This window comes from Polynucleobacter sp. MG-28-Ekke-A2 (assembly GCF_035012985.1).
In the GTDB taxonomy this organism is placed as follows: Bacteria; Pseudomonadota; Gammaproteobacteria; order Burkholderiales; family Burkholderiaceae; genus Polynucleobacter.
The window spans coordinates 1-57,671 of record NZ_JAYGQU010000006.1 but is presented as its reverse complement, the minus strand read 5'-3'; the positions used below and the strand labels follow the sequence as shown (position 1 = coordinate 57,671).

Sequence of the window (57,671 nt, the reverse complement as noted above, 5' to 3'; positions counted from 1 at the left end):
GCTGCATCAAGTCTTAAGCCAGAAATCATTGGCGGCTTGGATATCTTGATTGTGCGTGAGCTCAATGGTGATATTTACTTTGGTCAGCCACGCGGTATTCGCACTTCAGAGTTGCCTTTGTTCAAGGGTGCGCGTGAAGGTTTCGACACCATGCATTACAGCGAGCCTGAAGTAGAGCGCATTGGACATGTTGCTTTTGAGGCAGCACGCAAGCGCGGTAAAAAAGTGTGCAGCGTAGACAAGGCAAACGTATTAGAGACTTCTCAGCTTTGGCGTGAAGTCATGATTCGGGTTTCTAAAGACTATCCAGATGTTGAGTTATCTCATATGTATGTGGATAACGCTGCGATGCAGTTGGTTAAAGCGCCTAAAGCATTTGATGTGGTGGTAACCGGCAATCTATTTGGCGACATTTTGTCAGATGAAGCCGCAATGTTGACCGGTTCAATCGGTATGTTGCCATCTGCCTCTTTAGATAAGAACAATAAGGGCTTATATGAGCCTAGCCATGGTTCTGCACCGGATATTGCTGGCAAGGGAATCGCCAATCCATTGGCCACCATTTTGTCTGCAGCAATGATGTTGCGTTATTCATTAGGTATGCCTGCAGAAGCGGATCGCATTGAAAAAGCAGTGCAGAAAGTCTTAGCGCAAGGTTTAAGAACGGCAGACATTTATACCGAAGGCACGAAAAAAGTATCAACGGTTGAAATGGGCGATGCTGTAGTTGCAGCGCTTGCGTAAGATATTAAACAGAAGCAAAACAAGAAGCAAAACAAACACATTCACTAGATAGTTCATCATGGCAAATTCAAAAACACCTTTAGTTGGTTTAGTTGGCTGGCGCGGTATGGTCGGCAGCGTTCTCATGGAGAGGATGTTGGCTGAAAAAGATTTCGACCTAATCGAGCCTGTATTTTTTAGTACCAGCCAAGCGGGTGGTGAGGTACCTTTGCTCAATGGTCAAAAAGTGACTAAGACCGAAAGCGCCTTGCAAGATGCGAATGACATCAAAACATTGTCACGTTGCGACATCATCTTGACTTGCCAGGGTGGTGACTACACCAATGACATCTTCCCCAAGCTTCGTGCAGCAGGGTGGAATGGTCACTGGATTGATGCAGCTAGTGCGTTACGCATGAAGGATGACGCAGTATTGGTTTTAGATCCCGTTAATCGCCCGGTGATTGATAAGGCTTTAGCCGCTGGGGGGAAGAATTGGATCGGTGCTAATTGCACTGTGAGTTTGATGATGATGGCTATGGGTGGTTTGGTTAAGGCTGACATGGTTGAGTGGATCAGCGCGATGACTTATCAAGCAGCTTCTGGTGCTGGTGCTCAAAACATGCGTGAGCTATTGCTGCAAATGGGTGCTTTGCGTGACAGTGTAGCTACTGAGTTGGCTGATCCATCTTCTTGGATTCTCGATATTGACCGCAAGGTTACTGAGACATTACGTTCCGCTGATTTCCCGAATAAGAATTTCCGCAATACTGCTTTAGCGGGTAGCCTGATTCCATGGATCGACGTACCTGTTGAGAATGGACAAACTAAAGAAGAGTGGAAGGGTGGCGCTGAGTTCAACAAGATCTTAGGTCGTCCTGCATTCCGTACACCTGGCAGCATTCCAATTGATGGTTTGTGTGTGCGTGTTGGCGCAATGCGTTGCCATTCACAAGGTTTGACCGTTAAGCTGAAAAAAGATATTCCACTCAAAGAAATCGAAGCGATTTTGGCTGCAGATAATCAGTGGGTCAAAGTAGTGCCGAATGATCGTGAAACTACCGAGCGTGATTTATCGCCTGCTGCTGTCAGCGGTACATTGACTGTACCTATTGGCCGTTTGCATAAGATGGCAATGGGCCCAGAGTATTTGGGAGCCTTTACTGTTGGCGACCAACTCTTGTGGGGCGCTGCTGAGCCATTGCGCCGCATGTTGCGCATTTTGCTTGAGAAGTAATTTCACTTTTATGTTTCGTATTGGTCAACTAGGCTTAAAGCTACTTTGTGTTGTTCTGCTTAGTTGGTCATCTATTGCTGGTGCGATTAGCTTGGGCCCTCCTCAACTTCAGTCCCGTCCCGGCGAGTCACTGCGTGTAGAGATCCCAGTTCGAGTTGGTGCAGATGAGCAAGGTGCTTTATCAACCCTGAACGTGATAATGCCTAATAAGGCATCTTATGAGCGATTAGGCATTTCACAAAAGATTCTTGAGCTCAATCCGCAGGCAATGGTGTACCGCAATCGTCAAGAGCAACTGATGGTATTGGTAGAGACAGTCAATTCTGTACCGATGACTGATGATCCATTCTTAGATGTATTGGTTAATCTCAATTGGTCTAGCGGCAGTCTTACTAAGACATTCACATTGTTACTTGGTGATGTGCAGAAGATCACTGTAAAGCCGGGGCAGTCCTTATCTGAGATAGCTGCCATCATGGCACCTCAATTGGATGGTGCTACCTTAGATCAAACCATGATGGCCCTGTATAAGGCCAATCCCGATGCCTTTGCTAGCGGTAGCATCAATCGCCTGGCCGCAGGAGCTGAGTTGTCCAAACCCGGTCAGGCGCTGCTGCGCTCCATTAGTCCGGTAGAGGCAAATCAGTTTGTAGCAGATGCTAACGAACAGTGGCGCGCGGAACATGGCGAAAAAGAAGCAGGCACTGCTAATGGAAAATCAGGTAATGCTAAAACAGAGGAAGTTGTTCCTAAGGATCGACTGAAGATTGGTTCAAGCGCTGATGGCAACGATCAAGAGCGTCGCTACACTGAAGAGTTAGTCGCTCAAGAGAAGATGTTGGAGCAGACTAAAGCTCGGGTTGCTGAGTTAGAAAAGAATATCGCTGACTTACAGAGACTTCTAGATAAATCTAAGGAGAAGAAAGCAGTCGACAGCAATTTTGGCTTAGGTGGATTTGGCCCAGCTATTCTGGCTATTGGTTTGATAGGTTTAACCGGTTTATTGCTCTGGGGCTTAGCCCGCAATGCGCGTCGCTCAGAAGCGCCAAGCTTTCATGCCGACACACATCATGTTGCTAAAAATGAGAAGCCTGCAGCCAGCTCTCATTTTGAAATGCCGGCTCGTGCAAAGACATTGTTTGATGGTATAGATCTTGATCTTTCAAAGCCCGCTAAAGAGGTTCCTGCAACAATAACTGCTCCAGTGTCAAATCCACTTGCAGATACTTTGCGCGTCAAATTGAATCTGGCGCGTGCTTACATCACGATCGAAGATTTCTCTGCAGCTAAAAAGTCTTTGGATGAAGTGCTTCGTATCAGTAATTCTGTCGATCCAGCCATCACCATTGAGGCGCAGGGCTTGTTGGCAGAAATCTCGCATCGCAATACCTAAACCATGCGCATAGCCCTTGGCCTTCAGTATGACGGCAGCCCCTATTCAGGCTGGCAAACCCAAGTCAATCACAACACAGTACAAGATGAATTAGAAAAGGCCATTACAGCCTTTGTTGGTGAGCAGGCTTGTGCAGAACGGCCCATTCATACAATCACCGCAGGCAGAACCGATGCTGGTGTACATGCCTTAGGACAGGTTGTGCACTTTGATACCAATGTTGAGCGTGAAGACTTTTCATGGGTAAGGGGTGTGAACTCATTCTTGCCGCCATCGATTGTTATTAACTGGGCAAAGCCAGTTTCTGATGAGTTCAGTGCGCGCTTCTCTGCTTATGAGCGTGAATATATTTATGCCTTGCAAGCGGGGCCTTGTCGTGCGCCGATGTCGCACTCACGCGCAGGTTACTTACTGGTGCCCCCAAATCAATGGCTTGATGTCGAGGCTATGAAAAAATCAGCTGAGTGCTTGATTGGCGAACACGACTTTAGTTCTTTTCGCTCATCTGAGTGCCAAAGTAAAACACCGGTAAAAACGATTTACTCCATTGAGATTATTTCTGATCAACCATGGCTGTATTTCCGGATCCGGGGAAATGCTTTTTTGCATCACATGATCCGCAATGTGGTCGGCTGTTTTTTGCAAATTGGTCAGGGCAGACAAAAGCCGGAGTGGATGGCCGAAGTCTTGGCTGCTAAGAATAGGCAAATCGCCGCTCCTACTTTTATGGCCGATGGCCTGTATTTGGCCAAAATCACTTATCCGGACGAATTTGCCATCCCCCAGCCTTGGTTGGAAAACTCTTGGCTGCCAGCTCAGGTCATTGGGAAGCAAAAGAAAGAGCAAAAGAAAGCGCAAGGAAAATAAAGGCCCTTGGCCTTATCATTCATTTATGGGCTTACTGACATATTCTCCGGGCCGAACTAGGGTCAAAATCTGCGGCTTAAAGACGGCTGCTGACATCGATTCCGCTGTTTCTGCGGGGGTGGATGCTGTTGGCTTCGTCTTTTATCCCCCTAGCGTTCGGGCTGTGAGCCCTAATATCGCCGCTCAGCTCATTTCTAGACTTCCTGCGGGGGTAGATGCCGTTGGATTGGTTGTAAATGCTACAGATGAAGAATTTGCCGCTATTCGGGCTGCCGCCTCGATCACCTTATGGCAGTTTCATGGGGATGAGACCCCTGAGCGCTGTGCCCAGCTTGCTGCAGGCGAGCCTTGGATGAAGGCTGCTCGTGTAGGAACTGGCTTCGCTTTTGACGATTTTTCCCTACAATATGGGGATGCAAACGCTTTTCTGCTGGATGCTCTGGTTGAGGGATACGGTGGCGGGGGCGTTCCTTTTGATTGGCAGGGGATTCCACAGACATGGGTAAGCGAAAACGCGCCTCGGGTCGTTTTGAGTGGTGGATTGAACACGCACAACGTGGGCGAGGCCATTGCACGCCTGCATCCTTGCGCGGTTGACGTCAGTAGTGGCGTAGAAAGCAGCAGGGGTGTTAAAGATCCTGCGCTCATGGCCCAATTTGTTCAAGCAGTGCGCGCAGCGGATGCCAAAGCATCATCCCAATAATTTGCTGTAGATAAATCAAAAGAGGTAGCTATGTACGACAAGCCAGATGCACGAGGACACTTCGGTCCTTACGGCGGCGTGTTTGTTTCTGAGACATTGATGTTTGCCTTAGATGAGCTTAAAGAAGCTTATGCAAAGTATCAACACGATCCAGAATTCATTGAAGAGTTTCATTACGAGCTCAAACACTTTGTTGGTAGACCCTCACCGGTCTATCACGCTAAGCGTTGGAGCGAAATGCTGGGTGGCGCACAAATCTACCTGAAGCGTGAAGATTTAAATCACACCGGCGCACACAAGATTAATAACGTGATTGGTCAAGCGATGTTGGCCAAGCGTATGGGTAAGCCTCGCATTATTGCTGAGACAGGAGCAGGGCAGCACGGTGTTGCTACAGCAACGATCTGTGCTCGCTTTGGTCTAGACTGCACGGTCTATCAAGGCTCTGTGGACGTAGCCCGTCAGGCACAAAACGTATTCCGCATGAAGTTACTTGGCGCCAAGGTAGTTCCAGTGGAATCTGGTACCAAGACTTTGAAAGATGCGCTCAATGAGGCGATGCGCGATTGGGTTACCAACGTAGATAACACTTTCTACATCATCGGCACTGTCGCAGGACCACATCCTTATCCAATGATGGTGAGAGATTTTCAGAGCGTGATTGGTGAAGAGTGCAAAGTACAGATGCCAGAGATGACTGGTCGTCAGCCTGACTATGTTTTAGCCTGTGTTGGCGGCGGCTCTAATGCGATGGGCATTTTTTATCCTTATATTGATTTCCCGGAAGTGAAACTCGTTGGTGTTGAAGCTGCAGGACATGGTTTGGGTAGCGGCTTGCATTCAGCAGCCTTGTGCGTTGGCACGCCTGGTGTGTTGCATGGCAACCGTACTTATTTATTGCAAGATAAGAATGGCCAGATCTCTGAAACGCACTCTGTTTCTGCTGGCATGGATTACCCAGGAGTTGGCCCTGAGCATGCATGGTTAAAGGATTCTGGTCGTGCAGACTATGTGGCGATTACAGATGAAGAAGCGCTCCAAGCATTCCATGATTGCTGCCAGATTGAAGGCATCATTCCTGCGCTTGAGTCTTCTCATGCTATTGCCTATGCCTGCAAGCTTGCTAAGACCTTGCCTAAAGACAAGACGATCTTGGTCAATCTCTCTGGCCGTGGTGATAAGGATATGCATACCGTTGCACAGGCAACAGGTTCAGAAGGTTAAGAAAGAGTTATGTCAAAAATTACTGCGCTCTTTAAAGAGTTAAAAGCTACAGGCAAGAAGGGGTTAATTCCTTTTATTACTGCAGGCGATCCAGATCCTAAACAAACCGTTGAACTCATGCATGCATTAGTTCGTGGTGGTTCAAGTGTGATTGAATTAGGTGTGCCATTTTCAGATCCAATGGCTGATGGCCCTGTCATTCAGAGATCATCGGAACGCGCACTGACTCAAGGCGTCACTTTGCATAGCTGCTTAGAGATGGTGAAAGAATTCCGCAAGCTGGATGCCAATACACCAGTTGTTTTGATGGGTTATGCAAACCCAGTTGAGCAAATGGGAGCAGAGCGTTTTGCAACCGAAGCGAAGGCTGCTGGTGTCGACGGTGTTCTCGTAGTGGATTACCCACCAGAAGAGTGCGTGGACTTTGCCGCTCGTATGCGTGTTGCCGGTATTGACCCGATCTTCTTATTAGCGCCTACTTCATCACATGAGCGCATTAAAGAGGCGGCCAAAATAGCTTCTGGTTATATCTATTACGTTTCTATGAGAGGGGTTACTGGCGCCTCTAACCTCAATACGCAGGATGTGGCTAGCATCATCCCGAAAATTCGTGAAGAGACGGATATTCCGATTGCTGTAGGTTTTGGAATTAGCGATGCAGCTAGTGCCAAGGCGGTATCGGTAAGTGCGGATGCGGTTGTGATTGGCAGCCGAATTATTCGTCTTTTAGAGGATGCGCCCCCTGGGCAGGCAGTACAATCATTGGAAACCTTCATTCGTGAGATACGCGACGCATTGGATAGCTAAAAACTAATGAGCTGGATAGATAAATTACTCCCACCCCAAATTCAACATACTGACCCTGCAAATCGCAAGTCAGTGCCTGAGGGATTGTGGGTCAAGTGCCCCAGTTGTGAAACTGTTCTGTACAGCACTGATATTGAAGCCAATTTATCCGTTTGCCCAAAATGTAGTCATCACATGCGTATCGGAGCACGTCTGCGCTTAGACAGCTTGCTAGATGAAAAAGGCCGCTATGAAATCGGTGCTGATATCTATCCAACTGACCCGCTGAAATTTAAAGACTCTAAAAAATACCCAGATCGCATTAAAGAAGCGAATGATGCTTCTGGTGAATCTGAAGCCTTGATTGTCATGGGCGGCAAGATTGAAGCCATTCCTGTAGTAGCTGCTTGTTTCGAATTCCAATACATGGGTGGCTCGATGGGCTCAGTAGTGGGTGAGCGTTTTGCCCGCGGAGTCCAAGAGGCAATTAATAAGAAGTGCGCCTTCATTTGTGTCACTGCTACTGGCGGTGCGCGTATGCAAGAAAGCTTGTTATCCCTTTTCCAAATGGCCAAGACCAACTCGATGTTGACCTTGTTGGCGAAAAAAGGCTTGCCTTATATCAGCGTGCTGACTGATCCGACGATGGGTGGTATTTCTGCAAGTTTTGCCTTCATGGGTGATGTAGTGATGGCTGAGCCAAAAGCCTTGATTGGTTTTGCCGGCCCACGCGTGATTGAACAAACTGTTCGCGAAAAATTGCCTGAAGGATTCCAGAGATCTGAGTTCCTGATGCAAAAGGGCGGTATTGACATGATTGTTGATCGTCGTCAGATGCGCGGTGAAATCGCGCGTTTACTTGCTTTGTTACAAAAGCTTCCTGAGCCTGCTATCGCGGGTAGCGCAGTCGTTTAAGCGCTTGAGCTCAGCACACCAAGCCCCCATATTATTTCCTAGCCTAGAGGCTTGGCTTAGCCACCTCGAGACTGCTCACCCCGTTGGCATAGACATGGGGCTTGAGCGCATCAATCGCGTGAAGGCTGCCTTAGATCTCCATTTTGATTGCCCAGTAATTACGGTTGCCGGCACAAATGGCAAAGGCTCGACCTGTGCATTTCTGGAGAGCATTCTGTTGGCTTCTGGTTATAGAGTCGGTTGCCATACCTCCCCACATTTACTCAAATTTAATGAGCGTGCACGTATCAATGGTGAAGATGTCAAAGACAATCTCTTGCTTGAACATTTTGCTGCTGTCGAAGAAGCTCGGGTGAGTCTAGTCGATGCACCGACCTTAACGTATTTTGAGTTCACTACTTTAGCTATCATGCATCTGTTTGCTAAGTCCAATTTAGATGCGGTTGTCTTGGAAGTGGGTATGGGTGGTCGCTTAGATGCCGTCAACATCGTTGATACTGATTGCGCAATTGTGACTAGTATCGATATCGATCATGCGGATTTTTTGGGTGGCACACGCGAAGCCATTGGCCTAGAAAAGGCGGGTATTTTCCGTCCAGGACATATCGCGGTGTGCGGCGATCCTGTACCACCACAATCGCTGATTGATCATGCTGAAAAGTTGGGCTGTGATCTCTGGTTGCAGGGGCGTGACTACAACTTCCAGGGCGATAAACAGCAATGGGGTTGGGCTGGGCGCAAAAAGCGCTTTAGTGGGCTTGGGTACCCAGCGTTGCGAGGTGCCAATCAGATTCTGAATGCCTCGGCAGTAATAGCTGCCTTGATGGCCTTACATCAGCGCTTACCAGTGAGCGCCCAGGATATTCGCAATGGTTTTGCATTGGTTGAGTTACCAGGCCGATTCCAGGTTCTCCCGGGTCAGCCTACCGTGGTATTGGATGTTGCCCACAATCCCCATGCTGCTGCTACCTTGGCTCAGGGGCTCGATAAGATGGGTTACCACCCCTACACCTATGCCATTTTTGGGGCTATGGCTGACAAGGATATTGAGGGGGTGATTAAACCCCTCTTAAACATCGTAGATTTCTGGTTTTGTACCGATTTACCGACCCCCAGAGCTGCCAGCGCTAAGGCCTTGGCCGAGAAGCTTGAATCTATGGGAGTAAAGCCAAAAAATGGGTCAGACGGGGGAATTGAATGCTTCCCAGAACCTGCTTTAGCGTATCAAAAAGCGCTATCTTTGGCGGGTGAGGGTGATAGAATTGTGACCTTCGGATCCTTCTATACCGTTGCAGGCGTAATGACTTACCGAAACAACCAGGCCCACTGATCCATGATTCGTTTACCAAGCTTTTTTAAGCGAAAAACCCAGTCTGATGACCTTGAAATAGGTTCAAGGGGTAGTCGCACCGCCAAACGAGCGGCCCCACGCAGTTTTCAGCGCGCAGCAGAAGCTGAAGAACTTGCCCTCACAGAAGATCCAGAACAGCAAAGAGCGCGCCATCGTCTGATTGGTGCTGCTGTCCTCGTATTAATTGCTGTTATTGGCTTGCCTCGTATTTTGGATAACAAACCAAAGGCATCATCTAACGATATCGCAGTAAGCATTGTTACCAGCTTACCTATTCCCGGTACAGAACCCAAGGCTGAAGAAAAACCTAAGGCCGAAGTTCCTGTTGAGCCTGCTAAAGAAGCTCCCAAGGTTGCCGCTGCACCTGCGCCAGAAGTAAAGCCAGAAGCAAAAGTAGAAACTAAGGCAGACACCAAACCAGCAGCGCCTGCAGTAACTAAATCGGGCGCATTAGGTTTAGCCGCGGGTGAAGAGGTTGTTGCTGCGGCAAGCCCTAAAGCTGACCCGAAACCTAAGGCAGAAGATGCCCCTAAACCTAGCACTTCAGGTTCAGGTAAGTACATTATTCAGATTGGTGCTTTTGCATCCGAGGCTAATGTAAAGGCCTTGTCCGCAAGACTCAAAAATCAAAACATTCCGAGTTATACCTTGAGTAAGGCGGGTGTCGATGGTGGCAAGATTTTCCTTGTACGAGCAGGACCCTTTGCTGATAAAGACGTCGCAGAAGCAGCGGAAAAGAAAATTAAGGCGATGGGTCTTACACCAAGACTCGTCGAGTCTGGTAAACAGTAATGGAATACTTGTCCACCCTCAAGCTAACATCGGTGGATTACTTCACCCTAGTTGTGCTCTTGGTTTCTGCCTTAGTTGGCATCTCTCGCGGTTTATTTAAAGAGGTCCTTGCTTTAGCCTCTTGGTTCGCCGCAGCTTGGGTTGCTTATCACTACAGTAACTACCTCTCAACCGAGTGGCTCTCGACATTTCATCTGGATGAATTACTGAGTCTTGGCTTGAGTTTCATCATATTGTTTGTATTAACCCTCATCATCTGTGGTTTGTTTGGTGGGGTAGTGCAGAAGATTATTTTGTCAGTGGGTCTTAGTCTCACAGACCGCTTCTTGGGTTTAATATTTGGCGTGATCCGTGGTGGCTTGGTCATAGTAGTGTTGGCTACTCTAGCGGCACTCACACCCATCCCGCAAAGTATGGCTTGGAAGAACGCCATTACCAGACCAGCAATTGATATGGCAACCGGTTTAATTAAAGGTTGGCTACCTGCCGACTGGGCTAAGCAATTGGGTGATGCAATGCCTAAAGTTAGCCCTACCATTACTCCTAAATTAACAATAGGAATCTAGAGATATGTGCGGCGTCGTCGGAACTGTTTCCCACTCACCAGTAAATCAACTTCTCTATGATGCGCTGCTGCTTTTGCAGCATCGCGGACAGGATGCGGCAGGTATTGCAACGATGAACGGTAATTCATTCACGATGCATAAAGCCAATGGCTTGGTACGAGATGTGTTTAGAACTCGCAATATGCGTAGCTTGGTTGGGAACGCTGGTATTGGCCAAGTGCGCTACCCAACTGCAGGCTCTGCAAGTAGTGAAGAAGAGGCGCAACCTTTCTATGTGAGTGCACCTTACGGCATTATCTTGGCGCATAACGGTAATCTAACAAATGCTCCAAGCTTACGTGTTGAGATGGCTTATCGCGATCGTCGTCACATCAACACCAGTTCTGATACTGAAGTATTGCTTAACGTATTGGCTGACGAACTTCAAAAAGAAACCAATAGTGCAGCCCTGGATGAGGGCGCGATGTTTAACGCTGTGACTGGTGTAACCAATCGCGTTAAAGGGTCTTATGCAGTAGTTTCTTTAATAGCGGGTTATGGCTTATTAGCCTTCCGTGATCAGTATGGCATTCGTCCGCTGTGTATTGGCCGTATCGATACTCCTCAGGGCCCTGAGTGGATGATTGCATCTGAGTCTGTAGCGCTTGAAGGTCTAGGCTTTACGTTTGTGCGCGACGTTCATCCAGGTGAAGCAATTTATATTGACTTGGACGGCAATTTCTATTCACGTCAATGTGTGCCGAATGCAGTGTTAACGCCTTGCATTTTTGAGTATGTCTATATGGCCCGTCCAGACTCAACGATTGACGGTGTGACCGTCTACAACGTGCGTATGCGTATGGGCGATTACTTGGCTGAGAAGATCCGCAAAGAGACTAATGTCGATGAAATTGATGTAGTGATGCCGATTCCGGATTCCAGTCGTCCAGCAGCTATGCAAGTAGCAAAGAAATTGGGCGTGGATTACCGTGAAGGCTTCTTTAAGAACCGTTATATCGGTCGTACATTTATCATGCCAGGCCAAGCCGTTCGTAAGAAATCTGTTCGTCAAAAACTCAATGCTATGCGCATTGAGTTCAAAGATAAGACGGTCTTGATTGTGGATGACTCTATCGTTCGTGGCACTACCTCATTTGAGATTGTGCAGATGGCTCGTGAATCCGGTGCCAAGAAAGTGATCTTTGCATCTGCTGCGCCGCCAGTGCGCTTCCCCAACGTCTACGGTATTGATATGCCAACCCGTAGCGAATTGGTTGCCTATGGTCGTACCGATGAAGAGATTAATAAGATGATTGGTGCCGATCAGTTGATCTATCAAAGTATTGAAGATATGAAGCAGGCGGTAAGAGATGTTAATCCGGATATTAAGAACTTTGAGGCCTCTTGCTTCGATGGCTTCTACGTAACTGGCGATATCACCGAGTCCTATCTAGATGCTTTGGAGGCCGCTAGAAATACCTCTGACGCGAAGGCAGACCGCCAAAAGGATTCGAGCGATTTCGCCCGTTCACAACTCCACCTGCATTTGGCCACCGAAGACTAAAAAGCGACAGGATTTTGCCTCGCTCGAGGCAAAATCATGATTCGGTGTCAAAATAGCAGCATGAAGAGCAAAACTATACGTAAAAAACCCGATTTTTCTAAGCTTGCGCTCGAGACCTTAGCGGTTCGCGCTGGTACTCGTCGCACCGCTGAATACCAAGAACATTCAGAGGCGATGTTTCTAACATCAAGCTTTTGTTTTGATAGTGCAGAGTTAGCAGCCGATGGTTTTGCGCATGCTGACCAAGGCTTTATCTATTCTCGCTTTACCAATCCAACCGTGAGCATGTTTCAAGATCGCTTGGCTGCTTTAGAGGATGGTGAGGCTTGTATTGCTACCGCTTCCGGAATGTCTGCCATTCTTACAATGGCAATGGCGCATTTACAAGCAGGTGATCACGTGGTTTGCTCGCGCTCGGTATTTGGTGCAACGATTCAGTTGTTCACTAATATCTTGGGCCGCTTTGGCATTACAACCACTTATGCTGATTTGGCTGATACCAAGTCATGGCAGGCCGCCGTTCAGCCAAATACTAAGCTGTTCTACCTTGAGACACCTTCCAATCCGTTGACTGAGATTGCTGATATCAGAGCGATTTCAAAGATTGCTAAAAAAGCAGGCGCCTTATTTGCGGTGGATAACTGCTTCTGTACACCTGCTTTGCAAAAACCATTAGCACTTGGTGCTGATGTCGTGATTCATTCGGCAACAAAGTACCTGGATGGACAGGGTCGAGTGGTCGGCGGAGCAATTGTGGGTAGCAAAGATTTCATTATGGGTAAAGTATTCCCCTATGTGCGTACCGCAGGCCCAACGCTATCTGCATTCAATGCTTGGGTATTCCTCAAGGGCTTGGAGACTTTAGAACTTCGCATGAGGCAACAAAGTCAGAATGCACTCGCCTTGGCTCAATGGCTTGAGAAGCAATCTGGAGTGGAGCGCGTTTACCATCCTGGCCTGAAATCGCATCCTCAACATGCGTTGGCAATGCGCCAGCAAAAAGAGGGTGGGGCGATTGTGTCTTTCACCTTGAAGGGTGGCAAGAAGACTGCGTTCAAGCTCATCAATCAAACAAAGCTTTGCTCGATTACTGCAAACTTAGGCGACACTCGCACAACTATTACACATCCTGCTACAACAACACATTGCCGTGTCACGCCTGAGGTTCGTAAAGCCGCCGGTATTTCTGATGGCTTGGTGCGTATTGCTGTTGGCCTTGAAAACATCAACGACTTAAAGAACGACCTCGTTGGCGGACTCAAAAAATAATCAAGTACATCAGGATAGGTCTATGAGTTTCGCGGATGCCACCCAGTTCTGGAACGAACGCTTTGACAAGAAAGAGTTTATTTTTGGTAAAGAGCCTAATGAGTATCTCGTTGAGAAAACAAAGCAATACCTAAAGCCCAAAGATAAGGTTTTATGTATTGCTGACGGCGAAGGTCGCAACGGCGTCTGGCTTGCCAAGCAAGGCATGCAAGTTTTTGGCTTTGATGCGTCTGATGTCGCGCTTGCTAAAGCAAAGCAGTTTGCTAAAGATAATCAAGTGCAAGTTGAGTATTCATTCTCTGATACCGATAGCTATGCGTGGCAAGAAAATACTTATGACGCAGTGATTGGTATCTTCATTCAGTTTGCTGATCCAGTAATGCGCGCTAGAATTTTTGAGCAAGCCTATAAGGCGACAAAGCCCGGTGGCCTCTTCATCCTTCAGGGCTATACCCCTAAACAACTGGATTACAAAACCGGCGGCCCATCATTAATAGAGCATCTCTATACAGAAGAAATGATTCGAGGTCTCGCTAAAGACTTTGAAATACTCGAGCTTGTAAGTTACGAGAAAGAACTTTCTGAAGGTCCAAGGCACACTGGCATGTCTGCAATATTAGGATTGGTTGCTAAGAAGTGATTGCTTTCCTATGAAAACTATTGAAATTAAAAGTGCATGGCAGGGTAATAGTGATTGCAATGCATGCTCTATTCGCAGCTCTGCATTGTTTGCCGAATTGAATGAGGAAGACTTTTCTAAAATTCATTCACCAATTGATGATTTACGTTTCGAAGCAAATGCAGGGATTTACACGCAGGGAGATTCTGCTGAGCATTTATTTACCTTGCGTGAGGGTTATATAAAGCTATTGCATATCAATTCCGATGGCTCAACTAGAATAGTCCGATTAGTAATGCCGGGTGATTTGTTTGGTATGGAGGCTTTGTTGGGTAAGAGTTATGCTCATTCAGCCACTGCCTTATCAAATATCCATTTATGTCGCATACCAAAAGCTATTATTTCCAGCTTGGGTGAAGAGTCTCCACGCTTACATCGCCAAATTGTAAAAAAATGGGGTGAAGCTCTGACTCAGTCGGAGTCATGGTTTTCTGAAATCAATACCGGAAGAATTGAAGTGCGTCTGGCCCGATTTTTCTTACGAATTGCCAAGATCTCAGGTGATATGGCAGTTGCGCCACTCTTTAAAAGAGAGGATATGGGCCTAATGATGGACGTGAAGTTTGAAACTATTAGTAGAGCCCTTGCTTCTATGGCGGAACAGGGCTTAATTTCTAATATCGGAAAGTTAAGTATTCAAATTCCGAGTATAAAAAATCTTGAAGGCTTTTCTCAAGCCGGTGTTTAAAAATATAAAGACTGCCTTTGAGCTGACCCCATAAAGTTGGACGGTTTAGTTAATTTAGCATGAGGGATTGAGTTTGGTAATTTACCGGGCTCAATTGCCATTCCTTACACAGAGGTTGAGATGCGCATTGATGAGCTGGGATGTAGAAACCCTGCTGCAGGATCATCTAAGTGGGGTTGTTCCAAGGCTAAGAAAGTTTACGCATCCTGAAACGGACCAGTTTGTCCACAAAGTCTAATGGCCATCTCTGCTATGACGCGTGATGACTTTCCTGTCACTAATTTATTACTATTGTTGCGGCATCCTTTACTGAGATGCATTGGATCTAACCAAAATTAACGGTGAGATTTAAGCTAAGCCCCCGTTTTATTGCTCCCAAACTGAATTACATGATGTAGATCAAATAAATGTTGCTATTTCATTTCAATTCATTGACTTTGTATGTCAGTTGTATACTATATAAATATATATATTGTTAATTGGTTAAATGAAATGAGTAAATATGCATAATGAAGTAGAGCAGACCAAGTCGGCTCAATATATGAATCCACTGTTAGCGGGAATACTTCTCGGAATGGTTTTGTTGGCCACTTTTGTAATTACAGGTCATGGGCTGGGAGCTACTGGCTTTACGACGCGCTTAACAGCCTGGGTTGGGATGCATATTGCTCCAGTTGCAACTAATGCAAACGACTACCTCGGCGGGATGGTTGAAGAGGGTAAGCCATTAAATGCATGGATTACATGGCAAGTGACTGGTGTGGCTATAGGCGCATTGCTATCCGCATTCCTGGCAAAAAGAATTCATATTCAACTGGACGGCAAAAAGTTTTTAGGCGGTTCTAAGCGATCCATTACGGCTTTATTTGGTGGCATATTGGCTGGTTTTGGTGCACGAGTCGCAGCGGGTTGCACTAGCGGCCTTGGTTTGTCGGGTGCAGCAGTACTAAGTCTGGCTGGCTTTACTTTCCTGGGAGCATTCTTTGCCGTAGGTTTATTGACAAGTCGCTTCTTGAAAGAGGAGAAATAAGATGAGTGAAATTCTTTCGGGGCTCCTATTAGGTGCTGGATTTGGTTTTGTATTGGAGCGTGCCGGTTTTGGTAATCCAAATAAATTAACTGGCCAATTTCGCTTAACAGATTGGTCTGTGTTTAAGGTGATGTTCACTGCTATTGTGTTTGCTGCCGTTGGCCTCCTAATTTTGGAGCAGGTGGGCTTTGTAGATGCTGGTAATTTATTTGTACCACCTGCATTTTTAGGTGCTGCCGCTCTTGGTGGAGCATTTGTTGGTGCAGGCTTTGCAATTGGTGGATATTGCCCTGGAACCTCAGTCGTCGGTTTGATGTCTGGACGCATTGATGCGGCCATATTTTTGCTTGGCTTATTGTTAGGGACCGTATTGTTTGCTGGCATCTATCCAAGTATTGAGTTCTTAACAACCTTGGGTGAATACGCTAAGGCTGATTCATTGCCCGATGCCTTCAATCTTTCAGGTTTATCAATCGATGTTGGTATGGTTGTTGCGGCCGTCGGAGTATTTATCTTGGGTTCTTGGATGGAGAAGAAGTCCAAGGGTCCCGTTAGTTTCTAGGTTTAATTATTTAAAAGGAAAGTTATGTCTAAGAAATCAACAGTAGCTGCGTTGGCAATGGCTTTAGCTGGTTTGGCGGCTGCGCCTTTAGCACATTCAGCAGATGCCCCTGCTAATCCATCAGGCGCAGAGCAGAAGAATCCCTGCGGTCCTAAAAAAGAGTCAGCAAATCCATGTGGCCCTGCAAAGAAAAAAGCAGCTAACCCCTGTGGCCCTGCAAATCCTTGCGGTCCTAAAAAGCGTAAAGCTGCAGAGTAATTAAATATATGCTTACTCAATCTAATTTCTGGTTGGCCGCACAATCGCTAGCAAATATTCAGATGCGATATGCCGAAACCGGGCGCACCGTGAATGAAGCTGCTTTATGTGGTGCCAAGGATTTTATTGAGTGGCAGCACTATCCAAGTAATGATCTTGTGGATGAGCATAGTGGTTATGAGTTCTACTACCATGCGCATTCTGCAGATGAGATGCCCAATGGTGAGCATGGCCATTTTCATGTGATTAAGCGTGATGTACGGAGCTTTCATCACCTTGTTGGCATTTCTTTAGACCAGAAAGGTTTGCCAGTTCGCTTATTTACTACCAACCAGTGGGTCACCGGTGAAGAGATGGCGAATTCGGACGTTGTCATCAAATTCGCTAAAGAATTTCAAATGACCGTAAAAGGTCGCATGGCTCCAGTAAGCAATTGGATCAGTGCTTTGATTCAATTATTTGCCGCAGAGATTGAGGCTCTAATTTTGGAGCGAGATCAAAAGATTGCTCAGCTAGTGGCAGAGTGGGGCAATCGTGAGCTGGTATTGAACTCAAAAAAGCATCATGTATTAACGGAATGCAAGATTGATTTGATGGGCCGTCTTTCAGATAATTTGTTAGCTGTAAATTCATAAGGGAGTAGAGATGAAAAAAATTCAATTGCTTTTAGCAGCTGCCCTAACCGGCTTGGTGAGCCTAGTTCAGGCAATTACATTGCCTGGTCCTGTAGTCAGCGCAGATTGGTTATCCAATAATCAATCTGATGTACAGATAATTGAAGTTAGAACAGATTTAGCCAGCTACCTTAGAAACCCTGAGTTTGATACTGACAAAAAGACTGGTAAGAAATTCCTGGTAGAAGTTGGTGGCCATATTACTAATTCCACTCTCTTGGATTTTAAGAAGGTACGTGTAGAGCGTCTAGTCGATGGAAAAAAGATTAAGTTTCTAATTCCTGAAAAAGCAGATTTTGAGAAATTGGTTCAATCTTTAGGTATCAACTCTGATAAGCCGATTGTGCTCGTGCCTATAGGGCAGGATATGTCCGATATCGACGAGGCATTGAGAACCTATTGGTCATTCAAGGTGTATGGCGAAGATCAAGTGGCTGTCTTGGATGGCGGTATTGCTGGGTGGCTCGGTGAGGGGCGTGAATATGTAACTAACAATGCTCAAAAAGTGACTGGCAATTGGTCTGCAAAAGCATATCGCAAAGAATTAATCGCTAGTTCAGATGATGTAGCTGCTGCGTCCAAAGCAGGTAAGCCACAATTATTGGATGCGCGTCAGCCTGCCCAATACTTAGGCCTTGCAAAACGTCCAGATGTGCTGACCTTTGGCCATATTGCGGGCTCAAAAGAGTTGGCGCCTGAATTGTTGGCAAAGCCAAGCAATGGTGCATTGTATTTCTGGCAAAAGAATACTTACGATGCGTTGATGTCAGCCAATGGTTTAAGTGTTAAAGGCCCAACAATTGCCTATTGCAATACTGGCCACTTAGCAGCTGGTGGTTGGTTTGTTATGTCAGAGCTAGTGGGCAATAAATCTACTAAGTTGTACGATGGCTCTTTATATCTTTGGACTCTTGAAGGCCGCCCATTGGTCGGTGTTCCGCTGAACTAAGAGTACCCATCATGCCAGTACTTAAGGACGGTATTAATATAGAGAAGATGCAGTCATCAGCAGACGAGGCTTGTCGCTTGATGAAAGTGCTCTCAAATAGAGATCGCATGCTGTTGCTATGCCAGATAAGTCAGGGGGAGATGTGTGTTGGTGAGCTCGAGGAATGTCTTGATATTCATCAGTCTACATTATCTCAGCAACTCACGGTTCTTAGAAATGAAGAGCTGGTCCAAACCAGAAGAGATGGTAAGCAAATCCATTATTCACTTTCCAATCAGATTGCTTTGGAAGTGATGAATGTGCTTTATCAAAAATACTGCAGTAAATAACCAAAAGGGGTCTTAATATGAAATGCAATGTCGGTGGTGTTGATCGTATGTTACGTATGGTAGTTGGCTTGGTATTAATAGGTCTAGCCGTAACCGGAACTTTAGGTATATGGGGTTGGATTGGTGTTGTGCCTCTCGCAACGGGGCTATTTAGATTTTGCCCGGCGTACCGACTCCTAGGGGTCAATACTTGCTCTACCGATTCTTCATGTGGCGGCAGCGGTTGCTGTAAATAAGAGTGAAGCTATATCGCTGAAATCAGAAAGAGTTTGCAGATTTTGCATCACTCTTTCTGAAAATCTCTAGTTGCTATCAACAAATCGCCTAGGATCATTGATTGGCCGCAATGGCATGATGTGAATTTGATTGCCATTTAATTCAATATACATTTGGCTGCCAACTTCCATATTCAATCTTTTCACTTCAGATGCTGATGCAACCCATTCAATTTTATGTATGCTATTTTGAATTTGTAGTTGGATTACCGCAATTTGGCCTAAGACACTAATCTCTGCGGCAATCGCTGGAGTGCTGGTCAAGGTTGGTGCGTTATGGATACTCAAACCATCTTGCGGAATCACCCATGCTACTTGGGCATTGGGGGGGATTTTGCCTTTATCGGCCACGGCAAAGGTTTTATCGCAGCCATCCCAAGTGAGATTGCCCGCATTAAATATCCCATGAAATAAATTGCTGATGCCAACCAACTCGGCTACACGTGAGTTTCTAGGCCTTTGAAATAGCACTTGGGGCGCTGCCGTTTGTAAGCTGATGCCGTTATCAATCACGGTAATACGGTCGGCAAGCAGATCGGCCTCACGCAAATCATGTGTAACCAACACAATTGGAATGTTTAAATCCTTGCGTAAATCAGCAAGAGTTTTATATAGACCTTGTCGCGTTGGCGCATCAACAGCGGAAAATGGTTCGTCTAACAATAAGATCTTTGGCTGTCGTGCCAATGCGCGAGCAAGTGCTACGCGTTGCTGTTGTCCGCCCGAGAGTTGGTGTGGAAAACGATGGGCAAGTTCAGAAATGCCCATGCGACCTAGCCAGTCCTGAGCAAGGGCTTTACGTTCAGCCACCTTATGTGCAGAATTCTGTAAAGGGATGAGAACATTCTCAAGCGCGGATAGATGCGGGAAGAGAGCGTATTGCTGAAATAAAAATCCACAAGAACGTTGCGCGGGAGACAGGTTCTGTATTACTCCTGCAAGTTCATTGGCCTCAAACCAGGTCTCACCATCACATTCAATTTTTCCAATCTTAGCTTGGCTGAGGCCGGCAATCGTTCTCAGAGTGCTGGTTTTGCCGCTACCAGATGGCCCCACAAGAGCATGCAATTGACCGGCTGCACATTCCAGCGTAATTTGCAGAGGGTTAGGGAGTGCTTGGCTTATTTTGAGTTTAAGCATCAGCCCCTCCGTTGGCGCTGTTGGGAGACGCTTTTGCCAAAAACACCATATGAAAGGGCAATTGCAATCAGAGATATACCTAGCAGCAATAAGGCCAGTGCGCCGGCGCCTGAGGTATCAAAACTTTGCACTTTGTCGTAGATCGCAATCGATACTGTTTTGGTTTCTCCGGGGATTGCGCCCCCAACCATGAGGATGACCCCAAATTCACCTAGGGTATGAGCAAAGGTCAGCACTGCGGCACTGGTAATGCCTCTCCATGCCAGTGGAAGCTCAATCAAGCGAAAAATTTGCCAATTGGATAGGCCGCTGACTTGGGCGGCCTCAATAATTTCCGGGTTGATAGCTTCAAATGCGCGCTGAATCGGCTGTATTGCAAAAGGCAGGTTGACTATGAGGGAGGCAATGAGGATTCCGGCAAAGGAAAACACCAGTGGAATACCTAAAAAAGTCTTTCCGCCCAAGCCAACCAAAAGGTAATAGCCCAAAACAGTGGGAGGTAAAACGAGTGGCAGGGCTAGGGCAGCTTCCACCCAGGGTTTGCTTCTATTAAGGCCTAAGAGGCTATGGGCAACCCAAACTCCAAATGGAAGGATGAGGACCAGGGTCCAAAGCGCCAGCTTAAGCGAGAGAAGGATTGCATCCGTATCCATGGCTTGATTGTATTGCTAAGCAATGTAGGGTATCTCACTATACCGATTTACCTGCTTAAAGGGTCAAATATATGCGTATACATGCATATATTAAAAGGCTAGTGAAATTGAGGGTAAAGGTTCAAAAGGCGACAAAAAACTTATCTCCAAAACAGATGGAGAAGGTATTTGCGCATGTGGCTGCTTATTTCAATGTTCTATCTGAGCCCGCACGTTTACGCATCATGTATGCAGTCTGTAGCGGTGAAAAATCCGTCTCTGAGGTTGTAGAGATGTGTGGCACAAGCCAGGCCAATGTTTCGAGACATTTATTGGCGCTTCATAAAGCTGGAATTCTAATGCGCCGCAAAGAGGGTGTAACGGTTTATTACTCGATTGCGGATAACGCAACCGTAGAGATGTGTCAGACAGTCTGCGCAAAGATTGCTGAAAGCATTCATTAAGTTTTGCAGTAAATCACTTTTCAAGTAGAGGTCAAATGACTAAGAAGCAGATTGAATTAAGTGCCGAGGATATCTCGGCGGTTGAGAAGCCGGCTAATAGAGCTCGCTTGGTGAAAGCGCCCGAGCACTTTATCTCTCAGAAGTTAATTGCCGATATCAATTCAAATGGACTAGATGAGACCCGTCGCGGCTTCTTACGTAAGGGCTTTTTATCAGCCATTGGTGGTGCAGCTGCTGGCCTGGCTGCCCCAATGGCTTTTGCTGCTGGAGAAGGCGATCCCGCAATTCTTGAAAAGCAAGAGTGGCAAACCACTTTAGGTAAAAACGTTGCCACCATGCCATATGGCGTGCCATCAATTTACGAATCTAACCTCATTCGTCGTGAATCACCTGGATTAACGCGTGTATCTGCAGCATCTGTTGCATTTACTCCGCTGCAAGGATTATTCGGCACTATTACCCCGAATGGTTTGCACTTTGAGCGTCATCACCAAGGTTGGTACAACATCAACCCTGAAACCCATCGCCTCATGGTGAACGGTTTGGTGAAGAACGCTCGCGTCTTTACGATGAATGATTTAATGAGATTGCCTTCAGTTTCTCGTACCCACTTCATTGAGTGCGGTGCTAATACTGGATTGGAGTGGGGTAACGTTGCGGTGCCAACCGTGCAATATACCCACGGCATGCTATCTTGCTGCGAATTCACAGGTGTACCTCTTAAGGTATTGCTTGAAGAATGCGGCGCAGATTTGAAAAAAGGCAAGTTCATGCTTGCCGAAGGTGGTGATGGTTCAGGCATGACGCGTACGATCAATCTTGAAAGCTGCTTAGAAGACGCAATCGTTGCCTGGAGTATGAATGGCGAAATGTTACGCCCGGAAAACGGCTTCCCATTGCGCCTAGTAGTTCCTGGCGTGCAGGGTGTCAGCTGGGTGAAGTGGTTGCGTCGCCTAGAGGTTGGCGATATGCCTTGGAATGCGAAAGATGAAGCCGTTCACTATATTGAGCTCATGCCAGATGGCATGCATCGTCAATACGCATCCATTCAAGAATGCAAATCGGTAATTACTACACCTTCTGGTGGCCAGCAATTGCTGGATAAAGGTTTTTATAACGTGAGCGGTATGGCTTGGTCTGGTCGCGGCAAGATTAAGCGTGTTGATGTTTCTTTCGATGGCGGTAATAACTGGCGTACTGCTCGTTTAGAGACGCCAATTCAAACCAAGTCTATAACTCGCTTCAATATTGATTGGGTATGGGATGGATCACCGGCAATATTGCAATCTAGAGCAGTGGATGACACTGGTTACATCCAGCCATCGATAAAGGTCTTGCGTGATGCACGAGGTAATCGATCTATTTATCACAATAATGCTATTCAGTCATGGAAGTTAGATTCAAACGGTGAGGTAAGCAATGTACAAGTCGGTTAATTTTATTGCTCGTTTGAGTCTGCTAAGTATTGCAGTATTAGCTGCCCAGATTTCGTTTGCACAAAGTACACAGGGCTCCGCTAAGTTTCCGGGTATTGGAAGAAATGCAACTCCTGCAGAAGTCATGGCTTGGGATATTGATGTGCGCCCAGACTTTAAAGGCTTACCAAAGGGATCTGGCTCTGTTGAGCAAGGTCAAGTAATTTGGGAATCTAAGTGCGCTAGTTGTCACGGTGTTTTTGGTGAGTCAAATGAGATCTTTACTCCGATTGCTGGTGGAACAACTGCTGATGACGTGAAGACTGGCAGGGTCGCCTCTTTGTTAGATCGTAAGCAGCCTCAGCGAACTACTTTGATGAAGGTGCCAACTGTATCAACATTGTGGGACTATATTTATCGTGCCATGCCTTGGAATGCGCCGAGATCACTTACCCCGGACAATACTTATGCGCTGGTGGCATATATTCTCAGCTTGGGTGAAATAGTCCCGGATGATTTTGTATTGAGTGATGCCAACATTGCCGAAGTCCAGAAAAAAATGCCTAATCGTAACGGCATGACTCGTAATCATGGTTTTTGGAGTGTTAACGGCAAGCCGGATGTTAATGGCTCTTCTTGCATGAACAATTGCGTGAAGTTTGTGCAAATTGGATCCACTCTTCCAGACTTCGCCAGAAATGCTCATGGCAATATTGCTGAGCAAAATCGCTTGTATGGCCCATATCGTGGTTCAGACTCCACCAAACCGCCTCTTGCTAAGTTGCCTGGAACGACGGGTGAGGGATTGGCCCATGCGTCCGATACTCATGCTTCCTCCAACAAGGGTCCAGCTGCGCTATTTAAGAATGAGAACTGTTCAGCATGTCACGCACCGAACGCCAAATTGGTTGGCCCATCCATTGCTGATATTGCAGTCAAATACCAGGGGCAGAGCGGTGCTTTGGATAAATTGATGGCTAAAGTTAAAAATGGTGGCTCAGGCGTATGGGGTTCAATTCCAATGCCGCCACAGTCGCAGTTATCGGATGAGGATCGCAAGGCTTTGGTTACCTGGGTGCTTTCTGGTGGTAAATAAATAAGATGTATCAGTACTAACCAGCATGCTTTATTGGTTAGCAGGTAATATATTCACGGTAAATGATTATTAAAGGAGTTTTTATGAATCAGCAGCGACGCAGTTTATTGAAATATTCAGCGGTTTTCGGTTTAATGGCTTCTGCGGGTCTCATTAGTGTGGCCCAAGCTCAAGAATGGAATAAAGCCGCATTTGAAGGCAAGAGTCTTGATGATGTATTTAAGATTCTAGGTGCAGGCAGTCCAGATAAGTCTAGCGCTGTTACTTTGAACGCCCCAGATATTGCAGAAAATGGTGCGGTAGTTCCAGTTGGAATTGTCACTACCCTTAAAGCAGAGCAAATGGCAATCTTGGTTGAGAAAAACCCAAGCGCCTTGGCTGCGCAGTTCTATATTCCTACAGGCACTGAGCCTTTTGTTACTACTCGTATCAAGATGGGTCAAACCTCTAATGTGTATGCCTTGGTAAAGGCTGATGGCAAATGGAGTATGGCTGTTAAAGAAGTGAAAGTAACTTTGGGTGGTTGCGGCGGTTAAGCACTCTCAATCCAATTAAATACCATTAATAAATTACTAGATTAAAAGAGGAACATATGTCTGATCCAATGCGCGTAAGAGCAGCCGAAAACGGCGGAATTGTGGATGTAAAAATTTTGATGAAGCACGATATGGAATCTGGTCAGCGTAAAGATGCTGCTGGCAAAGTGATTCCTGCATGGCACATCACTACTATCAATGTCAAAGCAAATGGTAAAGATGTTTTGAATGGTCAGTTTGGCCCTGCGGTCTCTAAGGACCCATTCTTGAACTTCAAATACAAGGGCGCCAAAGGCGACAAGATTGTTGTGAGCTGGATCGATAATAAAGGCGACAAACGTACTGATGAAGCCACTGCTTCTTAATATCAATACGAAAATATAACTAAAAAGGTTACCTATGAAGACACGCATCTATTGCGGACTCTTGGCGGCGGGTTTTTTTGTCCTCCTACAGGGCTGTACCAGTCCTGGAAAAAATGAAGATAAACCTGTCGTTGGCGGTAGCGCAGCAACTCAAGAGATTGAAAAATATCGTGCGATGCTTGCTGATGGTAACCCTTCTGATTTATATGAGGCAGCTGGTGAGGATATTTGGAAAAAGCCGATGGGCCCCAAAAATGTCTCACTTGAAAAGTGTGATTTGGGTATGGGGCCTGGTGTTGTTAAGGGTGCCTATACTCAATTACCAAAATACTTTAAAGACACAAACAAAGTTCAAGACCTTGAGTCACGCTTAATTACTTGTATGAGCAAAATGCAAGGTTATGACGCTAACGAAATCATTAAGGCTGGTTTTGGCAAAGGTAAGCGTAAAGATATTGAGGCTGTAGTTGCTTACGTTGTTGCTGAATCAAAAGGTATGCCAATTAATGTTGTTGTTAAGCACCCTAAAGAAAAGCAAGCCTTTGAGATGGGTAAACAATCCTTCTTCTATCAAGGCGGCCCAATGGATTTCTCATGCGCCTCATGTCATGGCTCTGACGGTAAGCGTATTCGCTTGCAGGATCTGCCTAACATCACGACACAAAAAGGTGCAGCAGCAGGTTGGGGTTCATGGCCGGCTTACAGGGTTTCAAGCGGAACTTTTTGGACGATGCAGCAGCGTTTAAATGACTGCTATCGTCAGCAGCGTTTCCCTGAGCCAATATATACCTCTGAAGATACCATTGCGGTTTCAATGTATATGGCTGTGACAGCCAAAGGTGGCACTATGACTGCACCAGGACTGAAGCGTTAATCGCTGGAGATAAATAATATGAAAAATAAATTATCCTTATTGGCGTTAGCGCTATTTATATCCGCCGGTGTTGCTCATGCTGCAACGCCTTTTGAAAATATGATGTCCTCTAGTTTTGAGGCAAAAGGTCAGGCCGGTCTCGATCGTTTGGTGCAGGATCCTGCGCAGAAGTTTTGTTCTAACCCAGCCAACTTGGATGGCGGTGGCGATCTAAAGGTGAGGGAGAGGATTCAGAGCGAAAATATGGCTTCCATTAAGCAGCCATCTGATGGCAAGTACATTGGTAACTGGAAGAATGGGGAAAAGATTGCTCAAAGTGGTCGGGGAGCTACTTGGTCAGATAAAGCAGGTTCAGAAATTGGTGGCGGCTGCTATAACTGCCATCAAATTGATCCCAAGGAAATCTCCTATGGAAATATTGGGCCCTCTTTAACGGGTTATGGAAAAATGCGCGGCTACTCTAAAGAGGTTGTGGTCTATACATGGAATCGTATTAATAACTCCAAGGCCTATAACGTATGCAGTAATATGCCGCGTTTCGCTCATGCCAAACTTTTAAATGAGCAGCAGATTCAGGATGTCATGGCCTTGCTGCTTGATCCGGCCTCACCAGTTAATCAATAAAGTATAAAAACAGGCCGACAGGCCTGTTTTCACAAAGGGAATGTTATGTCTTTAAGTCGTCGCGATTTTCTGCAGGCCTTAGCTATTGCATCTGCAGGTGGAATGAGTTTGCAATCAAACTTTGTTAACGCACAAAGCACTGCGCAAAAATTTTATGACTTACCTAAATTTGGTAATGTTCACTTTTTGCACTTTACAGATTGCCATGCTCAACTATTGCCAATTTATTTCCGTGAGCCTAATGTAAACCTTGGTATCGGTGCGCAGGAAGGTAAGACCCCGCACTTGGTTGGCGAATATTTCTTGAAGGCAAATGGCATTGCACCAGGCACTCGTGATGCTCATGCCTTTACCTATTTAGACTATGTGGCTGCTGCTCAAAACTACGGCAAGATGGGTGGATTTGCTCATATGGCCACTTTAATTAAGCAAATGAAAGCCAATCGTCCTGGTGCTTTATTGCTAGATGGTGGGGATACTTGGCAGGGATCAGGTACTGCACTTTGGACTAATGGTCAGGATATGGTTGATGCCGCTCTTGCTTTAGGTGTTGATGTGATGACTCCGCATTGGGAAATGACTCTTGGCGAAAAGCGCGTCATGGAAATCGTAAATGGCGACTTCAAGGGCAAAGTTTCATTTGTAGCGCAAAACATTAAAACAGCGGATTTCGGCGACTCAGTATTTAATCCCTATGTCATGAAAGTGCAGAACGGTATTCAGGTTGCCATTATTGGACAAGCATTCCCGTATACGCCCATTGCAAATCCCCGCTACTTCACTCCTGATTGGACCTTTGGTATTCAGGAAGAGAATATGCAAAAGACTATTGATGAGGTTAGATCAAAAGGCGCAAAGGTAGTGGTGCTTCTATCTCACAATGGCATGGATGTAGATTTGAAAATGGCCTCCCGCGTACGCGGACTAGATGCTATTTTGGGTGGGCACACCCATGATGGTGTGCCTATTCCGGTGAAGATAAAGAATGCTGGTGGAGTAACTCTAGTTACCAATGCTGGGTCTAATAGTAAGTTCTTAGGAGTGCTGGATTTTGATGTGAAAGGTGGCAAGCCAGTAGATTTCCGCTATAAGCTATTCCCAATTTTCTCTAATATGATTCCAGCGGATCCAGCGATGAATAAGTTGATCGCTAAAGTCAGGGCTCCGTATGAAGCTAAGCTCAACGAGAAGTTAGCAACTACAGAGGGCCTCTTGTATCGCCGGGGTAACTTTAACGGTAGCTTTGATCAACTCATCTTGGATGGATTGATGGCACAGAAGAATGCAGAGATTGCCTTCTCTCCAGGCTTCCGTTGGGGTACCAGTCTATTGCCAGGTCAAGCGATCACGCGTGAGAATCTTTTAGATCAAACCGCGATCACCTACCCATACACTACTGTTACCAATATGAGTGGTGAAACAATTAAAACTATTCTTGAGGACGTCGCTGATAACTTGTTTAATCCTGATCCGTATTATCAGCAAGGTGGTGACATGGTCCGCGTCGGTGGAATGCAATACACCATTGATCCAGCACAAACCGCTGGTAAACGTATTTCTGATATGCGCTTAAATGGTAAGGCTATTGATGCAAACAAAACCTACAAAGTAGCTGGTTGGGCGCCAGTCAGTGAAGAGGCGAAAAATGCAGGAGGCGAAGCAATTTGGGATGTCATGGAGCGCCACTTGCGCGATGTCAAAGTTGTTAAAGCGGTTAAGCTCAATGAGCCAATCATTAAAGGTGTGTCAAATAATCCTGGCATGGCCCCAATTTAATTAGCCATATAACTACACGAGATCTAAGCATGAAAAAACTACTTTCTATTATTACTGCTTTAGCCCTGACATTGGGATTTTGCTCTGTCGTTTCAGCTCAATCATCTGGCCCTACCAAAGTGGTTTATCACATTGATGATGCAGAAACTCAAGGTCTAAAAGGCCTGCGCAATATTCGTAATCATTTGGATACAGCCCCAAATACCATCATCATCGTAGTGACTCATGCCAATGGAGTGGATATGTTGATGGAAGGCGCCAAGGATAAGAAAAATAATGTGGAGTATGCGCCATTAGTTGGAGCCCTTAAATCTCGTGGTGTGAAGTTTGAAGTGTGTGAGATCACTTTAAAGAATCGGAATTTGAAAAAAGATCAATTCACGCTGGATGCAGATTTCACACCATCAGGCGTGGTGCGAGTTGCCGACTTGCAATACAAAGATGGTTTTGCCTACATCAAGCCTTAAGTAATTTAGTATGAATTGCATTAAGAGTCTTGCGGGGATCCTTTTGGGGTTCCTTATCTTTTTGAGTTTTGCTTTTGGCCAAAGTAATCCTGCTGATCATATTCAGCTCAAACCTACCCAAGTCGCACCTCATACTTACTTTGTACAAGGTTTTCCAGAGATGGGGAGTAGTGCTAACCAAAACTTCATCTCCAATACTGGGTTTGTTATAACTCCAGATGGTGTGGTGGTGGTAGATGCTTTGGGATCGCCTATTCTTGCGCAAAAATTAATTGCGGAAATTAAAAAGATTACTCCGCAGAAAGTTGTCGCCATCATTGTGAGCCACTATCACGCAGATCATGTCTACGGTTTGCAAGAATTTAAAAAAATCGGTGCGAAGATTTATGCCCAAGGTGAGGGGCGAAATTATCTTTCTTCAGAAACAGCGAAGCAACGCTTAATTGCTTCAAGAACTGATTTTGCGCCCTGGGTAAATGCAAATACCAAACTCATTTCTGCTGATGTATGGATCGATCAAAAATTGAAATTGACGATTGGCGGCATTGATTTCTTTATCAGCAGAGTGGGGCCTGCTCATGCTCCTGAAGATTTGATGGTGTACGTTCCATCCGAAAAAGTGCTTTTTGCGGGTGATCTGGTGTTTAGGGGCCGCATTCCATTTGTTGGAAATGCAGATAGCAAGGGGTGGCTGGCGGCCTTGGATGAGATCGAAAAATTAAATCCCAATATCGTCATACCTGGTCATGGGGGTTATTCAGTTCATCCGGCCGAAGATATTGCCTTTACTAGGGGCTATTTGAAGTATTTGCGTGAGTCGATGTCTAAAGCAGCAATAAACCTGGATCCTTTTGAGGACGCCTATAAGCAAGCTGATTGGTCGGAATACGAAGGGATGCCGCTCTTTAGAGCTGCAAACCGCATGAATGCCTACAACGTCTACCTGTCTATCCAGGCGGAGTAGGGCAAATTCAGCCATTGGGCCTTAAAATAAAGGATTAATGCTAAATCCTTGATTTGTAATGAAAATGATTTTCCTTCGATCCTTTGTGCTAGCCGCATCCAGTGCGCTCATGAGTGCGCCTGTGCTGGCTACTCCGGATTTAGTAAATGGCAAAACTATTGATCAGCAAAAGTGCTACGCCTGCCACGCCAAGAAAACGGGCTTTGGAAATGGCGACATGATTTACACCCGCTCGGATGGCAAGGTGAAATCTCTGGCCGATTTAAAGAAGATGGTTTCACTCTGCAACGCAGAGCTTCGCCTTGACTTATTTCCCGAGGATGAAGTGGATGTGACAGCTTTTCTTAATCAACAATTTTATAAATTTAAACCTTAATTTTTCAAGACACAGTCGCTATGGATGTTGTAGATATCAATTCTTTAAGTAAGTTAGTCCTTTGGGCAACTTTTGCTATTACCTTTTTCTTAGGTGCGGTCATGCAAAAGACTGGGTTTTGTAGCATGGGCGCAGTGTCTGATGTTTTCATCATGTCCAGTTGGGATCGTTTAAAGCAGTGGTTCTTGGCTATTGGTGTTGCCATCATTGGTTTTACCTTGATGTCTTATTTCGGGTTAATTGATCCCCTGAAGAGTATGTATACCGGTAGTAAATTTTTATGGCTCTCCACTATTGTGGGCAGTGTTATGTTTGGCTTCGGGATGGTGTTGGCTTCAGGTTGTGGCAGCAAAACATTAATTCGTATTGGTGGCGGTAACTTAAAGTCTATTATTGTCTTTATGGTGCTAGGTTTAACCGCTTATATGACATTGCGTGGGTTCTTAGGCGTTATTCGTATTAATACCCTAGATACTTTTTTCATAGCCTTTAATACCCCGCAAGACTTACCCAGTTTGTTAAGTGGGCCTCTCGGTATTGCACGCCCAACTCTTCATTTGGTCTTGGGCTTAATCATTGGTTCTGCGTTTATTGCATATGCTTTGGCAAGAAAGGCATTTTGGACTGCTGAAAATATCTTTGCGGGTATAGCTGTCGGATTGGCGATCTGTGCAGTATGGTTTGTATCTGGCAATCTTGGTTTTGTTGCTGAAGATCCCAACACTCTAGAAGAAGTATTTTTAGTAACGAACTCTGGTCGCATGGAGAGCTTGTCTTTTGTAGCTCCTTATGCGTATTCACTTGACTGGCTAATGATGTATAGCGATACGTCTAAAGTGTTGACCGTTGGCATTATGGCTGTTCTAGGAATGATTCTAGGTTCTGCGGCAGTTTCTATTGCAACAAAATCATTCCGTTGGGAATCCTTTCGCAATTCTGAGGACACAGCAAATCATTTAGTTGGCGCTGCATTAATGGGCTTTGGTGGCGTAACTGCTTTGGGTTGCACTGTAGGGCAGGGTTTGAGTGGCATTTCTACGCTTGCCCTTGGTTCAATACTGGCTTTACCAGGATTTATTTTTGGGGCTTATTTAGGCCTACGTTACTTGCAGGTACGTCTTGCCCCAAACCCTTGCAGCTAAGTTTATAAATTGATAGATTAAATAATGCAAATTGACTGGTTCTCCTTTACACCCATTCCCTCTTTACTAGGGGGAATGATTCTTGGGATTGCTGCAGCTCTTTATGTATTACTTCATGGGCGCATCCTAGGAATTAGCGGCATTGTTTCGGGTTTATTGCATCCCAAATTAACGGACACCGCATGGCGTCTGAGTTTGGTTTTGGGCTTGGTATCAGCTCCATTTATGGCGGCACTTTTTTTTGGAATATTCCCCGTTGTAGAGATTGAGTCTGATTGGATTGCGATTGTGATTGCAGGTATTTTGGTTGGCTTTGGGGCCCACTACGGTTCAGGCTGCACCAGCGGCCATGGGATATGCGGACTCTCGCGTTTATCTCCGCGCTCCCTCGTTGCCACTTGCGCCTTTATGTTTGCCGGCTTCGTGACCGTTTTTATTCTTCGTCATTTGATCGGAGTCTAAGATGAAAAAACATTTTGGCCTTTTCAGTCAGTATGCAATTGGTGTACTTTTTGGTTGGGGTTTAATCATCTCAGGCATGAGTAATCCCCAGAAGGTATTGGGCTTTTTGGATCTAACGGGTCTTTGGGATCCATCCTTAATGTTTGTAATGTTGGGTGCAGTAATGGTCGGGCTTGGCGGGTTTTATGTGGTCAGCAAGAGGACTGAAGCGTTTTTTGGTGGCGCCTTGCATATCCCAACCCGTAGAGATATCACGAAGCCCCTCGTTATTGGCAGCCTCATTTTTGGTGCGGGCTGGGGAATTGCTGGATTTTGCCCTGGCCCAGCCTTGGTTGCCTTGGGTGCTGGGCACCTGAAGGCCCTGGTATTTGTTGTTGCCATGCTTGTGGGTATGGAAATAAGCGAGCGTTTCTTCTCGGCTCATAAAAAGGCTTCCAGCTAAGTTCGATAAGCCTGATTTAAAATCAACCCTATTACGTCATTATTCAATGTAGAGGGTTTCATGAGTCTTCCTATTTCTTGCCATAGCGATCAGTTCGGTACCATCGGTCAGATCGACGCCAGTCATTTAGCTGAAATTGCGGCACAAGGTTATAAGAGTGTGATTAATAACCGTCCTGATGGTGAGGGCGGTCCAGATCAGCCAACTAATGCCAGCATTCAAGCTGAAGCAGAAAAGTTGGGCTTAAATTATGCATACCTACCAGTTGTACCTAGTGCAATCAATGTTGATCAAGTAAGAGAGATGGCCCGTTTATTGAGGACCATGCCCGGACCAGTATTGGCATTTTGTCGCTCTGGTGCGCGCTCTACGAATCTGTATCAACTTGCATTGCAAGTGAAATAGGAAGTTACTGGCCGTCATGCGTATCGCCATCCCCGAAGAAAGAAAACTGGTTCATGAAATGATCATGCCCATTCGTTGGGGTGATATGGATGCGTATGGACATGTCAACAATACCGTGTACTTTCGGTATATGGAGCAGGCTCGCTGCGAATGGATTACATCTTTGGGCTATGACGTAGCTCCTGGTCGTGAGTCTATGTTGATGATTAATGGCTTTTGTAATTTCTTTCAACAACTCACTTACCCAGGCGAATTAATTCTAAAGACTTCCATTGGCGCTATTGGTAGAACAAGCCTGGATCTTTACACCAGTATGGCTTTAACTACCGATCCCGAAGTAGAGGCTGCTATTGGTGGTGCAACCATGGTTTGGGTAGATCTCACCACGAATAAGTCAGCGCCTTGGCCTGAGCATGTTTTACAACAGTTGCGCTAGTTAATTGTGCAACCGATTAATCCGCATATCTTAAGATCTGATCAATTTTTATCTGAGCTAGATCAGTTTGATCTTGTGATTGATGTCAGGTCGCCAGCTGAATTCGCCCTTGATCATATTCCGGGTGCGGTAAATTACCCCGTTCTGAATAATGAGGAGCGCGCTACCATTGGTACGCTATATAAACAAGAGTCTCCTTTTGCAGCTAAAAAATTGGGTGCAGCTTTAGTCTCTAAGAATATTGCTGCACACTTAGAAAATCATTTTCTGGAGCTCCCACGTGAGTGGCGTCCATTAATTTATTGCTGGCGCGGTGGCGAACGTAGTGGGGCGTTTACCCATATTCTCAACCGCATTGGTTGGAAAGCCAAGCAGCTCGAGGGCGGGTATCAGGGCTTCAGAAGAACCGTGATTGATGGTCTTGATTACGCTGCAACACAATTTACATTCCAGGTGATCTGTGGAATGACGGGTAGCGGCAAAACAAAAGTGTTGCAAGAGATCGGTGCTCTAGGGGCTCAGATTCTGGATCTAGAAGGCTTGGCCGTGCACCGTGGATCCGTATTGGGTAATGAGCCTAATATCGAGCAGCCATCCCAAAAAGGCTTTGAGACTGCACTTTGGAATGCGTTACGTTTGCTCGATCCAGCTAAGCCTGTATTTGTGGAGTCTGAAAGCAAGAAGGTTGGCGGCTTGCATGTACCTGATGCTTTGATGGAAAAAATTCGCAATGGTAGTTGTATTGAGCTTCGATCCAGTACGCATACTCGTGTCTCTTGGTTGATTCGTGAATACCACCACTTCTTAACCGATACCGATAATTTCAAACAGAAGCTGGCTTTGCTTACTGCGCATTATGGGAAAGTACAAATTACCAAATGGAATGAAGCCATTGATGCAGGTAATTTTCCGGAGTTAGTGGAAGAGCTATTGGTAAAGCATTACGACCCATCGTATCAATCTTCGATCGTACGCAATTTTCCTCAATACAAGATTGAAAATTTTGTGCAACTGGAAAATGATAGTGACGAGGCCTTTGCCAAAGCAGCAAAGGCCATCATCAATAAATCAGGTTCTTAGCTAAAAGCTTGGATACCAGTTTGCGCACGACCTAGAATCAAGGCGTGAATATCGTGAGTACCTTCATAGGTATTGACTACCTCAAGGTTCAGCATGTGACGCACAACACCATACTCATCAGAGATGCCGTTACCACCATGCATATCGCGTGCCATGCGCGCGATGTCTAGTGACTTACCGCAAGAGTTGCGTTTCATGATGGAGGTGATTTCTGGAGCTGCAATACCTTCATCTTTCATGCGACCTAAGCGGAGGCAGCCCTGGAGTCCCAGAGTGATTTCGGTTTGCATATCCGCTAATTTTTTCTGAATCAGCTGATTAGCAGCCAATGGTTTGCCAAACTGTTTGCGGTCCATGGTGTACTGTCGAGCAGCATACCAACACCATTCAGCGGCGCCTAGTGCGCCCCAAGCAATACCGTAACGAGCAGAGTTTAAGCAAGTGAAGGGGCCCTTCAGGCCCTCAACTTCAGGGAATTCATTTTCTGCTGGTACAAATACTTCGTCCATGACGATTTCACCAGTGATGGAGGCGCGCAGACCCATCTTGCCGCTAATTTTCGGGGCGCTTAAGCCCTTCATGCCCTTTTCTAAAATGTAACCACGAATGATGCCTTCATCATTTTTAGCCCACACTACAAATACATCAGCAATCGGAGAGTTGGAGATCCACATCTTCGAGCCCGTTAATGAAAATCCGCCAGGTACTTTCTTAGCACGAGTAATCATGCCGCCTGCATCTGAGCCATAGTTTGGCTCTGTTAAGCCAAAGCAACCAATCCATTCGCCGCTCGCTAATTTAGGGAGGTACTTTTGTTTTTGCGCTTCACTACCAAATTCATTGATAGGAACCATGACTAAAGAGGACTGCACGCTCATCATGGAGCGATAGCCAGAATCCACGCGTTCAATTTCGCGCGCAATTAATCCGTAAGAGACATAGTTCAAGTTGGCTCCACCGTACTGCTCAGGAATCGTGATGCCTAAGAGGCCAAGCTCGCCCATTTCGCGGAAGATGACTGGGTCAGTTGTTTCGTTACGGTAAGCATCGTGAATGCGCGGCATTAGGCGCCCTTGAGCGTATTCAGCAGCTGCATCACGAATCATGCGCTCTTCTTCCGTTAGCTGGGTATCGAGAAGAAGGGGGTCCGCCCAGTTAAAGCTAGCCTTACTTTTACTCATTGCTTTGCCATCCTATATTTCATTTTGTCTTGATTTCTAGCTGCTTCCTGCGAATTTTCAGGAATACAGATATTCTTGTTTCTATTATCCATTTTTCTGGGCTTATGGACTCTCCTAGACCTCGCCACCGCTATTACGACCTGATTTTGGCTGCCTTTGTGGTGGTCTTACTCTGCTCTAACTTTATTGGTGCCGGTAAAGCAGCCGTGGTTGATTTGCCTTACTTCGGGTCGGTACCATTTGGCGCGGGTATTTTGTTCTTCCCTATTTCCTATTTCTTCGGCGATATTCTGACTGAGGTCTATGGCTATGCCTATGACCGTAGAGCGGTTTGGACTGGGTTTGCTGCGCTTGCATTTGCGGCAATCATGGCGCAGATAGTGATTGCTTTGCCGGTGGCGCCAGGCGCTTATATGTCTAATTATCAGCAGGGGCTAGAGACTGTCTTTGGAAACTCATGGCGTATCGCCTTAGCTTCCATGTTCTCCTTTTGGTGCGGCAGTCTGACGAATAGCTATGTGCTGGCGAAGATGAAAATCATGACCCAAGGGCGCTTTCTCTGGATGCGTACTATTGGCTCGACAGCGGTAGGGGAGTTGGTCGACTCCTCTTTCTTCTATATGTTAGCGTTCTATGGCATCTGGACTACCCATGAAGTCATTCAGGTAGCGCTGGCTCAATATGTCCTCAAGACTACTTGGGAGGTTCTGGCAACCCCCATGACCTATTGGGTTGTGAACTTCCTCAAGCTCAAGGAAAACGAGGATTTTTACGATATTCATACGAATTTCACCCCATTTAGGGTCAAAGTCTAAGCAAGACCACGGGCTTCCTGCCAACAAAGACCTCTAAGCCGTTAAAATAACGGTCTTTGCCCCCAAATTCGGGGGTAACTATCTAATTGAATTTCAGAAAGCTAGAAAACATCCGTGCTGTCAGCATCTAATATCACCATGCAGTTTGGGGCAAAGCCTCTATTTGAAAACATTTCCGTGAAGTTTGGCGGCGGTAATCGCTATGGCCTGATTGGCGCAAACGGTTGCGGTAAATCCACCTTCATGAAAATTTTAGGTGGCGAGCTAGAGCCAACGAGCGGTAATGTGAGTTTAGATCCTGGTATTCGTTTGGGTAAGTTGCGTCAAGATCAATTTGCTTACGAGGATGTGCGCGTACTCGACGTCGTGATGATGGGTCACGAAGAGATGTGGAAGGCTGCGGCTGAACGCGATGCTATCTACGCCAATCCAGATGCTACTGATGAAGATTACATGAAGGCTGCTGAGCTTGAGGGCAAGTACGCCGAATACGGTGGCTACACCGCAGAAGCTAAAGCGGGTGAGTTGTTGTTAGGCATTGGCATTCCTATTGATCAACACAATGGTCCGATGAGCAACGTTGCACCAGGTTGGAAGCTGCGTGTATTGCTAGCGCAAGCATTGTTCTCCGATCCAGATGTATTGCTGCTCGATGAGCCAACGAATAACTTGGATATTCACTCCATTCATTGGCTTGAAGACATTCTCAATCAAATTAAGAGCACCATCGTCATCATTTCCCATGACCGTCACTTCCTCAATGAAGTCTGTACGCATATGGCCGATATGGATTATGGAACCTTAAAGGTTTATCCAGGCAACTACGACTCTTACATGCTGGCTTCTGTGCAGGCAAGAACACAGCAGCTCAGCAATAACGTGAAAGCCAAAGAAAAAATTGCTGAATTAGCAGCTTTCGTGGCTCGCTTCTCTGCAAATGCTTCTAAAGCTCGTCAAGCGACTTCACGTCAGAGGCAGCTGGAGAAGATTGAAATTGTTGAGGTAAAGCCTTCATCACGTCAGAACCCATTTATTCGTTTTGATGCTGAGAAAAAATTACACAATATGGCGGTAGAGTGCAATGCACTTACTAAAGCTTATGATCGCGTGATCTTCAAGAATTTCAAGCTAGGTGTTCGTGCTGGTGAAAAGATTGCGATCATCGGTCAAAACGGTGCTGGTAAGACAACACTTCTCAAAACGATCTTGAGTAAGCGCTTTGATGGTATTGCCGCTGATAGCGGTGATGTGAAGTGGGCTGAGAATGCTAACGTCGGCGTAATGCCTCAAGACAATACCGAGATGTTCGCTAAAGACGAATTGCTCATGGACTGGATGAATTGGTGGCGCAATACCGGCGATGATGACCAAGTGATCCGTGGCACTTTGGGCCGCCTCCTGTTCTCTGGTGACGATATTGGCAAGTCTGTCAAAGTCCTTTCTGGTGGTGAAAAGGGCAGAATGATTTGGGGCAAACTCATGCTCCAAAAATACAACGTCCTGGCAATGGATGAGCCAACCAACCACATGGATATGGAATCGATTGAGAGTTTACAAATCGCTCTTGAGAAATTCGACGGTACTTTGATATTTGTTTCTCATGACCGCGAGTTTGTTTCTGCATTAGCCAACCGCATCTTAGAAGTGAAGATGGATGGTACGGTGGTGGATTACTCTGGTACTTACGAAGAGTACCTACGTAGCCAAGAGTTGGCTGGTTAATTAAGGCCTAGTTGTAAAGCTGGCAATAAAAAAATAAGCCCCTAAGCGGGCTTATTTTCTTTGGCTTGTCTCTGGAAGCGGGTTGCAGTACCTTCTGCACGAATACGTTTCCATACGGAATCTTTTTCTTCTTGAGAAAAGAATACCCAATTACTCACTTCACCTAAAGTGCGACCACAACCTTGGCAGATCTCATCGTATAGCGTGGTGCAAACACCAATGCAAGGCGAGTCAGAGTCTGCATCCCCTGTAGAAAGGGAGTGGGAGCCATCTTGCACAATAGATTTGGTGTCTTTAGAATTCATGGCTGTACTTTAGACGATTTCAAAGGACTGTGCTCGGCGAGCTCATCCACATAAGCCCCTATGCCTTGATGTTCACGATCTAGGAAGTGTTGCACAGCTTTGGCAAACTGAGGATCCGCAATGAAATGGGCAGATTGAATGGTGGTGGGCAAGAAGCCGCGCGCCATCTTGTGTTCACCTTGTGCACCACCTTCAAAGGTTTGAATCTGATTAGAGATGCAATATTGAATTGCTTGATAGTAGGCAGTTTCAAAGTGCAAGCAGGGCACATGCTCAATAGCACCCCAATACCTACCATAAGCCTTAGAGCTTATGGGGTCAACAATCAGTAAGGACGCAGCGATTGGATAGCCGTTACTTTCTGCAATGATAAGGTGTAAGTTTTCAGGCATGCGCTGCGCACATAACTTCAAGAATGCCTCATTAAGATAGGGGCTAGATCCATGCTCCAAGTAAGTGTTTGCGTAACAGCGATAAAAGAATTCCCAATCAGCATCGGTTGAAGATATTCCTGGAACATGTCTAAAAGTAATCTGCTCTCGTGCTATCTGTTCTCGTTCGCGTCGAATATTCTTGCGGCGCTTCATGGTGAGGACCGCTAAAAATTGTTCGAAATTCTCAAAGCCTTGGTTATGCCAATGAAATTGCACCGAGTCTCGCAACATGAAGCCGTGGTCTTTTAGACCCTTTGCTTCTATTGCATCGGGAAATAAAACATGTGCTGAAGATAGATTATTTTGTAGAACTAAAGTCTTCAATCCTGCAATTAATTGTCGCCGTACTAAATCAGCATCTACATTGCTGGCGCTCAAAATCCTTGAGCCTTGAACTGGTGTAAACGGAATGGCGCAAAGCGCTTTCGGAAAATACTGCTTGCCTTGTTGCTCATAGGCCTGCGCCCAAGACCAGTCAAAAACAAATTCTCCGTAGGAGTGTTGCTTCAAATACAGGGGCATTGCACCAATCAGTTTTTGATCATCCCTTAAAACGAGATGAGCCACTTGCCACCCAGTATTGCCTCCAACACAGCCAGTTTCCTCTAGCGCACTAAGAAACTCATGGCGAAGAAAGGGTCCTGCATCTGCGGGAAGAAGAGCATTCCACTCCTCTGAGGAGATATCGCTAAGGCGATCAACTATTTCTAATTGAAATGAATCGGGCTCTGCCACGATTAACGCTGAATGAGCTCTATTTTGTAGCCATCAGGGTCGGTAACAAACGCGATGATGGTGTCACCGCCAGCTACTGGACCAGCCTCACGGGTCACATTGCCGCCGGCCGCCTTAATGGCAGCACAAGCAGCATAGGCATCCGGAACCTCAATAGCAATATGTCCATAGGCCGTGCCTAGGTCATAGGATTGAACGCCATGGTTGTAAGTCAGTTCAATCTCCGACTGGCCATCACCATTCCCTTTACCGAAACCCACAAAAGCCAGTGAATATTTTTGTTCAGGACGTTCAGTCGTGCGCAGTAAATTCATACCCAAAACTTTGGTGTAGAAATCAATAGAGCGATTCAAGTCGCCGACGCGAAGCATAGTGTGTAGGATCATCATGGGGTAAATATAACGCTATTTATTTATTCGTGTTGAGGTGAAAAACCCCGGTATGGAGCCGGGGTTTCTTGTACTACATTGCTTTACATGGATGCGTAGTTCGGTCCGCCGCCACCTTCAGGCGTAACCCAGACGATATTTTGAGTGGGATCTTTAATGTCGCAAGTTTTGCAATGCACGCAGTTTTGCGAATTTATTTGCAAGCGCGTCTTACCATCGGTTTCTACAAACTCATATACGCCAGCAGGGCAGTAGCGTTGCTCAGGGCCCGCATAGGTTTTGAGATTGATATCTACTGGTACAGAATCATTTTTTAGGGTTAAGTGAATCGGTTGATTCTCAGCGTGATTGGTATTAGAGATAAACACAGAAGATAGGCGATCAAAAGTAATCTTGCCATCTGGCTTAGGGTAGTCAATCGGCTTGTGTTGCGCTGCAGGCTCCAAACATTCATGGTCTGCATGTTTTAAATGCACGGTCCATGGCATGTTGCCACCCAAAAGCTTTTGCTCTAATCCCACCATCAGCGTGCCAACATAAAGTCCTTTTGACATCCATGGCTTGAAGTTGCGCGCTTGATTGAGTTCGGTATGCAGCCAACTATTTTGGAATGCAGTTGGGTACGCAGACAAAACATCCTCAGAGCGGTTCTCATTGATAGCAGCAACTGCTGCTTCAGCAGCAAGCATGCCAGTCTTAATTGCTGCATGACTTCCCTTGATGCGAGATGCATTGAGGAAGCCAGCATCACAACCAATGAGAGCACCACCAGGAAATACAGTCTTAGGAAGGCTATTTAAACCACCAGCAGTCAGTGCGCGTGCGCCATAAGAAATGCGTTTACCGCCTTCAAAAGTTTCACGAATCTTTGGATGTAATTTATAGCGTTGGAATTCTTCAAATGGCGAGAGGTAGGGGTTCTTATAAGACAGGCCAACTACCAGGCCAACAGCAACCTTGTTATCGGCTAAGTGATAGAGAAATGAGCCACCATAGGTATCGCTCTCTAAAGGCCAGCCTGCGGTGTGCACTACTAGTCCAGGCTTGCTCTTAGAAGACTCAACCTCCCATAGCTCTTTAATGCCGATGCCATAGCTTTGTGGATCAGCATCTTTATCTAGCGCAAACTTAGCAATCAGTTGCTTACCAAGATGACCGCGCGCGCCTTCAGCAAAGAGAGTGTACTTGCCACGTAATTCCATACCAAGTTGGAATTGATCCGTTGGATTGCCTTCTTTGTCTAAACCCATTGATCCGGTGATGACGCCATGGACTGAGCCTTGCTTGTTGTAGAGAATTTCTGCTGCTGGAAAGCCGGGGAAAATTTCAACACCAAGATTCTCGGCTTGTTGCCCTAGCCAACGAGTGACGTTTGCAAGGCTGACAATATAGTTGCCTTCATTCTTAAAGCAGTGCGGCAACATCCAGTTTGGAACTTGGTATGAGTTATCGCTGGTTAAGAATAGAAATTGATCTTGCGTGACGGGTGTTTCGAGCGGTGCTCCGAGCTCTTTCCAGTCGGGGAATAATTCAGTCAGTGCCCCGGGGTCCATGACGGCGCCAGAAAGAATGTGAGCTCCAATTTCAGAACCCTTCTCTAGGACGCAAACGCTAATTTCTTTTCCGGAGGCGCCGGCCAATTGCTTGGCTTTAATAGCGGCCGACAAACCTGCAGGACCACCCCCAACAATGACTAAGTCATAGTCCATGGAATCTCTGGGGCCAAATTGCTCAACCAGCTCTGCAGCATTCATACAATTTCTCCGAAATTTCTCAAAATAGGGCATTTAAGCCCTAATAGTTTAGTTCTAACTGTCAAAAACCACCTTGGTGCCAAGACGGCCTCAATCACTGGGTCTGAAGCGTTATGATTGCTTTTTTACCCATTTTGGCAATATTAGGACAAAAGTAATGAATAAAACTTACCCATCGGCAGTAGATGCCTTGCGGGATATCTTAAAAGACGGACAAAAACTGGCCGTTGGTGGCTTTGGTCTTTGTGGCATTCCAGAAGCTTTGATCCAAGCGGTTAAGGATCTGGGCGCTCAGAACCTCACTGCAATTGCTAACAATGCTGGTGTAGATGGTTTTGGCTTAGGTTTATTGCTCAATTCACGCCAAGTGAAAAAAATGGTTGCCTCATATGTGGGTGAGAACAAAGAATTTGAACGTCAATATTTAGCTGGTGAATTGGAGTTGGAATTTACACCTCAAGGAACTTTGGCTGAAAAATTGCGTGCTGGTGGTTGTGGTATTCCGGCTTTTTATACTAAAACTGGCGTTGGTACTTTGGTTGCCGAAGGTAAAGAAGAAAAAGAATTCGATGGCGAGAAGTACATCATGGAGCGTTCAATCGTTTCAGATATCTCTTTAGTAAAAGCATGGAAGGCAGATAAGTCCGGCAACTTAGTCTATCGCTACACTGCGCGTAACTTCAATCCAGTCGTTGCTATGGCTGGCAAGATTACCGTTGCGGAAGTTGAGGAGATTGTTGAGAACGGCAAACTCCATCCCGATGAGATTCATACGCCTGGTATCTATGTTCACCGTTTGGTGCTACATAAAACACCAGAAAAGCGCATTGAGCAGCGCACCATGACTGCAAAAGCTTAATTCCCAGCACAGTAAAGCAATAGAACAAAATACTTAGGAAGATCGAAATGCCTTGGACTAGAGATGAAATGGCAGCACGCGCTGCTAAAGAATTAAAAGACGGTTACTACGTGAACTTGGGCATTGGTATGCCTACTTTGGTGGCAAACCATGTACCTAAAGATATGGAAGTATGGCTTCAGTCTGAAAATGGTTTGTTGGGTATCGGACCGTTTCCAACAGAAGAAACCATTGACGCCGACCTAATCAATGCTGGTAAGCAAACCATTACGACTTTGCCTGGCTCATCGATCTTTTCTTCCGCTGATTCATTCGGAATGATTCGTGGTGGAAAAATTAATATCGCGATCTTAGGTGCAATGGAGGTGAGCGAACATGGTGACTTGGCTAACTGGATGATTCCAGGAAAAATGGTCAAGGGCATGGGCGGTGCAATGGATTTGGTTGCCGGCGTAAAGCATGTGGTGGTATTGATGGAGCACGTTGCCAAGAAAAAAGATGGCACAGAAGAGCTCAAAATTTTGCCGAAGTGCACATTGCCCTTGACAGGTGTGGGCGTTATTAGCCAGATCATTACTGATCTTTGTGTGCTGGACATCACCCCCAAGGGTTTGAAGTTAACTGAATTAGCTCCAGGCGTGACCAAAGAAGAGGTTATTGCTAAAACAGGAGCCCCTGTTGATACAACAGGTTTCTAATCAGCGGCATCAATTAATGGAATAATGGGTTCAACATGTCGGGCTCCCATCATTCCCATTCGAAGCCATCTAAACCCCAGAATCAATCTGGGGCAGATCCTTCCTTGCATGCCCATAAAAAGGGCGATGCGCAGCATACCCATAGCAAGCAAGTTTCCAATCAAAGCCTCCTGCTAATTGCCTTAGTACTAACCTTAGGCTTTTCAGGGGTTGAGGGCGCCGCTGCTTATTTCGCTAATTCATTGGCGTTGATTTCTGATGCGGGTCACATGGTGACTGATGCTGCCGCTTTGGGTTTGGCGCTACTTGCGCAGATTATTTCTCGTCGCCCACCATCTCCGAAGCATTCATTTGGTTTTGGGCGTGCTGAAGCTCTAGCGGCGTTTGTTAATAGTATTGCGATGCTAGCATTGGTTTTATGGATCGTCATTGAGGCTGTCAGTCGTTTTGCTAATCCCCATAAAGTAGATGGCTTGACTGTTACGGTTGTTGCTGCAATCGGTCTTCTGATGAACATCGTCGTGGCATGGGTTTTGTCTCGCGATAAGCAAAGCGTGAATACCCGTGCGGCACTAGTTCATGTCATGGGTGATCTATTGGGTTCGGTTGCGGCATTGATTGCTGGTGTTGTTATTCAGCTTACCGGTTGGATGCCAATCGATGCGATTCTCTCTATTTTGGTATCGCTGCTTATTCTGAAGTCCACCATCTCGATTCTGCATGAGTCTTATCACTTCCTGATGGAGGGTGTACCTCTTCATATTGACTACCTACAAGTTGGTACTGATTTAAGAAATATTCCAGGCGTACTCGCGGTGCATGATTTGCATGTGTGGGAAATGACCCCTAGCTTCCCAGCCTTGATTGGTCATATTGAAATCGCTGAGATGCAGAAGTGGCCAGAAATTATGGTCAGAATCAATACGATGCTTTTGGATAAGCACAGCATTGATCATGTGACCTTGCAACCAGAAGAGGTCGGTGATGATCACGATCATCAGCATGATCATGCAGACCATGAAATTCATAATGAAGCTCAAGCAGCAAATGTATTTCATGATGGGGATACTTTCTTTGTGGAATGCTCAAGCGGTGATGAAAAACACCGCATGGCTTATCACGCTTGGGGGAATCCTGGAAATAAAGTATTGCTTTGTGTTCACGGCCTAACAAGAAGGGGCAGCGACTTTAAGACTCTTGCACAGGCAATGTACAAAGACCATTACGTAGTTTGTCCGGATGTAGTTGGTAGGGGTGAGTCTGATCGCTTAATTAATCCAATGTCGTATGCCGTGCCACAGTACGTTGCTGATATTGCTACGCTGGTAAAGAAGTTAGGTGTTACACAAGTAGATTGGCTGGGAACTTCCATGGGTGGCTTGATTGGCATGGTGTATGCCGCAATGCCAAACTCACCCATACGGAGAATGATCATCAATGATGTGGGCCCCAAGATTGAGCCAGAGGCAATTAAACGCCTAGGCTCATACGTTGGTCAGCCATTTACTTTTTCAGACCGCTCCGAAGCGCTTCAACGCTTAAATGAGATTTGCGCCACTTTTGGCGAGCACACTCCTGAAGAGTGGGAAATTTATAACGGCCCTATGCTGATTCAGAAAGATGGTCAATGGATCATGCATTACGACCCAGATATCTCAGTGCCGTTTGCATCAGTAAACCCCATCATGGCTAAAGCAGGTGAGATGGCGATGTGGCATGCCTTTAAGCAAATTCATATTCCGATGTTGATCGTGCGAGGCGGTAACTCTGACTTGCTTTCCGCTGCTACTGTTGCCCAGATGTGTAAAGTCAATCCTTATGCGCGCAGTATTGAAATTCCCAATGTGGGACATGCACCCGCGTTCGTGAAATCTGAGCAGATTGCTTTGGCAAAAGAATTCTTCAGTTAATTCGTTCTTAATTACCCCTTATTGCCAATGGCAAATGTCTCCAGCAATTCGACAAAAGAGTCAATATTCGTAGATGCCTGGTATGGTGAGCCAGCCCAATTGCATGCGGCCGGCGCATTACAAGTATTGCAGTCTCTTAATCTGGATGAGGCGACATTAACTGCTGCCAGCAATATTGCTCGCACCCATGGCAAAGAAGCACTCATAAAACTTATTGGCGAAGAGCCTGCAAAACTACTAATTGGATATCGCGGCTTACGACAAGCCCAAGCAAAGTTGGTCCGTGATGATAGTGGATTAAGTGTTACTGGGCAAGAAGAAATGTTGCGCAAAATGCTTTTGGCATTTGGCGATGATTTGCGGGTAGTTCTGATTTATCTCGCCTCCCGCCTGCAGACTTTACGCTGGATTACGCAAGAGAAGATTGAGATGCCTGCAGCCTGGGCTCAAGAGATTCTGAGTATCGATGCCTCATTAGCTAATCGATTGGGTATTTGGCAAATGAAGTGGGAGATGGAGGACTTAGCATTTAGAGCGCTCTCACCGCAGACTTATCGAGATATTGCCAAGATGCTGGATGCTAAACGCATTGAGCGCCAATCATTCATCGACCAAATCGTCTTGCAACTACAGCAAGAATTAAAGTCTGCGCAGATTGAGGGCGAAGTACTTGGAAGACCAAAACATATTTACAGCATCTGGAAAAAGATGGAAGGCAAATCATTAGACTTCGCCAATCTTTATGACGTCAGAGCATTTCGGGTATTGGTCGCTGATGTCAAATCTTGTTACGCTGTATTAGGCATCATACATAACGTCTGGCAGCCGGTGCCTAGAGAATTTGATGATTACATTGCGCGACCTAAGCCTAACGGGTATCAATCCCTGCATACGGTAGTCATGAATGATGATGGCACCGCATTTGAGATTCAGGTGCGCACACAAGAAATGCATCAGCAGGCTGAATATGGTTTAGCTGCGCATTGGCGCTACAAGGAGGGTGCTTATGCGGGTATGGCTACGCCCCCAAATTCTGCCAAAACAAATAAGCCAAGCGTTACTCACCAGCAAGGAACACATAGCGCAGAGGTTGCTTATGAAAGGCAAATCGCTTGGGCTCGCCAGCTTATTTCTTGGAAAGAGGACGCTTGGGAGCAGCTTAAGCACCATGAGATTGACGACCATATTTATGTTCTTACGCCTTTAGGGAAAGTGATTTCTTTGGAGAAGGGCTCAACACCAATTGATTTTGCTTATGCGGTTCACACTAATCTTGGTCATCGTTGCCGGGGTGCACGAGTAGATGGCGCAATGGTGCCGCTCGAGACGGCATTGAAGAATGGACAAACCATTGAAATCATTGCCGTCAAACACGGTGGCCCATCACGCGATTGGATTAGCCCTGATAAGCACTATGTGCGATCACAAAGAGCACGTCAACGAGTTCGCGCTTGGTTTAATGCACTTGATGATGAAGAGGCTGGGCAATCTGGAAAAGCTGTAGAGGGTAAAGCTGAGGTTATCTCTGAATTAAAGACCTCATCCACAACACCTGAAATCGTTTTGCGCAACAGCACTCATAAAGCAGGGCAAGGTGGCGATGTTTTGGTCGTTGGCGTGGATTCATTGCTCACACAGTTGGCGCGCTGCTGCCGACCCGTTCCACCGGACGCTATTGCGGGATTTGTGACCCAAGGTAGAGGTGTTTCGATTCACCGTCGCTCATGCAAAACCTTTAGAGGTTTGCTGGAGAGGGCGCCTGAGCGCGTCATTCAAACAGCTTGGACTGCTTCTGCTGCAGATCCTGTGGTCAATCAAGAGCAAAAACGCGTCTTTCCAGCTGATTTGGTGGTGACCGGCTTAGATCGCCCGGAGTTAATGCGGGAGCTCTTTGAAATTCTGACTAGACAGGGCGTGCATGTGATCGATTTGCGTAAATCAGCCAAAAAAGGTCTTGCCCGGATCCTTTTAACGCTTGAGGTGAGGGATTCTGAAGTGTTGCGAGTCGTGCAAAACTGCCTAGAAGAGGTCAAAGGGGTCACCCAAGTGCGCCGCCGGTGATAAACTCTATGGCTGTATAGGCTCGTAGCTCAGCTGGTTGCACCACCTTGACATAGTCGAGCTCATATTTAAAAAATAGCGTTTAAATGCTTTAAAATAAGGTTTTATACATATTAAGACGTTTTAAAACTGACAAAAACATAAATATAATAGTTAAAGACCATAGTATATTTTCGGTAAATAGTGTGCTAAAAAGGGAACACCACCCAAATTGGTCTCATGACGAAAATCAAGCAAATTTCTCTTACGATCCAGCAAATCGAGCTTGAATCAGATTTTTCTGAGAATCAAGCGTTTCTACAGCAGTTAGCTCAATCCCTAAATTCTGAAGCCCTTGAGACCTTGCTTGTCATGCACCCCATTGTCTTACTTGAGGAGTCCTCGGCCGAATCCCTAGCTAACGGGGGAAGGGCGAAATATCAAGTGATTTGTGGAAAACCCCAACTTCTGCTGGCAAAAGCAATTTTGGGTCTGAAGACGAAGATCCCAGTTTGGCTTGTTGACGATGCCAAAACCTCAAAATTGGTTGAATTGACTCAAGATCTATTAATCCCATTGTTTTTCGCTGGATACAGACCTAAAGAGCTTCGTGAGAGGGTTAGATCCTTTCCCAAGGATGAATTGGCCAAAATGGGCCCAACCCTTAACTTGCCTAAAAATTGGTCAAACTTAATAGATTTAGCCTTTCAAGATCCTGATAAAAAAATAGAAGAGGTGCTGGGCTCAGCTAAGGCATTAAATGTTGGGGAGTCTGGGGCTGGTGGATAACGTAGAGTCATCCCAGAGTCTCGAGGGGAGGGGGCCCCGTAAATCCCCTGCTAGGGATGAAGACAATCGAGCTCAATTTCTGTCTGCCTTTGCAAAATATGATGGTTTTGAGGCTTTGCACCAGCTGGCCGAAAGGTATCTCGATATTCCCAAATCTTTGGCCGGTCTTTGGCTGAACCTAGATAATTTGCCCGAAATTCTGACTTGTGCAAAACAGTGGGGTTTGGGTCAAGGGCCAATTTACACCCATGATCTAGATGAGATTTTTCATGATTTAGGACGGTGGATTGAGATTGTTCAAGCAGAGCGTCAATCCCCTGGGCTCCAAAAGATATACCTTTTAAGCAAGGTTGAAAGAAGATGGGGCTCAGAAGCTGAGGGTGGTGGGGCGTCGAATAAGAAGCGGGTTTTGAAATCGATTGGCCCGCCATTTTGGGGGATTGAGGAGGAGCATCCCGTGTGGATGACTCTTTGGTATCGATCAGGTACACCTCCCACTGAGGCTATTTATACGGTGCGTGATCAGGTCTATCGAGGCTTGCAAGGCTTGTATCTAAGCTCCTATATGAGGCTGCGCCGCTCCCATGAAGAAACGCAGTCAAAGTATTTTTACGGTAGCGACCTCTATGCTCGCTTGCGGGACTCCGGGCGCTTATTACGCAAAATTCATTCTATTGAGCATGGTTTTTTACTGGAGCGCCTAAGCACGCATTGTTTTGCCTATAACAAGCCCAATGCGATGCATCAGGCGTTCTCGGATATTCACGCAAATCCTGAGGAATTATTCCGTCAGGAGTTTGCTGGGTTTGCCGATGTGGTCAATTTTGGGTATGTATTGAGGCATCCCAGTGAATTTGCAAAAAAATTAGTTGATACCTTTTCTCTTCCTGGTGATAGAAAAAAGATTCCCCAAAAAAAACTGACGGATTCAAGGATTTATGAGGATCACCATTTATTTTGGATTGCCCAAGGTTTTCCCACTATCGCATCAAAGCGCAAGAGTAATACTCGGCCCCATATCGAATGGATTGGTCCAGAAGTAGATACGGTAGCGACTCTATTTGAGGAGGGCGCTCATCCCGGTGAGTATCTCGAGGCAGAAGAAATCTTTTTTGAGCCTGACGATTTTTTAGACCCAGCCTCCACCGATGGCGGCCCACGAGAGCTGCCTCCATTAAATACCCTTTACGCTGCAGCTAGAGCTAGGTATCGAATGGAAATCATGAGGGCACAATCTTTTCGTAACCGATTGGATCGTGCCAGAGTCCCGCTCTTTGTCAGGGTCATAGGCGTCTTGCAAGATCTTTACAGTCAAAGCTTGATGGATGCTGGTGACCAAGCCAAAGCCCTGCTTAATGAGACCGTCAAACTTTGCGCAGTAGCTTTATTTACTGGCCATAGCCTTAAAGAAGCGACCTCACTGCATTGTTTCACCTCTATTGAAGAGTTGCCATCTGAATGGAAGATTGCTTATTCAGATCAGTATCGTGTTTGGCTTCGACCATACCCAGTGCCCGATAGAAATAAGAATGCCCGCATCATTTTTAGCGACTCTGTTGCGGTATCTCCCCGAATTGCCTTTTCGGACATATGGTCGGTGGGCCAATTACTTCCCAAAACTCGTAACAAGAAATGGTTCACCCAAACTGAGGCTGCCTATAAAAAGGTTTTTATTGCGCAGATAGCCCCCGCCCTAATTGGAGCGGGGGTTGATGAAGGCTGGGTCGGGGTTGAGAGTATTGGGGAGCTCTTGCCAAGCTGGTTTGAAGGGCTGGAGGAGGGGGAGTTACTTAGAAATTGCGCTCTCTTTGGTAGAAGCAGCCCTCAGTCTGAGGTCCAGTCTCATTACGCCGCGCTTGATAGGGCAGTTTTGGATGAATATTACTGCAAGATTATGCGCAATCTCTGGAAGCAAATTCAAGTTACCACGCCTGATGATCAAAAATTACTAAAAGAGGGCTCACTAGTAAACCCTCTCTTTTCTTTATCGAAGAATACTGCGCAGATTCCAAATAGTCTCACGGGCAATGATTGGGCTCCTAAAACGGAGGGCATTAAAACACTCTTAGAAATGCTGCGTATTCAGATTATCGGTCATGATCAACAAGATCCGCATCAATATCACAACCTAGTAGCGGCCTATACAGGCATTACTCTGAGTATTGTTACGGCCTTTCGTAATGCCAATACTCCCATTTTGGATTTAGGTCTAATTGATCAGGAAACAGGCTTCTTGCATATGGAGGAGAAAGATCGGGAAAACGGTTCGCATGCGCGCCTTGTGTGGATTCCTGACGATGTACGTGCTTGTGTAAGCGCCTATTTGAATCACCTCAAAAGATTATGGGTAACCCTTTCCTATCAAACCAGTCCAGAGCTCAAAGTCCCTGCGACGAAAAATCGCGACATCCGCATCTACGGCACTAAGTCATTTGCGCTGTCATTGCAAAGCTCACTCTTTCTTTTTGAAGAAGTGGGCGGCATATGGCAACCCAAGGAATTCTCGGGCAGAAGATTGCAAGCGCTATTGGATTCCCTGAAGTTGGGTTCTTGGCCGATCCCTAATAATGGGCGCCATTTTTTAGCAACAACTTTGTTTAATGAGAAGCAGAAAAGTTTTGCAACGGTGATTAAAACGGTGATGGGCCACTGGCAACTCGGGGAATCTCCTTGGGGGCCTGATTCGGCGATGGATCCTTACCATCTACGAGAGGCGCTCAAAAGTCCATTTGAAAAATTATTGGGCAAAGAGGGCATTGATTTTCAGGTGATCGATTTTTAATTATGGCACGAGTCCAGATCTCTGATTTAGATCCCGATATTTGGGTGGGCTGGTCACATTTGGAGAAGTCATATCCCAAATTATCAGACAAAGCTCATGCCGAGCAGTCGATAAATTTAAGCGATCTAAGCGTGGACACGCTCAAAATCTTGTATCAGGTTCAGCAAAAAAATACTCAAATTCTCAAGTGCAAACCTGAGACTCTCAAATTAGACAAGTCTGCTATCAGGGCAATTCTTTTGGAGGTGAAGCACTCCGCAAAAACTGGCTCAGGATTTAAAGTGCGGCGTCGATTTTTAGAGGTAATTGAGGCTGGCAATACTCTGGGTCGTTTTGATATTCCTATTCCCTATGTGCCGGCACCGCTACCTCCTATGCCGCCATCCCCTTTTACTCATGAAAATATGAAAAAGAGGGGAAAGATTAGCCCTTTGCTTGAAGCTTTCAATCAATCTTTAAAAGAGACTCGGTGTACCGTAAGTTCGCAGGCTTGGTGGGGTCAAGTACTACTTTCAGCCATGTTAAATGGTGCATTGGTGGATAGTGTTTTCCTGATGGAACTTCTTAAATCTCTCGTGGAGGGGAAGCATGATCCGCAGCTACGCTGGGTTTCTTTATATCCCGTTAAAGGGAAAAACCCTCCCAAGCATCCCGTATTACGGCGCTGGTTTATTGACCCGGCAACCCGTTTAATCTTAGTTAGTTCTATCAATCAGCAAAAACTAGTGATGCCAGAACTCAAACGGGTTTCTGATGGACAAAATGTTTATGGCTTGATTAGCGCCTATGCACAACACCATGAGTTTTCAGATAAGTTGCCCGGTGGAGTTAAAGCCCTTTTGGATGGGGTAAGGGCACGGCTTCATTTGCATATGCCTCCTTGGTTGGTTCAATATGCAAGCGATCGCCTTGTGAGTGCCTCGCTACCCGAGCATGTTTGGGACCGATTGATTCATCCTCCTACCAAGTATTTAAGTAGCCTCACCAGTAGGGAGATGCCCGCCTTGGCAGGCCCCGTTTCTTTAGTAGATGATGCAGACGATGAGGAGCAAGAGGCGGGTGATGATGGTGAGCATGAGCAGGGTAACTCTCCGATCGAGCAAGATGAAATGCTTCCCTCGCAGTTGCGAGACTTGGGTGGCATATTAAATTCGAAACTAGATGAGTCTCAAAAAAGGGTAAAGGTCTGGTTGGCCGCCAATGAGGGTGAGCTACTACCGAGTGTACGCATCCTAGGGTTATGGGCAGCGGAGCATCTTTTGGCGAAGGGTCCTGGACGAAGGGTTAAAAGACCGCGCACTAGTTATCAAATGGTGAACTGTATTGCCGGACGCTTAGTGGGGCAGCTGGGACGTTTGGATTTAACGAAGTTAGGTGATGAGGAAGCCTATCTCGAAGTCTATCAAGTTGCTCTAGAGGACACACCTTCTAACGGTGTTCGCCGTATTGTGGGTCGGGCTCTTAAATCGCTACATCAGTATCTGGAATCCAAGCATGGCGTATTGCCATTAAGTGACCATGATATTTTTCGAGTAAGTGGTCGTGGTAATAGTGCCGTAGATACTAATCTAATTAGTTTGGATTCTTGTCTTCAAATTTCCAACCACCTTGAGCAAGAAATTAAAAAGCTCTATGGGGGTCTAGAAGGCAAGAATCCAAAAGTGAATGCTCTAGTCCAGCAACTTCAGGTTGCTCTGAGTTTGGGTTTTTTCTGTGGTTTGCGACGATCGGAGGTCTTGGGTTTGCAAATCCAAGATATCGACTTTATTGAAGGTGTCTCCATTACACAGGAGACCCCGCCTGAATTTTGGATTGAAATTTGTAAAAATGGATTGCGTGAACTTAAGTCACGCTCTGCTAATCGACTTTTGCCGGCTTTTGCTTTAATGCCTGCACATGCATTAATTGCAGTGCGCAATTTATGGGTGCTTCGCCGCAATCAAATCAGGGCAAGCGATAAAGCTCAGAATCCCGATACCCATGATCCGCTGAAGGCGATTACGGGGGCTGAGCCCTTGTTTAACCTATTTGTTAAAAACGGCAAGGTCAATGACAGAGACCCCAATTTAGAGCGTCTCACTAAAGCGCTTAAGCATTTAAATGATGATGAAGGGCTACGGTTTCATCATCTAAGACATAGTTTTGCCAACTGGCTTGCGGTGATGTTCTGGTTAGGCGAGCAGGGTAAAGGCGTTTTTTTGCCGCAATGGTTCTTGCCAACAGAGCATGATTCCAGAAGATTAATGATTTCTGCATCCGTGCGCCAATCATTGCTAGGATCAGCTCCAACCAATACGAGATCGATGCTTCAGATCAGTAGCTTGATGGGTCATGCGGGACTTGATATTACGATGGGCTCATACATCCACCTAGCGGATTTTATTTTAGGGCGTATGGCTTATAGACTGACGCCCCAATTGGATATTGCTACTTTAGGGCTTCTAAGTGGTTACTCGACTTCATATCTATACGAAATCGAGAGAAAACTATCGGTTGCTACGCCCCCTCAGATTAGGTCGGGCGTTTATTTGGATTCCATTTGCGATCGAATGTTGCTGGAGGGAAAAAATATCGCTCCAGTCAAAAAGAAGTCGACAGTGAAATTTACAAAGTCATCGGCTGTAATTCCACCAAAAGAAATAACGGCAAAAACTTTACAGGTATTAGAGATTTTGAATTTCATTGAATATGCAAAAACTGTGCCATTACCTGAGAATGAAGATTCTGCTTTGTACCCGTTAAAGCTGGCGTCAGAGCGTTATGGCTATCGGTTGGAGGATTTGAATTTATGGATCCAGAAGCTACAAAGTCTTCCGCGTGGGGTATTGCGCTCAAGAGGGGTGCCACTAGCAAGGCCTAGAGCCGAGAGGCTAGTTGCCGATTTGGTTTCCAAACCTGAGCAAAAAAGTATTGCAATGGCAACTTGTGAATTACTGAAAAAGGTCTATCAAGGCGAAAAGCCAGAGCTTGGCAAAAAGCTAGCCTGTCAAAAGCGTGTCCATGAGTTATTGAGTGATTTCCTAGAGCTTTGGGTTGCGGGAACCCATCTTTCTATTGAGACTGATTCGTTGCCAAAGGCTAAGCGCTGGCTTTGGTTTTTGCAGGAGTTAAAAGTTGGCAGCGCAATTGATATCACTCATACCCCATCGATTGGTAAGGATTTCCCATCCGCTAAGCGCCAGCGTCAATATTGGGAAGATCAGCTTGAGATAAGTGGGATTAAAGAGTCAGAGCCAAAAGTCTTCGATAGCACGAGGGGGAGGATTCGAGTGGATCTCGATTTAACTCAAATTTCTAAGAAGAGGGGTATCCAGCAATATGAAGGAATTGCTGCAATGTATGGGGTGAGGGCGACATTAACTCTACTGGCCTTGGTTCAGTGTAGCTTTCTAGATTGAGTATAGTATTTAGGCTTTAAGGAGAGGCAAATGGATTAATAATTTTAAGAGCCCATCAAAATCTATTTATTTCTTTTGCATATCCATCTTCTTAAATTAATTGTTGCTGGATGGCAAAAATAATTAACAACGGAAGCTAGAGTTTCTAGAAAGTCAGTTGATTTAAGGCTTTATTTAAATAAAGTTAATCTAACATGTATTAATTAGACCTGTTTTATTATTAGCGCTTAACTAGTTGACCATGAAAATTTAGGGGAGTGTACATGACTGCAGATATTCACACTTATTGGGCTTATATTTATAACCCGTCAAATGGGGGTGTCTATAAAATACCCATTCCTGCCGAGCAATATTCAGATGCGTTAGCGATAGCTCAATCTCAGTATGGACAAAATCTACGCGCAGTAAAGGTTTTCGAAGACTAAATAAGTAAATTTTACGATTAATGTTTTTCAGTTAAGTAAAATCATGATGGTCATTTGCACAATAAAAAAACTAATCTAGAACATTTTAGCTAGTCTACGATGCTTTCCATCTTCAACCTTCGCCTAGCACTTTTTATGCAAAGCTCTCTTGGTATCACCATTAAACAAGGAGAAAATCTGAACATGGAGCAAAATTAAAAAGTAAATACTAATTTTCGATCCGGGTGTAGTTGAGAACATTGCCAACGCCATACTGAGCCTCGCCTAATTGTTTGGCAGCATAATCATTATCAGCGTAGATAATAGTATTAGTCGTAGTAAGTCCATTAGGCAATCTTACCCATAATTGATACTTGTACATAGCCAGCTCCTTAGAAGAAAAATGGAATATCTGAATAATTGTCGGCGGACTCAAGTCGTAGCTTAACCTTTTGCTAATTTATACATAAATTTTGAATTAAGCAAGAGGATTTTTGGCTATTTTCCATATACCTAAAATTTAGTTGAGAATAGTCAATTGCTGGAAGTAATTCACATAACACCTATAAGCTTTAAATCACCGGCAGTTAACAGGGTAATAACAGGGTTGTATTTAGCCAATCAATCTTATTTCAAATGCATATAGTTCTTTGGCATTGCTGGCTATATTGATTTACATTCGGAAAGCACTTTAAGGGGTTCCAGACTAAAAGAAGCGAGTTTGCTAAAATTAGTAATAATATTACCTTTGACCCCTTATCTTGATACGACTTTTATTTCTGTTCGCTTTCTCGGGATTTTATTTTAATTTTTAACCAACAAGAGTGCATTATGGCAAATCTATTCGAAGATGATGATGGCACATATCATGTATTGATTAATGAAATTGGCGAACATTCAATTTGGCCATCTTCACTAGATGTCCCGCTGGGGTGGGAGGTTTCACTGCGATCCGAAACCAGGAAAAATTGTTTAGATTTTATTGAAACTACGTGGGTTGATATGAGGCCAAAAACTTTATGAGTTCAAAATAGCTACTGTAAAAGCGTGATTCCACTTTAGTATGGATGCTAAATTTTCAGTAATGTTGGAGCAAATTTTTTTACCTGATGTAAAGGTTTTATATAGGGCCATTACCAGTGGCGATGAAAAAAAATTGCTGCCAGATGAATTTATTAATCCGCATAAATTTCTATTGCGTGCCCGCCAATCTAGCGGTGCGGGCCGTGATTTGGCAAGAGATCTGCTACAGTTGTTCGGGTTGAATAGGCTTGCAATCCCTAGATTGTCCTCTGGTGCGCCAAGTTGGCCCTATGGGTTTGTTGGGTCCATTGCGCATGACGATGAGTATGCAATAGTGGCTTTGGCTAGCAGGACTCGGATGAAAGGTATTGGTGTAGATATAGAGCGATCAAAACCATTACCTCCCGAGTACTCCTCCTTGATCTCGGCGCCCGGAGATGAGCCTATAATTTCTTCTGATCCGCTTTATAGCCTTCTTTTTTTTGTGATAAAGGAAGCAGTTTATAAGGCATTAAATCCATTGGATGGAATATTCTTGGAGCCTCAGGAAATTAGCATAGATTTAAATAAAAAAAATGCTACCGTCTCATATGGGAGAGTCGTTAATTTTGATTATTTAATAGGCAGCCATATTATCGCTTTTGCCTATATTAGGGAGGGCTGATTTCTAAGTGGGGGGTATTCATCAGACTCAAACAGAGCAGTTGACACCTGAATTTTTAGATTCCATTGATCTTTTTTTGAAGTCTAGGTCTATTCACGGGTTATTTGAGCTGTCAAAAATCTTTTATGATTTGTCAGACGAAAAATTATTTCAACTTAAAACCTCTATTCAGATAAAGCTGGGAAGAAGGTATGTACACCACTTTAGTCCCCAAGACTTGGTTAAGTATTCTTTTACCCCAGGGATGTATCGCAAAGGAGTTATACAGTTTGGAGGTTTGCTTGATTTTTTAGTCAACCTATTGCACAAGAGCTCTGGACATCGTGTGATATTTTTAGGTGAAGATGGTTTTGAATATTTGGCGCCTACATTTCATATATTGTCTGAAGGCGCTATTCCATTTTCAACTTATCCAATCTCACGAAAGCATCTAGCCACTAGGGTGGAACTTATTGATTTGGGTGTAAAGTTTTTAACTTCCCCGGCTGAAGAGAGTTCATCTATTGAAGATTTACTAAGGGGCGAAGGCTTAGTTGAAAAAATGACCAAATTGAATCGTAATTCTCGTGAGGCTAATAATTTTTTTAAAAATTCAATCAAACTATATCAAGATATGGATGATGCAATTGCTACGGCAATTTTAGAGGTCGGAGCTCATAAATATTCCTTAGATAGTTCCGAGTTTATATTCGGCGATAGGCTATCCCAAAGTTTTAATTTATTGATTTCCAATCCAGATCATCTGGATGTTTTAATTGGACTCATCGCTGATTTGCTTTCAGAAATTAATTTTGATAATACCTCTCCATTGATAATTGTCGATTATGCGGGAATTGGACACGTGCAAGCTCATGTACTTCAGCTTTTTTTGAATTGGTTAGGCGACCCCCAAAATTGGCTTTCTTTGAGTCATTCTCAACAATTGGCGCTTAGGGTTAGCTGTGATTTTTTTGCGCACCTCAATGTAAAGCTACATATTGGGGTTTCAAGAGGAAATCCGCTCCATAAAATTAAGGGCGCAGAAGTTTTTATCAATTCTCAATCTGTTGATATTGTTGAGACTACAAGATTTTGGGGGTTCTCGGATGCAGATTTAGCCGATGGAAAGCTATCAATTGGAGTGTTCAATAGCTTCCACATATCCGAAACATTGGCAAAAATTGCAATAATTTCAGAGGAGGCTTATAAAATAAAACATTCTTAATTATGGAATATCTAACTCGCACCCCTTAATTTCTTCAATAGTCTTCTTGTAATTTCTTTTAGTGGGACATCATTCATCATACCCGAATGAGTACATTGAATTTTAGTCACATCTACTTTTCCTTTGACAAATTGATTCCAATCTACGCTTTTATCTTTTCCCGAATAATTTATAGCCACAAAAAGCTCTATCTCCCCATTAAAGACTGAGGGGATATGTGTATTTAGTAGCTTTGCATTATTTTTACTTATTGAAAGCATTCGTTTAAATTCAGAATAATTGAGCGATGCCAAGGCGTGCTGCTCCCGCTTTATTATTTCATATGCATCTTTAATTGACTCTCTTGCTAAATCGTTTTTAGTGTATCCAAGCTCCCCTATGATGCCTAGTAACAACTCCCAGCTATCATCAGTAATTCGTGTTGATTTATCAATAGAGGGATATCCATCAAGAATGGCTAGCATATCAATTGCATGCCCATCTTGTTGCAGTCTACATCCGACTTCATGAGCAATAACGCCACCCATAGACCATCCAAGTAATTTGTAGGGCCCACATGGCTGAACCTGCTTAATATGGTTTATGTATTCATCAACCATTTCATCTACATCAGTGTGGCGTTTTTCATTTCTATTCAAGCCGCGTGCTTGAAGTCCATATAGCGGCCAATCTGGAGGAATATATTTTAATATCTTGTAATAGTCCCAGCTTAAACCTATGATTGGGTGGAAGCAAAAAATTGGTAAATTCCCCCCATTTACTCGAAGTGGTATTACTGTTCCAAATGAGTTCCGTGTCCTTTGTTTCTCGCTGCTAAGGTGCCCGCTGAGGTTTTCGATGGTCGGCGCTTCAAACAAGCTGCGGATAGGTAGCTCAACTCCAAGTTTGGAGCGGATTCGGCTAATTAGCTTCATCGCCAATAAAGAGTGTCCGCCCAGCTCAAAAAAGTTATCTTCTATACCAACTTTTTCTAGTCCAAGAACCTCTGCAAATAACTCGCAAAGAACAGCCTCCTCAGGGGTACGGGGTGCCTTTATATTGGCGGGGGCTAGATCA

Annotated in this window: 60 protein-coding genes (1 of these 60 running past the window's edge); 52 read left to right on the top strand and 8 right to left on the bottom strand. The window is 45.4% G+C overall.

The window, feature by feature from the left end:
- From leuB to VC188_RS05415, 22 genes are all read left to right on the top strand, one after another.
- On the top strand, nt 1-744 hold the 3' portion of the coding sequence (gene leuB / locus VC188_RS05520) for a 3-isopropylmalate dehydrogenase (RefSeq protein WP_216263034.1). Its footprint begins 327 nt before the window's first position; 744 of the gene's 1,071 nt are visible here — the last part of the coding sequence; its start codon lies off the left edge, out of view; it ends in the stop codon at nt 742-744.
- A gap of 58 nt (nt 745-802) precedes the next feature.
- Nucleotides 803-1,960, top strand: coding sequence for an aspartate-semialdehyde dehydrogenase (gene asd / locus VC188_RS05515; RefSeq protein ID WP_323483286.1), 1,158 nt, complete (start codon nt 803-805; stop codon nt 1,958-1,960).
- Nucleotides 1,961-1,970: 10 nt separating this feature from the next.
- On the top strand, nt 1,971-3,353 hold the full coding sequence (locus VC188_RS05510; RefSeq protein ID WP_323483285.1) for a FimV/HubP family polar landmark protein: 1,383 nt from the start codon (nt 1,971-1,973) through the stop codon (nt 3,351-3,353).
- A gap of 3 nt (nt 3,354-3,356) precedes the next feature.
- Nucleotides 3,357-4,220: a tRNA pseudouridine(38-40) synthase TruA gene (truA, locus tag VC188_RS05505; RefSeq protein WP_323483284.1), complete on the top strand. Its 864-nt coding sequence runs from the start codon at nt 3,357-3,359 to the stop codon at nt 4,218-4,220.
- A 25-nt stretch (nt 4,221-4,245) separates the two neighbouring features.
- Nucleotides 4,246-4,923 carry a phosphoribosylanthranilate isomerase gene (locus VC188_RS05500; protein WP_323483283.1) on the top strand — a complete coding sequence of 226 codons (678 nt, stop codon included), beginning with the start codon at nt 4,246-4,248 and terminating at the stop codon, nt 4,921-4,923.
- A gap of 30 nt (nt 4,924-4,953) precedes the next feature.
- On the top strand, nt 4,954-6,147 hold the full coding sequence (gene trpB, locus VC188_RS05495; protein ID WP_215363289.1) for a tryptophan synthase subunit beta: 1,194 nt from the start codon (nt 4,954-4,956) through the stop codon (nt 6,145-6,147).
- A 9-nt stretch (nt 6,148-6,156) separates the two neighbouring features.
- A complete protein-coding gene (trpA, locus tag VC188_RS05490; protein WP_215363291.1) occupies nt 6,157-6,954 on the top strand; it encodes a tryptophan synthase subunit alpha in 798 nt (265 codons plus the stop codon).
- Between the two features lie 6 nt (nt 6,955-6,960).
- Nucleotides 6,961-7,848, top strand: coding sequence for an acetyl-CoA carboxylase, carboxyltransferase subunit beta (gene accD, locus VC188_RS05485; protein WP_215359963.1), 888 nt, complete (start codon nt 6,961-6,963; stop codon nt 7,846-7,848).
- Nucleotides 7,849-7,852: 4 nt separating this feature from the next.
- Complete coding sequence (gene folC, locus VC188_RS05480) at nt 7,853-9,178, top strand: bifunctional tetrahydrofolate synthase/dihydrofolate synthase (protein WP_323483282.1); 1,326 nt, start codon at nt 7,853-7,855, stop codon at nt 9,176-9,178.
- A 3-nt stretch (nt 9,179-9,181) separates the two neighbouring features.
- Nucleotides 9,182-9,991, top strand: a complete 810-nt coding sequence (locus VC188_RS05475) for an SPOR domain-containing protein (RefSeq protein ID WP_323483281.1) — start codon at nt 9,182-9,184, stop codon at nt 9,989-9,991.
- Entirely contained in the window at nt 9,991-10,557 is a 567-nt protein-coding gene (locus VC188_RS05470; RefSeq protein WP_215321919.1) for a CvpA family protein, read from the top strand. Before VC188_RS05475 ends, VC188_RS05470 begins: the two co-directional genes overlap by 1 nt.
- A 4-nt stretch (nt 10,558-10,561) precedes the next feature.
- The gene (gene purF, locus VC188_RS05465; RefSeq protein WP_215321921.1) at nt 10,562-12,100 is read left to right on the top strand and encodes an amidophosphoribosyltransferase; all 1,539 of its coding nucleotides are present in this window, start codon (nt 10,562-10,564) and stop codon (nt 12,098-12,100) included.
- Between the two features lie 60 nt (nt 12,101-12,160).
- Nucleotides 12,161-13,369, top strand: a complete 1,209-nt coding sequence (locus VC188_RS05460; protein ID WP_323483280.1) for an O-succinylhomoserine sulfhydrylase — start codon at nt 12,161-12,163, stop codon at nt 13,367-13,369.
- A 22-nt stretch (nt 13,370-13,391) separates the two neighbouring features.
- Nucleotides 13,392-14,009, top strand: coding sequence for a class I SAM-dependent methyltransferase (locus VC188_RS05455; RefSeq protein WP_216191419.1), 618 nt, complete (start codon nt 13,392-13,394; stop codon nt 14,007-14,009).
- A gap of 10 nt (nt 14,010-14,019) precedes the next feature.
- Nucleotides 14,020-14,736: a Crp/Fnr family transcriptional regulator gene (locus VC188_RS05450; RefSeq protein WP_216191420.1), complete on the top strand. Its 717-nt coding sequence runs from the start codon at nt 14,020-14,022 to the stop codon at nt 14,734-14,736.
- A 502-nt stretch (nt 14,737-15,238) separates the two neighbouring features.
- Nucleotides 15,239-15,766, top strand: coding sequence for a YeeE/YedE thiosulfate transporter family protein (locus VC188_RS05445; protein WP_323483279.1), 528 nt, complete (start codon nt 15,239-15,241; stop codon nt 15,764-15,766).
- 1 nt (nt 15,767) lies between these two features.
- Nucleotides 15,768-16,328 carry a YeeE/YedE thiosulfate transporter family protein gene (locus tag VC188_RS05440; protein ID WP_323483278.1) on the top strand — a complete coding sequence of 187 codons (561 nt, stop codon included), beginning with the start codon at nt 15,768-15,770 and terminating at the stop codon, nt 16,326-16,328.
- A gap of 24 nt (nt 16,329-16,352) precedes the next feature.
- Entirely contained in the window at nt 16,353-16,586 is a 234-nt protein-coding gene (locus VC188_RS05435; protein WP_215321932.1) for a hypothetical protein, read from the top strand.
- A gap of 8 nt (nt 16,587-16,594) precedes the next feature.
- The gene (locus VC188_RS05430) at nt 16,595-17,221 is read left to right on the top strand and encodes a DUF6969 family protein (protein ID WP_323483277.1); all 627 of its coding nucleotides are present in this window, start codon (nt 16,595-16,597) and stop codon (nt 17,219-17,221) included.
- 10 nt (nt 17,222-17,231) lie between these two features.
- Entirely contained in the window at nt 17,232-18,209 is a 978-nt protein-coding gene (locus tag VC188_RS05425) for a sulfurtransferase (protein ID WP_215321935.1), read from the top strand.
- Nucleotides 18,210-18,220: 11 nt separating this feature from the next.
- Nucleotides 18,221-18,538: a metalloregulator ArsR/SmtB family transcription factor gene (locus tag VC188_RS05420; protein WP_323483276.1), complete on the top strand. Its 318-nt coding sequence runs from the start codon at nt 18,221-18,223 to the stop codon at nt 18,536-18,538.
- A 17-nt stretch (nt 18,539-18,555) separates the two neighbouring features.
- The gene (locus tag VC188_RS05415) at nt 18,556-18,774 is read left to right on the top strand and encodes a DUF2892 domain-containing protein (RefSeq protein ID WP_323483275.1); all 219 of its coding nucleotides are present in this window, start codon (nt 18,556-18,558) and stop codon (nt 18,772-18,774) included.
- 66 nt (nt 18,775-18,840) lie between these two features.
- Here VC188_RS05415 and VC188_RS05410 read toward each other — a convergent pair whose 3' ends face one another.
- Both VC188_RS05410 and modB read right to left on the bottom strand, forming a co-directional pair.
- Nucleotides 18,841-19,953: an ABC transporter ATP-binding protein gene (locus tag VC188_RS05410; protein WP_323483274.1), complete on the bottom strand. Its 1,113-nt coding sequence runs from the start codon at nt 19,951-19,953 to the stop codon at nt 18,841-18,843.
- Complete coding sequence (gene modB, locus VC188_RS05405; RefSeq protein WP_215321942.1) at nt 19,953-20,606, bottom strand: molybdate ABC transporter permease subunit; 654 nt, start codon at nt 20,604-20,606, stop codon at nt 19,953-19,955. The genes VC188_RS05410 and modB overlap by 1 nt, the downstream gene beginning before the upstream one ends.
- A 101-nt stretch (nt 20,607-20,707) precedes the next feature.
- On the opposite strand from modB, the gene VC188_RS05400 reads away from it, so the two are divergent.
- The 17 genes from VC188_RS05400 (at nt 20,708) to mnmH (ending at nt 33,509) form a co-directional block, all read left to right on the top strand.
- The gene (locus tag VC188_RS05400; protein ID WP_216156792.1) at nt 20,708-21,049 is read left to right on the top strand and encodes an ArsR/SmtB family transcription factor; all 342 of its coding nucleotides are present in this window, start codon (nt 20,708-20,710) and stop codon (nt 21,047-21,049) included.
- A 35-nt stretch (nt 21,050-21,084) separates the two neighbouring features.
- Nucleotides 21,085-22,485, top strand: coding sequence for a sulfite dehydrogenase (gene soxC / locus VC188_RS05395; RefSeq protein WP_215271982.1), 1,401 nt, complete (start codon nt 21,085-21,087; stop codon nt 22,483-22,485).
- Nucleotides 22,469-23,560: a c-type cytochrome gene (locus VC188_RS05390; protein ID WP_215321944.1), complete on the top strand. Its 1,092-nt coding sequence runs from the start codon at nt 22,469-22,471 to the stop codon at nt 23,558-23,560. The genes soxC and VC188_RS05390 overlap by 17 nt, the downstream gene beginning before the upstream one ends.
- Nucleotides 23,561-23,643: 83 nt before the next feature.
- Nucleotides 23,644-24,096, top strand: a complete 453-nt coding sequence (soxY, locus tag VC188_RS05385) for a thiosulfate oxidation carrier protein SoxY (protein ID WP_215271984.1) — start codon at nt 23,644-23,646, stop codon at nt 24,094-24,096.
- Between the two features lie 56 nt (nt 24,097-24,152).
- Nucleotides 24,153-24,461: a thiosulfate oxidation carrier complex protein SoxZ gene (gene soxZ / locus VC188_RS05380; protein WP_215271985.1), complete on the top strand. Its 309-nt coding sequence runs from the start codon at nt 24,153-24,155 to the stop codon at nt 24,459-24,461.
- A gap of 34 nt (nt 24,462-24,495) precedes the next feature.
- Entirely contained in the window at nt 24,496-25,335 is an 840-nt protein-coding gene (gene soxA / locus VC188_RS05375; RefSeq protein ID WP_215321946.1) for a sulfur oxidation c-type cytochrome SoxA, read from the top strand.
- 18 nt (nt 25,336-25,353) lie between these two features.
- Nucleotides 25,354-25,959 carry a sulfur oxidation c-type cytochrome SoxX gene (gene soxX / locus VC188_RS05370; RefSeq protein ID WP_323483273.1) on the top strand — a complete coding sequence of 202 codons (606 nt, stop codon included), beginning with the start codon at nt 25,354-25,356 and terminating at the stop codon, nt 25,957-25,959.
- A gap of 45 nt (nt 25,960-26,004) precedes the next feature.
- On the top strand, nt 26,005-27,735 hold the full coding sequence (gene soxB, locus VC188_RS05365) for a thiosulfohydrolase SoxB (RefSeq protein WP_323483272.1): 1,731 nt from the start codon (nt 26,005-26,007) through the stop codon (nt 27,733-27,735).
- 29 nt (nt 27,736-27,764) lie between these two features.
- Nucleotides 27,765-28,202, top strand: coding sequence for a DsrE family protein (locus VC188_RS05360; protein ID WP_215321950.1), 438 nt, complete (start codon nt 27,765-27,767; stop codon nt 28,200-28,202).
- A 61-nt stretch (nt 28,203-28,263) separates the two neighbouring features.
- Nucleotides 28,264-29,166, top strand: coding sequence for an MBL fold metallo-hydrolase (locus VC188_RS05355; RefSeq protein WP_251368540.1), 903 nt, complete (start codon nt 28,264-28,266; stop codon nt 29,164-29,166).
- A gap of 58 nt (nt 29,167-29,224) precedes the next feature.
- The gene (locus VC188_RS05350) at nt 29,225-29,542 is read left to right on the top strand and encodes a hypothetical protein (RefSeq protein ID WP_323483271.1); all 318 of its coding nucleotides are present in this window, start codon (nt 29,225-29,227) and stop codon (nt 29,540-29,542) included.
- A gap of 20 nt (nt 29,543-29,562) precedes the next feature.
- Nucleotides 29,563-30,684: a YeeE/YedE family protein gene (locus VC188_RS05345; protein WP_323483270.1), complete on the top strand. Its 1,122-nt coding sequence runs from the start codon at nt 29,563-29,565 to the stop codon at nt 30,682-30,684.
- Between the two features lie 24 nt (nt 30,685-30,708).
- The gene (locus VC188_RS05340) at nt 30,709-31,146 is read left to right on the top strand and encodes a YeeE/YedE family protein (RefSeq protein ID WP_323483269.1); all 438 of its coding nucleotides are present in this window, start codon (nt 30,709-30,711) and stop codon (nt 31,144-31,146) included.
- A gap of 1 nt (nt 31,147) precedes the next feature.
- The gene (locus VC188_RS05335; protein WP_215321954.1) at nt 31,148-31,588 is read left to right on the top strand and encodes a YeeE/YedE family protein; all 441 of its coding nucleotides are present in this window, start codon (nt 31,148-31,150) and stop codon (nt 31,586-31,588) included.
- 60 nt (nt 31,589-31,648) lie between these two features.
- Nucleotides 31,649-31,993 carry a TIGR01244 family sulfur transferase gene (locus tag VC188_RS05330; RefSeq protein ID WP_215321955.1) on the top strand — a complete coding sequence of 115 codons (345 nt, stop codon included), beginning with the start codon at nt 31,649-31,651 and terminating at the stop codon, nt 31,991-31,993.
- Nucleotides 31,994-32,009: 16 nt separating this feature from the next.
- Nucleotides 32,010-32,429: an acyl-CoA thioesterase gene (locus tag VC188_RS05325; RefSeq protein ID WP_215321956.1), complete on the top strand. Its 420-nt coding sequence runs from the start codon at nt 32,010-32,012 to the stop codon at nt 32,427-32,429.
- Between the two features lie 6 nt (nt 32,430-32,435).
- Nucleotides 32,436-33,509: a tRNA 2-selenouridine(34) synthase MnmH gene (mnmH, locus tag VC188_RS05320; RefSeq protein WP_323483268.1), complete on the top strand. Its 1,074-nt coding sequence runs from the start codon at nt 32,436-32,438 to the stop codon at nt 33,507-33,509.
- Here mnmH and VC188_RS05315 read toward each other — a convergent pair.
- Nucleotides 33,506-34,690 carry an acyl-CoA dehydrogenase gene (locus tag VC188_RS05315; protein WP_215321959.1) on the bottom strand — a complete coding sequence of 395 codons (1,185 nt, stop codon included), beginning with the start codon at nt 34,688-34,690 and terminating at the stop codon, nt 33,506-33,508. The two genes, mnmH and VC188_RS05315, sit on opposite strands and share 4 nt — an antisense overlap.
- A gap of 104 nt (nt 34,691-34,794) precedes the next feature.
- Here VC188_RS05315 and VC188_RS05310 point away from each other — a divergent pair, with 104 nt between their 5' ends.
- Together VC188_RS05310 and VC188_RS05305 are read left to right on the top strand one after the other, a co-directional pair.
- A complete protein-coding gene (locus VC188_RS05310) occupies nt 34,795-35,505 on the top strand; it encodes a queuosine precursor transporter (RefSeq protein ID WP_323483267.1) in 711 nt (236 codons plus the stop codon).
- 114 nt (nt 35,506-35,619) lie between these two features.
- Entirely contained in the window at nt 35,620-37,227 is a 1,608-nt protein-coding gene (locus VC188_RS05305; protein ID WP_216122281.1) for an ABC-F family ATPase, read from the top strand.
- Nucleotides 37,228-37,268: 41 nt separating this feature from the next.
- Here the strand turns inward: VC188_RS05305 and VC188_RS05300 are convergent, their stop codons facing one another.
- The 4 genes from VC188_RS05300 to VC188_RS05285 all read right to left on the bottom strand — a co-directional run bounded on the left by VC188_RS05300 (nt 37,269) and on the right by VC188_RS05285 (nt 40,844).
- Nucleotides 37,269-37,532 carry a DUF1289 domain-containing protein gene (locus VC188_RS05300; RefSeq protein ID WP_216263061.1) on the bottom strand — a complete coding sequence of 88 codons (264 nt, stop codon included), beginning with the start codon at nt 37,530-37,532 and terminating at the stop codon, nt 37,269-37,271.
- Nucleotides 37,529-38,704 (bottom strand): GNAT family N-acetyltransferase, encoded by a 1,176-nt coding sequence (locus tag VC188_RS05295; RefSeq protein WP_416350495.1) that lies wholly within the window; start codon nt 38,702-38,704, stop codon nt 37,529-37,531. The genes VC188_RS05300 and VC188_RS05295 overlap by 4 nt, the downstream gene beginning before the upstream one ends.
- Nucleotides 38,704-39,090, bottom strand: coding sequence for a lactoylglutathione lyase (gene gloA / locus VC188_RS05290; protein WP_323483265.1), 387 nt, complete (start codon nt 39,088-39,090; stop codon nt 38,704-38,706). Before gloA ends, VC188_RS05295 begins: the two co-directional genes overlap by 1 nt.
- Nucleotides 39,091-39,173: 83 nt before the next feature.
- Nucleotides 39,174-40,844, bottom strand: coding sequence for an electron transfer flavoprotein-ubiquinone oxidoreductase (locus tag VC188_RS05285; protein ID WP_323483264.1), 1,671 nt, complete (start codon nt 40,842-40,844; stop codon nt 39,174-39,176).
- A 157-nt stretch (nt 40,845-41,001) separates the two neighbouring features.
- Between VC188_RS05285 and VC188_RS05280 the strand changes: the two genes are divergently transcribed.
- From VC188_RS05280 to VC188_RS05230, 11 genes are all read left to right on the top strand, one after another.
- Complete coding sequence (locus tag VC188_RS05280; RefSeq protein WP_215321971.1) at nt 41,002-41,703, top strand: CoA transferase subunit A; 702 nt, start codon at nt 41,002-41,004, stop codon at nt 41,701-41,703.
- Between the two features lie 47 nt (nt 41,704-41,750).
- Nucleotides 41,751-42,401, top strand: coding sequence for a CoA transferase subunit B (locus tag VC188_RS05275; RefSeq protein WP_323483263.1), 651 nt, complete (start codon nt 41,751-41,753; stop codon nt 42,399-42,401).
- 35 nt (nt 42,402-42,436) lie between these two features.
- Nucleotides 42,437-44,311 carry an alpha/beta fold hydrolase gene (locus VC188_RS05270; RefSeq protein ID WP_323483262.1) on the top strand — a complete coding sequence of 625 codons (1,875 nt, stop codon included), beginning with the start codon at nt 42,437-42,439 and terminating at the stop codon, nt 44,309-44,311.
- Between the two features lie 27 nt (nt 44,312-44,338).
- The gene (locus tag VC188_RS05265; protein WP_323483261.1) at nt 44,339-46,372 is read left to right on the top strand and encodes a RelA/SpoT family protein; all 2,034 of its coding nucleotides are present in this window, start codon (nt 44,339-44,341) and stop codon (nt 46,370-46,372) included.
- Nucleotides 46,373-46,591: 219 nt separating this feature from the next.
- Entirely contained in the window at nt 46,592-47,140 is a 549-nt protein-coding gene (locus tag VC188_RS05260; protein WP_323483260.1) for a hypothetical protein, read from the top strand.
- Complete coding sequence (locus VC188_RS05255; protein WP_323483259.1) at nt 47,133-49,922, top strand: hypothetical protein; 2,790 nt, start codon at nt 47,133-47,135, stop codon at nt 49,920-49,922. Before VC188_RS05260 ends, VC188_RS05255 begins: the two co-directional genes overlap by 8 nt.
- Nucleotides 49,923-49,924: 2 nt before the next feature.
- The gene (locus tag VC188_RS05250) at nt 49,925-53,320 is read left to right on the top strand and encodes a tyrosine-type recombinase/integrase (protein WP_323483258.1); all 3,396 of its coding nucleotides are present in this window, start codon (nt 49,925-49,927) and stop codon (nt 53,318-53,320) included.
- A gap of 263 nt (nt 53,321-53,583) precedes the next feature.
- Complete coding sequence (locus VC188_RS05245) at nt 53,584-53,745, top strand: hypothetical protein (protein ID WP_323483257.1); 162 nt, start codon at nt 53,584-53,586, stop codon at nt 53,743-53,745.
- 810 nt (nt 53,746-54,555) lie between these two features.
- Entirely contained in the window at nt 54,556-54,747 is a 192-nt protein-coding gene (locus tag VC188_RS05240; RefSeq protein ID WP_323483256.1) for an MbtH family protein, read from the top strand.
- Nucleotides 54,748-54,787: 40 nt separating this feature from the next.
- Nucleotides 54,788-55,411, top strand: coding sequence for a 4'-phosphopantetheinyl transferase family protein (locus VC188_RS05235; RefSeq protein WP_323483255.1), 624 nt, complete (start codon nt 54,788-54,790; stop codon nt 55,409-55,411).
- Between the two features lie 40 nt (nt 55,412-55,451).
- Entirely contained in the window at nt 55,452-56,615 is a 1,164-nt protein-coding gene (locus VC188_RS05230) for a hypothetical protein (RefSeq protein WP_323483254.1), read from the top strand.
- A gap of 11 nt (nt 56,616-56,626) precedes the next feature.
- Here the strand turns inward: VC188_RS05230 and VC188_RS05225 are convergent.
- On the bottom strand, nt 56,627-57,671 hold a 1,045-nt coding region (locus VC188_RS05225), incomplete at its 5' end, for a thioesterase domain-containing protein (protein ID WP_323483253.1).

Excerpts from the sequence above, each read along its gene's own strand:
- VC188_RS05455 (WP_216191419.1), top strand. The coding sequence starts at position 13,392 with ATGAGTTTCGCGGATGCCACCCAGTTCTGGAACGAACGCTTTGACAAG.
- VC188_RS05250 (WP_323483258.1), top strand. The coding sequence starts at position 49,925 with ATGGCACGAGTCCAGATCTCTGATTTAGATCCCGATATTTGGGTGGGC.
- VC188_RS05275 (WP_323483263.1), top strand. The coding sequence starts at position 41,751 with ATGCCTTGGACTAGAGATGAAATGGCAGCACGCGCTGCTAAAGAATTA.
- soxX (WP_323483273.1), top strand. The coding sequence starts at position 25,354 with ATGAAAAATAAATTATCCTTATTGGCGTTAGCGCTATTTATATCCGCC.
- VC188_RS05245 (WP_323483257.1), top strand. The coding sequence starts at position 53,584 with ATGACTGCAGATATTCACACTTATTGGGCTTATATTTATAACCCGTCA.
- VC188_RS05445 (WP_323483279.1), top strand. The coding sequence starts at position 15,239 with ATGCATAATGAAGTAGAGCAGACCAAGTCGGCTCAATATATGAATCCA.
- soxA (WP_215321946.1), top strand. The coding sequence starts at position 24,496 with ATGAAGACACGCATCTATTGCGGACTCTTGGCGGCGGGTTTTTTTGTC.
- VC188_RS05430 (WP_323483277.1), top strand. The coding sequence starts at position 16,595 with ATGCTTACTCAATCTAATTTCTGGTTGGCCGCACAATCGCTAGCAAAT.
- VC188_RS05330 (WP_215321955.1), top strand. The coding sequence starts at position 31,649 with ATGAGTCTTCCTATTTCTTGCCATAGCGATCAGTTCGGTACCATCGGT.
- VC188_RS05450 (WP_216191420.1), top strand. The coding sequence starts at position 14,020 with ATGAAAACTATTGAAATTAAAAGTGCATGGCAGGGTAATAGTGATTGC.
- VC188_RS05410 (WP_323483274.1), bottom strand. The coding sequence starts at position 19,953 with ATGCTTAAACTCAAAATAAGCCAAGCACTCCCTAACCCTCTGCAAATT.
- VC188_RS05335 (WP_215321954.1), top strand. The coding sequence starts at position 31,148 with ATGAAAAAACATTTTGGCCTTTTCAGTCAGTATGCAATTGGTGTACTT.
- trpA (WP_215363291.1), top strand. The coding sequence starts at position 6,157 with ATGTCAAAAATTACTGCGCTCTTTAAAGAGTTAAAAGCTACAGGCAAG.
- VC188_RS05390 (WP_215321944.1), top strand. The coding sequence starts at position 22,469 with ATGTACAAGTCGGTTAATTTTATTGCTCGTTTGAGTCTGCTAAGTATT.
- modB (WP_215321942.1), bottom strand. The coding sequence starts at position 20,606 with ATGGATACGGATGCAATCCTTCTCTCGCTTAAGCTGGCGCTTTGGACC.
- purF (WP_215321921.1), top strand. The coding sequence starts at position 10,562 with ATGTGCGGCGTCGTCGGAACTGTTTCCCACTCACCAGTAAATCAACTT.
- soxZ (WP_215271985.1), top strand. The coding sequence starts at position 24,153 with ATGTCTGATCCAATGCGCGTAAGAGCAGCCGAAAACGGCGGAATTGTG.
- VC188_RS05500 (WP_323483283.1), top strand. The coding sequence starts at position 4,246 with ATGGGCTTACTGACATATTCTCCGGGCCGAACTAGGGTCAAAATCTGC.
- trpB (WP_215363289.1), top strand. The coding sequence starts at position 4,954 with ATGTACGACAAGCCAGATGCACGAGGACACTTCGGTCCTTACGGCGGC.
- VC188_RS05265 (WP_323483261.1), top strand. The coding sequence starts at position 44,339 with ATGGCAAATGTCTCCAGCAATTCGACAAAAGAGTCAATATTCGTAGAT.
- VC188_RS05440 (WP_323483278.1), top strand. The coding sequence starts at position 15,768 with ATGAGTGAAATTCTTTCGGGGCTCCTATTAGGTGCTGGATTTGGTTTT.
- VC188_RS05310 (WP_323483267.1), top strand. The coding sequence starts at position 34,795 with ATGGACTCTCCTAGACCTCGCCACCGCTATTACGACCTGATTTTGGCT.
- VC188_RS05460 (WP_323483280.1), top strand. The coding sequence starts at position 12,161 with ATGAAGAGCAAAACTATACGTAAAAAACCCGATTTTTCTAAGCTTGCG.
- accD (WP_215359963.1), top strand. The coding sequence starts at position 6,961 with ATGAGCTGGATAGATAAATTACTCCCACCCCAAATTCAACATACTGAC.
- VC188_RS05510 (WP_323483285.1), top strand. The coding sequence starts at position 1,971 with ATGTTTCGTATTGGTCAACTAGGCTTAAAGCTACTTTGTGTTGTTCTG.
- truA (WP_323483284.1), top strand. The coding sequence starts at position 3,357 with ATGCGCATAGCCCTTGGCCTTCAGTATGACGGCAGCCCCTATTCAGGC.
- VC188_RS05260 (WP_323483260.1), top strand. The coding sequence starts at position 46,592 with ATGACGAAAATCAAGCAAATTTCTCTTACGATCCAGCAAATCGAGCTT.
- gloA (WP_323483265.1), bottom strand. The coding sequence starts at position 39,090 with ATGATGATCCTACACACTATGCTTCGCGTCGGCGACTTGAATCGCTCT.
- soxY (WP_215271984.1), top strand. The coding sequence starts at position 23,644 with ATGAATCAGCAGCGACGCAGTTTATTGAAATATTCAGCGGTTTTCGGT.
- VC188_RS05280 (WP_215321971.1), top strand. The coding sequence starts at position 41,002 with ATGAATAAAACTTACCCATCGGCAGTAGATGCCTTGCGGGATATCTTA.
- VC188_RS05325 (WP_215321956.1), top strand. The coding sequence starts at position 32,010 with ATGCGTATCGCCATCCCCGAAGAAAGAAAACTGGTTCATGAAATGATC.
- VC188_RS05350 (WP_323483271.1), top strand. The coding sequence starts at position 29,225 with ATGAAAATGATTTTCCTTCGATCCTTTGTGCTAGCCGCATCCAGTGCG.
- VC188_RS05285 (WP_323483264.1), bottom strand. The coding sequence starts at position 40,844 with ATGAATGCTGCAGAGCTGGTTGAGCAATTTGGCCCCAGAGATTCCATG.
- VC188_RS05315 (WP_215321959.1), bottom strand. The coding sequence starts at position 34,690 with ATGAGTAAAAGTAAGGCTAGCTTTAACTGGGCGGACCCCCTTCTTCTC.
- VC188_RS05435 (WP_215321932.1), top strand. The coding sequence starts at position 16,353 with ATGTCTAAGAAATCAACAGTAGCTGCGTTGGCAATGGCTTTAGCTGGT.
- VC188_RS05420 (WP_323483276.1), top strand. The coding sequence starts at position 18,221 with ATGCCAGTACTTAAGGACGGTATTAATATAGAGAAGATGCAGTCATCA.
- VC188_RS05345 (WP_323483270.1), top strand. The coding sequence starts at position 29,563 with ATGGATGTTGTAGATATCAATTCTTTAAGTAAGTTAGTCCTTTGGGCA.
- VC188_RS05340 (WP_323483269.1), top strand. The coding sequence starts at position 30,709 with ATGCAAATTGACTGGTTCTCCTTTACACCCATTCCCTCTTTACTAGGG.
- soxC (WP_215271982.1), top strand. The coding sequence starts at position 21,085 with ATGACTAAGAAGCAGATTGAATTAAGTGCCGAGGATATCTCGGCGGTT.
- soxB (WP_323483272.1), top strand. The coding sequence starts at position 26,005 with ATGTCTTTAAGTCGTCGCGATTTTCTGCAGGCCTTAGCTATTGCATCT.
- VC188_RS05360 (WP_215321950.1), top strand. The coding sequence starts at position 27,765 with ATGAAAAAACTACTTTCTATTATTACTGCTTTAGCCCTGACATTGGGA.
- VC188_RS05415 (WP_323483275.1), top strand. The coding sequence starts at position 18,556 with ATGAAATGCAATGTCGGTGGTGTTGATCGTATGTTACGTATGGTAGTT.
- VC188_RS05475 (WP_323483281.1), top strand. The coding sequence starts at position 9,182 with ATGATTCGTTTACCAAGCTTTTTTAAGCGAAAAACCCAGTCTGATGAC.
- VC188_RS05270 (WP_323483262.1), top strand. The coding sequence starts at position 42,437 with ATGTCGGGCTCCCATCATTCCCATTCGAAGCCATCTAAACCCCAGAAT.
- VC188_RS05240 (WP_323483256.1), top strand. The coding sequence starts at position 54,556 with ATGGCAAATCTATTCGAAGATGATGATGGCACATATCATGTATTGATT.
- VC188_RS05470 (WP_215321919.1), top strand. The coding sequence starts at position 9,991 with ATGGAATACTTGTCCACCCTCAAGCTAACATCGGTGGATTACTTCACC.
- VC188_RS05235 (WP_323483255.1), top strand. The coding sequence starts at position 54,788 with ATGGATGCTAAATTTTCAGTAATGTTGGAGCAAATTTTTTTACCTGAT.
- VC188_RS05300 (WP_216263061.1), bottom strand. The coding sequence starts at position 37,532 with ATGAATTCTAAAGACACCAAATCTATTGTGCAAGATGGCTCCCACTCC.
- VC188_RS05425 (WP_215321935.1), top strand. The coding sequence starts at position 17,232 with ATGAAAAAAATTCAATTGCTTTTAGCAGCTGCCCTAACCGGCTTGGTG.
- asd (WP_323483286.1), top strand. The coding sequence starts at position 803 with ATGGCAAATTCAAAAACACCTTTAGTTGGTTTAGTTGGCTGGCGCGGT.